We start from the raw sequence: 53,034 nt of genomic DNA on the forward strand, positions 1-53,034 counted from the left end.
GCCGAAGCGACCGTGGGTGTCAGCGACCGGTGGGATGTGATCGCCGGGGCGCGATTTGATGACTACAGCCGCGATGTGGATGATCCGTCGCTGGAGGATGTGGACGAGCGGTTTTTCTCGCCTCGGATCGGGGTCAGCTTCCGGCCAAACGAGACCTGGCAGATCTATGGCAATCTGGCGCGGGCCTACCGCGCGCCGACGTTGACCGAGCTTTACAATGACGGGGAGCATTTTGCGTCGGATATCTTCTTTCCACCTTTTGGGCCGGTGCGCTTCGTCAACAATTTTGTGCCGAACCCCGACCTTGAAGAGGAACGATCGACGCAGGTTGAATTCGGTGCCCGGTTTGAACGGGCGGATATCGCCCGGCCAGGCGATGTGCTGCGCTTTTCGGCCAATGCTTACTATGCGGAGGTCGACAATTTCATCGATACGGTGGTGACCGGTCCTGACCCGACGACCTTTGTGCCCGGGTTCATTTTTGGCACGACGACGCAGCGCAATGTCGATGCGGAACTCTACGGCATTGAGGCGGAGTTGGACTATGACGCAGGGACTTGGTTTGGCGGGCTGGGCCTGAGCATTCCACGTGGCAAACAGTCCAACGGGGATGCGCTTGGGTCGATCCCGCAGGAGCGGCTGGTGGCCACGCTTGGCTATCGCCCGATGTCTGAGGTGGAGGTTGGGCTGCGCGCCACATTTGCCTCGGGGCAGGCGGATGTCCCGGACACCGCATCGCCGGGCGAGGCCTACCGCGTGCTGGATGTGTTTGGATCCTGGGCGCCTGACAATGGCCCATTGGAGGGCGCTGTTTTGCGGGCAGGCATCGATAACCTGCTGGACGAGCAATACACCATTTTTCCGAATGATCTGGCGCAGCCCGGGCGCACGTTGCGGCTGTCGGTGTCCTATCGATTTTGAGCGGAAACGTCGGGGCCGGGCCTTTGCGAGTTTGAGCGGGCGCTGGGGTCTCGTCTTGCCAAGATGTGAAAAGCCGACTATTTCTATCGGAAATAACTTACGCCACAGCCAGGCCCCCGGGGCTCAGCCATCCAGGTGACCGTTCACCAAAGGAGCTGTGCCGCATGGCCGCATCAGATCTGACCGCCAAAGACATCCGCATCCGCCGTGACAAAGCGCCGGAGCAGCGCGACCGCGACTTTGCCGAGGCGCAGGGTATCAGCGAGGCGGCCCTTGTTGCGGCCTATTGCGGGCGGGGGGTTACGCGGATTGATGCGCACCCCGATACCGTCATGGGTGCCGCACAGGAGCTGGGTGAGGTCATGGCGCTGACGCGCAATCTCTCCTGCGTGCATGAAAAAATCGGGGTCTATGACAATTACCACCCCGGCGCGCATGCCGCGATGATCCTGACCGAGGAGATCGACCTGCGGATCTTTCCCGGCCACTGGCACCACGCGTTTCTGGTGGAGCGGGCAGGGGAGGCAGGCGTGCGCCGCAGTTTGCAGGTGTTTGATGCGGCGGGGGATGCGGTGCACAAGGTCATCCTGCGCGAGGGCTCGGACCACGCAGCCTTTGCGGGGCTCGTGGGGCGGATGGCTTCTGAGGATCAGTCGCCGGAGGCCGTGTTCAAACCCCGCCAGCCGGCGGAAGCGCCCCGGATTGCCCCGGACAAGGTCGAGATCCTGCGCAAGGAATGGACGCGGATGACCGATACGCATCAGTTCCTGCGGCTGGTCTCGAAACTCAAGATGAACCGTTTGGGGGCCTACCGCGCCGCCGGGTTGCCCTTTGCCCGCAGGCTGGACACAGGCGCGGTAGAGGCGCTGCTGCGCGCGCTTCAGCGCAGCGAAACCGAGGTGATGCTGTTTGTGGGCAACCGGGGCTGCATCCAGATCCACACTGGCGCGATCCATACGTTGAAACCCATGGGGCCGTGGCAGAATGTCATGGACCCGGGCTTTAACCTGCATTTGCGTGGCGATCATGTTGCGGAGGTCTGGGCGGTGGACAAGCCCACGCAGCGCGGCACAGCCACATCCGTCGAAGCCTTTGACGCGCAGGGGGCGCTGATCTTCCAGATCTTTGGCGTGCCGAAAGAGGGGCGCGACAGCCGCCCGGCCTTTCGCGCCATCGTACAGGATTTGCAGGAGGTGGTGGCATGATCGAGAGACGTGCCTTACTCGCCTTGTCAGCGGCGTTTTGTGCGGCGCAGCCGGGCCGGGCCTTTGCAGCGGATGAGATGGCGGATGTCATCGCCATTGGTGGCGCGGTGACCGAGATTATCTTTGCGCTTGGCCAGGGACACCGGTTGCTGGCCCGCGATGCGACCTCGACCTATCCGGCGGCGGCTGAGGCGCTGCCGGATGTGGGGTATATGCGGCGTCTGTCTGCGGAAGGTGTGCTGTCTTTCGCGCCCGCGCTGATCATATCAGCGGAAGGGGCAGGGCCGCCCGAGGTGATCGAGATTCTGCGCGCGGCCTCCGTCGAGTTTGCCGAGGTGCCTGAGGGCTATGACGCGCGGGCCATCGTGGCCAAGATCCACGCGGTGGGCGCGGCGCTGGATGTGCCGGAGCGGGCGCAGGCTCTGGCCGAGATGACACAGGCCGCGCTGGAGGCTGCTGTCGCGCAGGCTGCGGATGTCGATGCGGCCCCGAAACGGGTGATGTTTGTGCTGTCGACGCAAGGTGGACGCATCCTGGCCTCCGGCACCGGGACAGGCGCGGATGGGATCATCCGCATGGCGGGTGGGACCAACGCCGTCTCTGATTTCGACGGGTACAAGCCGCTCTCGGATGAGGCGGTCAGCGCTGCGGCGCCTGATGTGATCCTGATGATGGACCGGACGGGGGATCACGCCGCAACCGATGATGAGCTGTTTGGTCTGCCCGCTTTCTCGGCCACACCGGCGGCTGAGACCCGAGATGTCGTGCGTATGGACGGCCTGTTCCTACTTGGGTTTGGCCCGCGCACGGCGGAGGCTGTGACAGCGCTGAACCGCGCTCTTTACACAAGCTAGAGACCTTGGCGTTCGCGGATCATCTGCCCAGAAGCCGCGTGGCGCGGGCGCGGCGTCTGCATGGGTGGCTGGCCCTGGCGGTTGTGCTTGTGGGCCTTTTCAGCCTGACCGTTGGGGCAACGGATGTGGCGCTGGGGCCCGCGCTGTGGAAGCTGGCGACGGGTGAGGCGTTGACACGCATGGAAATGATTGTCCTGTGGGATATTCGCGCGCCGCGTCTGGTTCTGGGGCTGCTGGTGGGGGCTGCCTTGGCCATGGGCGGGGCGGTGATGCAGGGGCTGTTCCGCAACCCGCTGGCGGACCCGGGCCTTGTGGGGGTGAGCGCGGGGGCAGGGCTGGGGGCCATCACAGCCATTGTGCTGGCCGGTGCGGCCCCGGCCTGGCTGGCTGTCGCGACAGGCGATCATCTGGTGGCTGTCGCGGCGTTCTTTGGAGGTTGGGCCAGTACGCTGCTGCTTTACCGGGTGTCGACCCGTCGCGGGCGCACCTCCGTGGCGACGATGCTCCTGGCGGGCATCGCGCTGGGGGCGCTGGCCGGAGCACTGTCGGGCATTCTGGTCTACATCTCTGATGACCGGCAGCTGCGCGATTTGACCTTTTGGGGCTTGGGGTCGCTGGGCGGCGCAAGCTGGGCCAAGGTTCTGGCGGCAGGGCCGATCATCCTGCTGTCGCTGGCGGTGGCGTCGGCCTTGGGGCGGGGGTTGAACGGTCTTGCTCTGGGGGAGGCGACGGCGGGTCACATTGGGCTGAACGTGCAGTGGGTCAAGGGGGGTGCGATCCTGACCGTGGCGGGAGCCACGGGGGCGGCTGTGGCGGTCTCAGGCGGAATTGGCTTCATCGGCATTGTCGTGCCGCATCTCTTGCGGTTGAGCAGCGGGCCGGATCATCGGCCTTTGCTGATCAACGCGGCGCTTCTGGGGGCGCTGCTGCTGGTCCTTGCGGATGTGATTGCGCGGGTGATCATCGCGCCAGCGGAACTGCCCATCGGGATTGTCACAGCAGTCTTGGGCGCGCCGGTGTTCCTGTGGATCCTGCTGCGCCAGCGCGGCATGGTGGATCTATGACTGTGTGTGTCGAGGGCCTGTCGGTGCGGTATGGCGCCAGAGTGGTGATCGAAGATCTCGACATCATCGCTTGCTCCGGTGCGTTGACCGCGATTGTGGGGCCGAATGGATCGGGCAAGTCGACATTGATCAAGGCGATCTGCGGAGATCTGTCCTATGACGGCGTGGTGACGCTGAATGGCCTGGATGTGGCCAGCGCGCACCCGTGGGAGCTGGCCAGCCAGCGGGCTGTGCTGCCGCAGGCCTCGACACTGGCCTTCCCGTTTCATGCCATTGAAGTGGTACGCATTGGGCTGACGGCGGGCACAGGTGGCGCGCAGGCCGGGCGGGCTGAGGCGGCGCTGGCGCGCGTGGAGCTCGCAGGCTACGCCAACCGGTACTATCAGGAGCTTTCGGGTGGCGAGCAGCAGCGGGTGCAGCTGGCGCGCGTGCTGGCGCAGATCTGGGAGCCTTGCACGGGGCAGGGGCCGCGCTGGCTGATGCTGGATGAGCCCGTCTCCAGCCTTGATGTCGCGCATCAGTTGCAGGTGATGTCCATCGCGAAGGAGTTTGCACGAGGCGGCGGCGGTGTGTTGGCGGTCATGCATGATCTGAACCTGACGGGGCTGTTTGCCGACCGGGTTGTGGTGATGGCAGAGGGGCAGGTGCTTGCAGCGGGACCGCCTGAGGAGGTCATGAATGATGCGGTCTTGTCGCAGGCCTATGGCTGCGCGTTGCGCGTCAACACCACGCCGCATGGGCCGGCGCCCTTTGTGCTGCCGCATACGGCAGAGGCCCACGCCGCGCCTTGAGGGCGCGGGATGGGGCAGGGGTTACAGCCCTGCTGCTTTTGTGAGGTTGAGTTGGAATCTGTCTCTGCGGCGTTGGTAGCGGCGGGTCATTTCGACGGAGGCGTGGCCAAGCTGTTTCTGGACATGGCGCTCGTCAGCCTCGGCGTAAGAGGCAAGGCCCGAGCGCAGGGAATGTCCGGAGAAGAGGGCCAGGCGCTCTTTCTCCGGCAGCTCCGGTCGGATCCCGGCGGCCAGCAGGGTCCGCTTGATCAGACGGGCCACGTGTTTGTCGGACAGTCGGCCGTCCAGCGCTTTGGTGTTGTCGCGCGAGACGCGCACAAAGACCGGACCCAGGTCAATCTTCGCGAAGTGCAGCCACTGCTCCAGCGCATGCACCGGGCAGGACTGCTCGGACGAGCCACGCCCGATCTCGGCCTCTTTCCAGCCGGTCTTGGTCCGCTGGATCACAAGCACGCCCTCGGGCGCGATCTCGACCCAGCCCTTGCCGTCGAGGGTGTCATCGCGCTGCACATCGAGGGCCACGATCTCGGACCGCCGGAAACCGCCCGCATAGCCCATCAGCAGGATCGCGCGGTCGCGCAGGCCGCGCAGGTCGAAGGGCAGGGTGCCAACCATGGCCAGCAGCTCCTCGGGGGCCAGGGGCGCCTTTTGCACCGGCGGGCGGGCGTGGGCGCGTTTGATCCCGGCCAGCACACTGGCGATGTGGCGGTCCTTGCGGTCCAGCACAAATCCGCGCTGCCGGTAGCTCCAAGCGAGGCCCGACAGGCGGCGTTCAATCGTCGCATGGGAGAGGGCAGGGCCCCCGGTCTGAGGGGCTGCGCAGTCGGTGATGTAGAGGCCGATCAGCTGCGGGTCGGGCGTATCGGGATCGGCGCCGCGCCGTCGGCACCAGCTGGCGAACTGCGCCCAGTCGGCGGCATAGGCTTTGTTGGTGTTCTCGGCGGTGGCCTGCGCCGCATAGCCCCGCGCGGTGTCCAGCAGCCGGTCCAGCGCGCCGGAGCCGGCAACGGCCTCGGGCAGGGCGATCGAGGCATGATCCGCAGGGTCTCTCCCGTCTCCGTCGTTCTGTTGGCTCATTTTAAATGCCTTTCGGGAGATGCGCGTTCGAGCGTAGCGAGAGACAGCGTATGTCGAGGCAATGTGTCAACAAACGACGAAGCGCGTGCTCGTTTGCCGCACCTCGGGTTGCAGAGCGCGATGTCTCTGTCGGACTGCTGGATTTCTTGAAACTGCGGGCCATTTGTTTTCAAGGGTTTGCCGGTTCTTCATTTTTGAGATTGAGTCGGAATTCATGAGACTGTACATAGATTTGAGTCACTATTCGTGAGACTACACAGCGTTCGTGCGTCGATCAAGTCATGTCCGATAATTCTGCAGCCGATAAAGATTGGGAAGAGGCCGAGTTCCGCGCAAGAGTGCTTGCGGAGCTGCCGGAACAGCTCACTGAAGGCGACGTTGCCTGGGCGATGCGGCAGCTGGATGTCAGCCGGGCGACGGTTTATCGTTTGGCGAAGCAGTTCCGGGAAGATGCGCGGACCAGTGCACTTCTGCCAAATTCCTCCGGCCCCAAGCCAGGCATGCAGCCGCTGGATCCGGCGGTGGAAGCGATCGTATCCCGCCTGTTTAGAGACTTTTACGCCACCCGTCGCAAACCGACCAAAACGCGGTTTTGGCGGGAGGTCGCTGCCGATTGCCACGCACGGGGGCTGGCACCACCCTCGATCCGGCGTCTGGGGCGTTGGCTGGACCTGAAAGACCAGGCACGGCTCATGATGAGGCGGGAGGGCAGGGACAAGGCCGAACGCCGGCACCTGGCCACGCCCGGTGGGCTTACCGCGACCCGCCCGCTGGATATCGTCCAGATCGATCACACCAGGGCCGATGTGACGGTGGTCGATCCGGTCACGCGACACCCGCTTGGCCGGCCGACGCTGACTGTCGCGATCGATGTAAACACCCGCATGGTTCTGGGATTTCACCTGTCGCTGGAGCCGCCCTCGCTTCTGTCGGTCGCGCTCTGTCTGACCCATGCGGTGATGGAGAAATCACATTGGCTGGCGGCGCGCGGGATCAATACAGACTGGCCCGCGCAGGGCATCCCCAGGGCGATCTACGTGGACAACGGCGCGGAATTCCATGCCCGGGCCTTCGGACTTGCCTGTTCCGAATACCAGATTGATTTGCAGCACCGCCCGCCCGGCACACCGCGCTATGGCGGGCATATCGAGCGGCTGATCGGCACGATGATGGGGGCGGTGCATCTGCTGCCGGGGTCACATTTCTCGAACATCTTCGAGCGTGGCGATCTCGACGCGGAGGCCGAAGCGGTGATGACGCTGCAGGAGTTGGAAACCTGGCTCGCGCTGGAAATCACCGGTTCCTACCACGTGCGGGTCCACAGCGCGCTGGAAACCACGCCTGCGGCGGCCTGGGCAGCGCATACGGATGAGGCGCGGCTCCGCATGCCCGCCGATCTCCGGCAGTTCCTGGTGGATTTTCTGCCCTCGGAACAGCGGGTCCTGCAGCGGGACGGCTTTCATCTCTTTCATATCCGCTACTGGTCGGACGAGTTGCGCTGGCTGATGGGCCGGGAGAGCCGCAAATACACGCTCAAATACGACCCGCGCGACCTCTCGCGCATCTTTGTGCTGACCGGGGACGGGATCATCGAGGCGCGGCCGGCGGATCTGACACGGCCTGCGATTACGCTCTGGGAGCACCGGGCGGCGCGGCGCGCCTTGCGCGAGGAAGGGCGCCGGTCGGTGGACGAAGAACTGATCTTCCGGACAATCCAGGCGCAACGCGACCTCGTGGACAGCGCCGAGCGGCAAACGAAAGCCATGCAACGCCATAAGGCCCGGCGGGCGCACCTGGAACCGCGCCCGATGATCGATGTGACGCCAGAAGCAGAGGCAAAGAAGGCTTTGCCGGCACCTGAAACCAAGCGCAATGCGCTCAAGGATCATCCAGGGTTCGAGGTCGAGGAATGGTACGACGATGACTGAGTTTCCGCATCTTTATCCGGGCGCCGGCAGGATTGCCGCGCTCAGCGCTGAGGAGCGTATTTTGCGCATCCGGGCCGATCGATGGGTGTCCTATCCCCGGGCCGAGGCGGCCCTGACCAAGCTGGAGACTCTGCTGGCCTTCCCGGAGCGCGCCCGGATGCCGAACCTGCTTCTGGTCGGCGAAAGCGGCATGGGCAAGACGATGATCATCGAGAAGTTCAACCGCGATCAAGCCTCCAGCTTCGACGATATGACCGGGCGGCTGCACATGCCGGTCGTCGCGGTGCAGATGGTCTCGGGGCCGGATGAGACACGGTTCTACCGCCGGATTCTGGCCGCGATCGGCGCTCCGGAGCCGCCAAGGGCGACGCTTTCCGTGCTGGAAAGCCTTGCCCTGCGGCTGCTCACCGAATTGCGCCCAAAGATGCTGGTGATCGACGAGATCCACAGCCTGCAGGCGGGTACGATCCGCGAACAGGCGCGGTTCCTGAACATGCTGCGGTTTCTCGGCAACGAACTGCGTATCCCGCTGGTCTGTGTGGGCACCGCCCAGGCCCGCAACGCGCTGCGCACCGACGATCAGCTGGTGCGCCGCTTCGAGGCTTTTGCGCTACCGCCTTGGCGGGAAGGGGCGGATTTCACCGGGCTGATGAGCACGCTCACGCGCAGCCTGCCGCTCCGGCGCGAAAGCGAGATCGATGAGAAGGCGCTCACGCGGATCCTCAAGGTGACCGATGGCATCACCTCGGGCATTTTTTCGATCATGTCTCAGCTGGCAATCGCCGCCATCGAAAGTGGCGAGGAGAGGATCCTCTCGCGCGACGTTCTGAGCGGCGACGGCTTGCGTGTGGTCCTGGGAGAGCCAGTTTGACAGGCGGGCGCCGCCTGCCGGTTGTGTTCCCGCCCGAGACGGATGAACGGCTGTCCTCCTGGATCGCCCGTCTGGCCCAATTCTATGCTATGACCATTCCCGAATTTCTGGCGGAACTTGGCCTGTCCAGGCGCGACCTGTTCGACCTGGAGTGGCGCCTTTCGGACGGGAATGGGGCTCTGATCGCGGCCCGAACCGGGCTTACGGTCGAGACCATTCAGGCCATGACGTTTCAGGAAGTCACCCCCGACGCCAGGATGATGATTGCGCGCCAGAACCGCCATCGCTGCCCGCATTGCCCTGCCGAGATGCAGCGGAAGTCGTTGGCATTGCCTTGGGTGTTTCGCTGTCCTGTTCACGGCTCAGACCTACAGGATGCCACCGGCGCAACCTTGCCCGAGATGTTGGGGGACGCCCGGATGGCAGCCTTGGCGACGCATGCAAGGGCCGGTGCCGCCGTTCTCGACGCCTGGGTACGTGGGGCCGGGCAGGGGGTTCTGGACGTGCCGGAAATGCTGTCCGTCCTGACAGCACGGCACCGCCGCGCTTCGCCTCCCTCGCTGGCCGAACAACCGCGCATGTCGCTGCAGACCCGGCGGGATTACCACGAATTTCTCACCATGCCGATCATCCGTCAGGCGCTGACGGTGGTCGTTCCCGAGTATGATGAGGTGGCGCCGGTGCTGGCCAAGCCGGTCCGGCCCGGGCTGCACGGCCTCGCGCAGGGCTCGCTGTTGCAGGGTTTCGCACTGACGGTTGGCATTGGCCGGCTCGCTGAGGACCCCGTCGCTCGCGCGATCGCCGTGCTGCTGGCCAGCGACGTGGACGGGCAGGGGCGGGTGCAGGAAGCACTCAGATCATGGCCACTCTCGTTGAGAAGATGTATCTCTGCCCGGCTCTGGCGCACTCAGCGCGACGAGAGAGATCGCCGGATTGCCGAAAAACCCACGAGACGGCGCCAGTCTCATGAATACCGGCGCGTCCAGTCTCATGAATACCACTCCAGAATCTCATGAACCCCGGTCGGTTTTTCAGGGAAGTGCTTGAATCTCATGAATTCCGGCCGTCCGACAACATTTTCGGGTGATTTGCGCATGTTTCGGAGGCTATCTCTCTGTGTCCGATAATGCAAACTTATTGGACATAGCAGAGAGCCGCAGGGTGGGGCGGTTTGCACACTATATGGTAGCGGAAAGCGCCGTGGCGAGATAGTGTTGTAGCATGACCTATCAGCCCGCCGCACTCTCTGACGACCAGACGATCCTACCGAAACTCCCCCGCTGGGTCACCTCTGGGCCTACGGAAACCTCTGAAACTGTGGCCTTTCGGTCAGGGGCGGCGTTGACGGTGCTGGATCAGCTGGTGCGTGATCCCATGCATGGTGTGCCGGTGAAACTGCTGGCCAACCGGTTGGCCCTGAGTGCGGCAACCGCCACCTCGAAATTGGAGGGACGGCTGGCGCGGGAGGTGGATATCCGCGACGCCTATCATCTGACCCCGCCGGGCGAGGCGCGCGGTCCCGATGGTGATCTCCTGGCATTCTGGCGCGACGTGGCGCGCTTGCGCGTATGCGGCACTGGCGAGGTCGCGGCTTTAATTGGTCCAGACTTCACAAGCTTGGTGGGCATCTGGCTTGACGCGGGATTGGAGCGGGCCCGGACCCATGGACCGCTGGCGGGCAGCGTGGCTGTCCTTCGTACCGTTCTCGACGCCGACGACCAGGCAGAGCGAGTCGCCTGCCTGCTGTCTGATATCGTTCTGGCACGGGCAATGAATTGGAAGACCGTGCTGCCGGTTTCGGCGCATCGGCTGACAAAGGCCGCACTGCGGGACCTGACCGCAGACGGGCAGGGGACCGAGCTGGCAGTCCAGGTGCGGTTCCAAGAGTCCATCGAAGAGACCATCCGCTTGGCACGAGACCTCGCCCGCCGCGGCGAAGCGCTTCGCGCTGTCGCCCCAAAACTGCGAGCGAAAGGATCGGGTGCGGCCGTTGATTTGTTTCTAACGGAAGATGCGGTGGCCCCAGGGTCGATGCTCTCGCCGCACATTCGCGGCACCTCGATCCCCATGACGTCACGTGCCGCGCGGCGGTTCTGCGACCGTCTGGTCGAGCTGGGCGTGGCGCGGGAACTGACCGGGCGATCGACCTTCCGGCTCTACGGGATTGCGCCATGACAACCGCGACCAAGAAACGGAAACCGGCGGATGACGGCGATGCTGTCTTTGACCGCGAGCTCGAAGATCTTCCCCAGGAGTTGCGCTGGCGGGAATGGATGGGGCGGATCGAAGCGGTGCTCTTCGCGAGTGCCTCGCCGGTCGGCCGCGACGACCTGGCGCGCGTGGTCGGGCAGGGGGCCTCGGTCGAGATGCTCATCGAGGACATCCAGGCAGAGTTGATTGGCCGTCCCTATGAGCTGGCACAGGTTGCGGGCGGATGGATGTTTCGAACGAAGTCCCAGTTCGCGGATGCGATCAAAGCCGCCGCTGATTTGGGTGAGCAGGCGCTCGCCTTCACAGAAATGGAGATGGGCGTGCTCTGTGCTATTGCCTATCATCAGCCCATTGATCGGGCCGGGCTGAAGGACATTTTTGGCAAAGAGGTGAGCCGTGATCAGCTGGCTCGGCTGCGCTACAAGGATCTAATTGCCAGCGGGCCGCGATCGCCACGGCCCGGGGCACCGCATACCTTCGTGACGACAGAGACGTTCCTCGTGACCTTCGATCTGCAGAGCCTGCGGGACCTGCCGGACCGGGAGCTATCGAAGCCTTGATGTCCGAAATATGCAGTAAACTTCGGACACGTAACGCCGCCCGCTTTCAATCGGTCGGGCTCTGACTTTCAATCAGTCGGCGACTTATGAAGAATTGAGGTCCACGGGTATCAGATTGCAACGTGGCGTTGTCGCTGTGAGGCATAGAATTGACTTCTATAACTCAAAAGTGGTCTATCTGTGAGTTATAGAAAGGAGTTCTATAACTCATGGCATGGAACTGGCAGATGCCCGGTTGGCCGGATTTCCGGTACGACGATGCAGAGCTTGCGCCATTCGAGCAGCGGTTCCTGCTGTCGTCAGGCGAAGTCCTGGGTGCCGTTCAGCATGTCAATTCGGCAGAGCGTGATCAACTCCGCATCGACCTGCTGAGTGATGAGGCCATGAAAACCAGCGCCATTGAAGGTGAGATGCTGGACCGACGCAGTGTGCAATCCTCGCTTCGCCGACACCTCGGATTGGAACCAGACAACTATCCGAACAAACCCCGCGAGCAAGGTGTTGCTGAAATGATGGTTGACGTTTACTCGACCTATGCGGAGCCCCTCACGCACGACACCCTGTTTCGGTGGCACGAGATGCTTTTGTCTTTTGACAAAAGGTTGGAGGCCATCGGGTCCTATCGGCAGCACGAAGATGCCATGCAGATCGTCTCGGGTCGTCTTGACCGCCCGGTCGTGCATTTTGAGGCCCCTGCATCTGCGCAGGTTCCGGATGAGATGGAACGGTATATCGACTGGTTCAACCGGACAGGGCCTGATGCGGAAAAGCCTTTGCTGGCACTGACGCGCGCGGGCCTGAGTCATCTCTACTTCGAAAGTATCCACCCGTTTGAGGACGGCAATGGTCGCCTGGGTCGGGCCCTCGCCGAAAAATCGCTAGCTCAGAACATTGGGCAGCCGAGCCTGATCGCGCTCGCCTTCACCATCGAGCGAAAACGGAAGGACTACTACGATCAGCTTGAGCGACATCAGAAGACGCTTGATGTCACGCCTTGGCTGGTCTGGTTTGCAGAGGCCGTTCTGAAAGCGCAGCAGGTCACCCTCGACCGCGTGGGCTTCTTCATTGCCAAGGCGCATTTCTACGACCGGCATCGCGAAGCACTGAACGAAAGGCAGGCCAAGGTAATCGAGCGCATGTTCCGGGAAGGGCCTGACGGGTTCAAAGGTGGCCTGAGCGCGGAGAACTATATTTCGATCTCCGGGACATCGCGTGCAACTGCGACCAGGGATCTACAGGAACTTGTTGAGATCGGAGCCCTCACGCGTACGGGCGAACGCCGATACACACGATACTGGTTGGCCATGTAACCCAGGCAGATCCGAAAAACGCTCAAATACGCCTGCGCGTCGCGTCTTTGAAATACATCCTGCTACGGCGTTACCGACACCGAAGTTTGGATTAGCCCGAAGAGAGGGCGGGAACCCGCACGTAGATCTCCGTGGTTTTGAGGTTCGCATGCCCAAGGAGTGCCTGAACCATGCGGATGTCGATGCCTTCTTCGATCAGGAGCGTCGCGGCCGAGTGCCGGAATCTGTGCGGGGTCAGGTGGGGCTCGATGCCGAGGCGTTTTGACAGCGCTTGCAGCCGCTTGCGGAATGTCGCCGCGCGGAGCCGGCGTCCTGCCGTGTTGAGAAACAGCGGCGACGTCATCGAGCCGTTTTCCGAACGCAGCTGGCAGTAGCGTTGGAACTCCTCCTGCAGCTTCCGGTTCGGCACGAAGACGATCCGTTCCTTGCTGCCCTTCCCGCGCACGAGGAACTGGCCGCCGGCCGGCGAAACGTCGCGGACCTTTACATTGGTCAACTCACTGATCCGAAGCCCGGTCACGATCAGCAGCTTGATGATCAAGAGAGTGACGCCATCTTGGGGGGCCAGCGACCCGGCGTCCGGGCCTTGCGCGGACCGCAAATTAATCGGGTCTTCACCGGCACGGAGAACCGTTCTGAGGATGCCTCGATCGATGGGACGCGGCAGACGGCGCGGAATCCTCACCGAGATAAGGACGTCGGCGAACGGGGAGGGCAGGGCGCTGTTCCGATCTTCGCGCCACGCGCAATACGACTTGAGGGTCACAAGACGCCGCTCGATGGTCGCGGGCTTGCCGATGATGACCTTGAACATATCAATGCACGCAGGCGGTCGGAGAACCGGGTCGGCTTTGCGTTGCAACTCTGTGCGTTGCGATATCCTGGACGCCTTCTTTCGTCTGATGAGCTCATCCCGGAAAAAGTGCTGCGCTTCATCGCTGCCCAGCTTGGCCTGAAGACCGACAGAAAGAGATTGATGAACAACATCGGCCCCGGCACGAAGTCGATGCTTACGAGAGCCAGTAAAGGGGCAGCGATCATCGCAAATCCGGAGTACATCCGGTCAGATAACGGCCCCGAGTTCGCAGCAGAGGCGATGCAAGGCTGGCTGCGACGCGTCGGCATCAAGCCGATCCGCATCTATCCAGGATCGCCCTGGGAGAACGGATACAATGAGCGGTTCAACGGGACGCTGCGCCGGGAGGTTCTCGACGCGGAGTGGTTCACGACGACCGAGCAGGCGCAGATCGTCGTCAATCACTGGCTCAGACAGTACAACCACACCCGCCCGCATCAGGCACTCAACATGTGGCCACCGGTGCCAGAAACCCTATTAGAGAAACGGCTGATCAGTGGCCCAGCAACAGGGGACTAGACAGTGGCGACGAGGACATGATTGATAGCGCAGTTACACGCATCTCAGTGGTTCGCCGTATGAAAAAAAACGGTACACTAGATTGGCAAAGCCCAGACTTTGAAGTGCCTAAAAATTTTGAATCTTTTTTTAAAAGGTAACAACTGTTAGCGAACTTCTACCGCACAGCAGCCGTCTGAGTTCGGATGTTCAAACCGATCTGTTCACTACTTTCTTTCGGGTGAAGCCCAACTGCTGTGTCCACGACGCGACCTCAGCGTCTCGCGACTCTTTCTGCAAACCGAACATGATCAGATCTTCTTGCTTTCGCTCCGGCCAGTTATCAGCGCGTTTCACGATCTCATTTCGCAAACTCTCTGGGCCCTCTTGAAAAACTTTTTGTAGAGCAATGCTGCTGGGCATAGGCTTGCGAGGATCGAGGAACTCAGTTTGAATCTCGATAACCTCGACAAGCCGCGCAACGATGTCAGGGGATTGCTTTGCTCGTTCAACCAGTTCGGCCAATGCATATGGCATATAGTCGTGATACCCTCTCTGGGATTGGGCCCAGTCGATCAGCCACGACGAAGACTTGGCTCGTATTTCTTCAGTTAGTTCCATCCTTTGAAGATCCTTTGCCATTCAAGAGTCTGCAACTCATCTAACTCCTCTAATACGCTTGTGTGGCCAAGTCTGCGCATCATCGATTTCTCAACAGCGAAAGCTTCTTGCTCCCACGCCCATCGCACATTTTTGTCCGTAAGTATCCGCATGCCTTGCCAGCCGCTGGCTCGGTCTTGAAGGAAGTGTTGATATTCGTGCGACCAGGCGGAGTATGATGCATCAGGATCTATGATAAACTGACCCGGCTTACCGCCAGAACCACTGGGACCATATGCCATTGCACCAGGTCGTTCTATCACCTCGACACCTGCTTTTTCGAGTTCAGCTTTCATGGCTGCAATCTCATTCGGATGGCTCCGTGTTGCGGGTCCCATAACACGACGCGCCGGATCGGCATCTTTCATGAATGCCGAAGAACGAGGTATTCGCCCCATGATCCTCGTTTTAGCGATACCTCGTGCGATGAGGACGCCGGCGCCGGAGAGCACTGCGCCAGCGAGGCCTCCGGTGGCGGCGCCCAGAGCTGCGCCGTCGAGGCGGTCCAGCACGCCGCCTTCGTCGTGGCCCGCACCTGACAAACCACCCGTTGCGGCGCCGGTGCGGGCACCGGCTGTGACAGCGCCGCGCACGCCCTGGCCTGCGCGGGCGGCATTGGCCGCGGCGCCTCCGGCCGGCACAAAGATCGTGGGCACCGCCCCCGCGAGCTCACCGCCGACAAACCAATTCGGGTTGGCCAGCCGCTCGGCGTTCATCAGTTGACGGCGCTCGGCGACCAGCTCTTCGTAAGAACGGTCGCTGAACAGGGTCTCCAGCCGCGCCATGCCTTCTTCGCCAAACCCAAAGGTCAGACCCTGGCCACCGCCACCAAAGAAGCTCTCTGCATCAGAGGCCTGTCGCGCGTTGGTGGCCAATTCGTATTGCTCGAAGTTCCGGCGCCGGTCATCCAGATAGAGCTCGTTGAGCATGTGCTGGGAATCGAAGCCCGAGGACACATAGTCCCACAGCATGTTGGCGCCGTAGCCCGCGCCCTCGAAGAGTCCCGCGCTGGGTTTTTCATACCGCCCAGCCTCCCGCGCGATCTGATCATAGGCCTGGTTGAAGCCTTGCTCGTCCAGACCAGCCGGAATACCGCGCCACTCGGACACCGCATCTTGTTGTAGCGCGTGGTCGCGTTGACGCGCGCCGATCTGCTCCTCGGCCTCATCCATGGCCGCGTCGGTCCCGAAGATCACATAAAGCTGGGTGACCGGCACCGGGATGTAATGGCGGGGCGACAGGCCCTCATCGTTCAGCACACCTGAGGCGACCCGGTCTCCGCTGGCCATATCGTAGATGCGGTAGCCGATACCGGGGAGCGGTTGGCCGGTGCTGTCGTCCACGGCCCCCGCTTCGACCCAGTTGTCCGGGCAGTCCTCGCAGATCTGCCCGACATCGCCGGCGGGTTGACCGTCGGCCGCCGCGAGACCCTGCCGCAGCAACGCGGGATTGTTCGGGTTGCCATTAGGTCCCATCAGGCAAACCCCGCGTAGAACTCGGCCATCTGGTCGCGCATCAAATCTGGCGTCTCGGTCTCGGCGACGATCCGGCGCAGGCCGCCCATCAGCGGGTCATCGAACCAGTAGATCCCGTGGATCAGCGCAGCACCGACATAGGCCAGACGCCGCTCGGGTGTGCGCAGGCCATAGCCATCCGCATGCACGAGACAGGCATCGAGAAACGCCTTGCGGCGCGCGCGAGGCGCAAGGCTGGGGCTTTGAGCAACAAGCCCGCGCAGAGCTGCTTCAAGCGGCAACGAGGAGTCGATCCGCGCAACCAGACGCGCACCAACGACATCCAGACCTTCGCCCGTCCAGGTCGCGCCCAGCCATGTCTCGACGAAATCGCTTAGCAACACGAGACGGCGGTTTTGAGGAATGCCGGTGCGCCCCAGTGAAGACGCCACCCCGTGTTCAAACCGCGGATCATGCGGAAAATGCGCGCCCAGTGAGACACCGATGACCGCCAGCTTGAAAACCTCACGCTTGGAGGTGATGTGGTAGGCCTGCGCATAGTCCCGTACGGTGCGGACAAAGGCGGTGATATCATCCAGAGCCACACCCAGCGCTGCCATGTAGTGCGAATAGAGCGCCTGCAGCTCCTTAGCCGTTTCGCGATCCCAACCCGCAGCAGCCTGAGCCTCAAGTGCGATAAACTGCTGTTGGGAAAACTTCAAAACCAACGTATCTCACCAAATCAATAAACTGGCGCTGCAAACATATTTAGAGCAGTTGTGAGCCGATTCATAAGAAAGCAGCAAGCACGGGTGTTGTATGGCCTGTTCTCTGGCGAGGACTCGCCGATCAGGGCTTCGGGCAGCAAAGCACTGATCGGTGCGGACGGCGGGTGTGATGGCCGTCCATGATCGCATGGGAATGCCTGATCCATCGCGTCTTATGTGATCGGCAAACCGTCGAGTTTCCAGGTCTGCGCCATGTAAGAGGGCTCGAACCAGCTCGCCGTCACGCCGCTCGTAACCCACGGATTCTCAAACATCGTCGCCTCGCTTGTGGGTGAAAAGTGTTTTCAAGTCGTTGTCCCCTGCCCTCTGACCATCATTGAAACACCAGAAAAGGAGCACAGCATTGACCACCAACTGCATCGAGCCGAAAGCGCCGACATCGAGGCTGCCATCGAACACGTCTAAGCCACCATACTTCGCTTTCCATTTGTAAAATGTGGCCAAGCTGACCCGTGCTCACCGCACACGTCTGCCGTTGCCACCCCGCTTTCCTGCTGCTTCAGGATCGCCCCTCTCGGCAGATTTGTTTCACAAATCGCCTGCCGGGCAATGGATGATCTGCTCTTCGTTAAACCGTGATCTCTTCATTCCGTTCGTCTCCTGCGTTGGGGCGAACTCTCCCTGAAACTGGAGGAGGAAAGCGGCGCTTGAAAATAGGTCCGAGCCGTTTGTACGGGGTGACGACAGTCGCAGCACATATACAGGCGGCACCGGGCTGTGGTTCGTCGTTCGCGATGTTATGGCAGACCAAGGCGGAACGGTAACGCTCGTGAACTTGTCGCCGTTCGGGGCCACTTTTGCACTTAGGGTTCCGTATGCGGCGTCCCGAACCCTGATCCGACATGTTCGGCTAAGCGGTTTTGTCGATGTCATACCCGTCGCAGCCTTTTTCGACGTGGCGCCATGGTGCCCTTTGATGACTGTCTGGCAAGGTATGGCGTATCACCATGCTGGCCATACTGAGCCGTAAGAAGTGGAGCGGCGGGACGTTGCGCGAGGGTGCGCCGCTAGCCACTCATGATCTTGTGTATCGAGCCACAATGATCCTGCAGGCTTTTGAAAATATTGTACTTTTTGTCATGAAAGGGGTGCGATTCGGATCGCGGCACCAATGCTTGCCCGCCCTTCGACATCCCCTGCATCGCTTTCAGCGTGGTTGGAAACGCAGCAGATGCCTGTGCGGCCAGCATCGCCGCGCCCAGCAGGACGGGTTCGGGCTGGTTCGGAATGACGACTCCACACCCGGTGACATCCGCGAGGGTTTGGCAATAGATCCGGTTTCGCGCCATCTTGCCGCTGATGACGATTTGGGTCGTCGGAATGGCGTGTTGGTCCAATTGCTCAATGATCTGACGGGTGCCATAGGCCAGGGATTGCACACCCGCGAGATAGTCAACCGCCAGGTCTTCCAAATCGGGCGCGGTGCCCTGCCCCACCGCCATGCCGAACCGAAGCGGGTCTGCCACCGGTGTGTCATTCCCATTGATATCAGACACAATATGGCGATGGCGCGCCCGTTGGTCGTAGGGCCCCGGCCCGGTGTAATCCAGCAAGATGGTTTCGAGGTACTCATGCGGTGTCAAACTGGCCTGCGTCGCATTGAACCGCAGCTCGAACCCGGCTGCATGGCGGTTAATGATGGCATCCAGGGCCGCGCCAGCCATGGGCTGATTTGCTTCATTGACCCACAGACCCGGCAGGAGAGCGCCAAGATAGGGACCACCGACACCGGACACGTAAGCCGGCGTGCCCGAGAGCGTGATGTGGCGCGCGGATGTTCCGGCAATCAGCGCCATGGTTGCCCCATCGCCTGCCGACCCGAATGTGCCCAAGGCACCCGCATGCGCATCGGTCAGACCCATGGCCACGCGGGTCTTTCGACTTAAGCCCAAGTCTCGGGCCGCGTCTTCTGTCAGACTGCCGACGGGCTGCCCTGGGGCGGCAATATCCTGACCGATGCGGCGATAGGTTTCAGTCACCAGATCGCCCAGACCAATCTGCTTGAAGAAGGAGCTGTCCCAGCCCCGCGCCCCTTCCGCCTTTTCCGAAAGGTACCCCCACTTGCAGAGCACCGTGCAGCGAGACCGCTTTAGAGATCCGCTGGCCTTCCAGGCCAACCAGTCGGATAGGTCAAAAAAATGGGCCGCATCGTTCCAGGTGAAGGGCAAGTTCTCCTTCAACCAGACGAGCTTTGGGATGTGCGCTTCGATTGAGACAGCGCCGCCGGTGACGCGCAGGTGCTCGTGCCCTGTGCTATTGATCCGCTTCGCCGCTTCTGCTGCCCGGTGATCAGACCGCAGAATAACATCCTGCTCTGCTGACCCATCCGGAGACACCGAGACCGGTGCCCCCTTTGGACCTGTCGCCACCAGCGAGGACGTTGCGGAAAACCCGATCCCCGAGACCTGCCGCACGTCCGTCCCGGTCCGGCGGATCACGTCATGAACGCAATGGCAGGTGGCGCCCCAGATATCTGCGGTCGACTGCTGTGCAAAGCCCGATTGCGGCCGCCAGATCCGGATCTCATGCGCGCAGGCGCCGAGCATGTTGCCTTCGACGTCAAACACTCCGGCGCGGGCGCTTGCGGGACCCACATCCACCCCGATGAAAAAGGTCATAGGGGCCTAGTCTATCTGCTCTAGGTCGTCTTCGAGTTCGGTCATGTCTTCGCCTCCGGCCATTAGGTTCAGCACATCTTCACGGCTCTTCTCATCACGCTTGAAGCGCGCCGCGACCTCGCCCTGGATCAGGACACAAAAGTCATCCCCCACACTCATGGCGTGGCGCGCGTTGTGGGTGATAAAGACGATGCCCGCCCCGTTGCGGCGCGCGATCCGCATCATCTTGAGCACAATGGAGGCCTCCTTGACCCCGAGCGCCGAGGTCGGCTCGTCCAGGATCAGCATCTTTGCCCCGAAATACATCGCCCGCCCGATGGCCAGCACCTGCCGCTCTCCACCCGACATCGTGCCCACCAGCTGATCGCCATCAGTCACTCGGGTGAGGCCAAATTTCTGCATCTGCTCCACCGCGATGGCGTTGGCTTTCTGTGTGTCGATGCTATGGAACGGCCAGCGGCCCCTGACCGGCTCAGCCCCAAGAAAGAAGTTACGCCCCACACTCATCAACGGGATGGACCCCACATTCTGATGCACTGTTGCGATCCCCCGTTGCCGGGCCTCACGCGGGCCGGAAAACCGGGTCTCTTGCCCTTCAAACCAAATCTTCCCGCGCGTGGGTTGGTGGTAGCCCGACAGCACCTTGATCAAGGTCGATTTCCCGGCGCCGTTGTCGCCCAGCAAACACAGAATCTTGCCGGGCTGCACGGCCATTGAAACGTCGCGCAGGGCCTTGGTGGACCCAAAGAACTTGTCGACGTTGCGCAGCTCCATCAGCGTATTGGACATATCTTGTACGCCCTATCGCGCGGTCAGCGCGAGGCGCCGGACATAGTTGTTGGCGAGCACGGCGACAGCCAGAAGCAGACCCAGGAACAATTGGATCCAGTCCGTATTCCAGCCGGTGTAGAAGATCCCGCTGGAGATGACTCCAAACAGCGCCGTACCAAAGACGATCCCCACAACCGAGCCATAACCGCCGGTCAACAGCACCCCGCCGATCACAACGACGATCGGCGCCTGAAAGACATAGCCCATGCCATAGGTCGCGTTGCCCGAATTCCATTGGATGCCCTGCAGGATACCGACCAAAGCGGCGCAGACGCCGGTGGCCACGAAGAGCATGATCTTGACCCGCTCGACGGGGACGCCTGCCGCCCGGGCGGCGTCTTCATTGCCGCCTGTGGCATAGATCCAGTTGCCGAAGCTGCTTTTGGCCAGGACCCGGTAGCCGATATAGGCCACAAGCGCCCACCACAGGATGGAGATATTGGCCTGCCCGAGGCGAGAGGCAAACGCGAGCTTGGCGCTGTCGGAGGCAAAGATCGACGACGACGTGACATTCGCAATCAGACGCGACAGACCCATGGTGGCGCCGATCACGATGAAGTTGGTCGCCAGCGTCACGATAAAGCTGGGCAGCTTGGTCTTTACAACAGCCAGCCCGTTGGCCAGCCCAATCACCGCCCCGGCCAGCAGCGCCAAGCCAATCATCGGCCAGGTCGGCGCCCCGAACTGGTTTGTCCCAAGTGCCAAGATCATTGAGGCCGCGCCGACGGTTGACCCAATTGAGAGGTCGAACTCCCCTGAAATCATCAACAGCCCGACCGGGATCGCAACGATTCCAAGCTCAGCCGCGAGATTCAACCACCCAGCGGTGCCATTGAGCGAGACGAACCCCGTGCCCGGCGTCGCCAGCGCAAAGAAGAGGTAAGTCAAGAGAAAGGCCGCGAAGGCTCCCGTCTCTGGACGTCGCAAAAGATGTGTCAAATCCGGCCTCTTTGACGGTTCAGCATTGTCTTGGGGCGGCGCTCAGGAGGCGCCGCGCACACCTGCGTGTTTGCGGTTCACGTCAAGCGTCGCATCCACATTGGATTGGTCGATCACCAGCGGCCCTGTTTTCACGTGTCCGATGGGCTGCAGCCCATAGTTCAGATACTGGAACGCCACCTGCATCGACATGAAACCCTGCAAATAGGGTTGCTGGTCCATGGCAAAAGCCAAATCGCCCGATTGGATCGCCAGCAGCGCCTCATTGGACAGATCGGCGGTACCGACCATCACGTCGCCCTTGCGCCCGACCTCGTCAACTGCGCGCAGGGCCGACATGGCAGGCACGGCGTTCAGCGTGTAAATCCCGTCAATGCCCGGATTGGCCTGCAGGGTGCCCTTGATCGCTTGGGTCATCGCCTGCGGGTTGGTCGCGTCACCGGTGCCAATTGTCTGATAGATGGTCTCAACGCCAGCCGCCTCCATTGCCGCGACGTAGCCATTGCACCGCTCCTCCACGGTCGGGTTGCCGGGCACCTGGTTGAAACAGAGCCCCAATGTCACCCCGGCTTCGGCCTGAAGTTCACCGGCCTTGAAGCCCATCTGAAACGGATCTTCCCCGATAAAACCGATGGAGCCGTTCTGCTCCCAGAGGGTCTGGCCGGAGTTGTGGATGAGCACCGGGATGCCCGCTGCCGTAGCTTCCTTGATCAGCGGGTCCATACCATCGGGGAAAAACTCGCCCACCAGCAACATGCGCGGGTTGCGGCTGATCGCCTGTTGCAGCAGGCGGGGGTAGTCACTTGTCATGTTCGAGGTGTCGGTCACGGCGATATATTGGTAGTCGAGCCCGAAGGTCTCGGCCCCGTCATCGAAACCCTGTTTCACGGCTGCAAAGAACGGCCAGGACAGCGGCCCGCTGATCACGAGGATCGGACCATCATCATCAGCCAGCGCGGGCGATACGGCACCAAACCCCAACGCAATCGCTGCGACAGCGGCTTTGATCTTTCCGAAAAGTTTCATCTGTTCCTCCCCTGTTTCCACCCGTTGTCCTTGGCTCAACTCACGCGGGTCAGGACGCAGGTCTCTCGACACAGCCTGAATTCAGAAATGATGTCAATAATAATAATTCAGAATGAATGATTATTGACGGACTGCGCTGCACGACCTAGCCTCATCTGTGACACGCTTCGGCAAAAAACAACAAAAACATTTTCAACTGAGGGCCTTATACAGGTTTGGAATGACGGATGAGGACAGTGCTCTGCTACGGAGACTCAAACACCTACGGGCAAACAACGGCGAATTTACCTGACGACAGATATCCGCATGACGTCCGTTGGCCGGGCGTTTTAAGACAGGAATTGGGCGCGGAGTGGATGGTGATCGAAGAGGGTTTGAGCGGGCGCACCACCGTCAGCGACGACCCCATCGAAGGGGCCGAAAAGAACGGGCGCACCTATCTGCGCCCCTGTATCATGAGCCACAAGCCGCTGGATCTGGTGATCCTGATGCTGGGCACAAACGACCTCAAGATCCGCTTCAACAAGACCCCGGGCGAGATTGCAATGGGAATCGGCGCGCTGATTTCCGACATCAAATCCATGCCGGCGGGCCTCAATGGCCGGGTGCCCGAGATGCTGGTCGTGGCGCCGCCGCCAACGGCGATGGATCTGAAGGACTGGTCCGGTGTCTTTCAGGACGCGCAGGAGAAATCGCGCGCCTTGGCGGCGGAGTATGAGCGCATCGCGGACATGCACGAGGTGCATTTTTTCGATGCCGCCCTTGTGGTGCGCTCCAGCGATGATGATGGGTTTCACCTCGATGTCGCGGCGCATCTCGCGCTGGGGCAGGCCATCGCGCAAGAGGTCGCCGCCATCGGTTGGCTTCCACAGGAGCAGCCCGGTGCATAGCGCGCAGATGAGCAGCGGAGACTGATTTTGCCCGACATGAGATTTGCCCCCCCGCCTGCCGTGCGCGTATCCAGCACGGCCAGCGGGATGAACCAGGTGCTGGCGCGCACTCTGAACGAGCGGTTGATCACCTCGCTTTTGCTGCGCAACGACGGCATGACCCGGCTGCAGCTTGGCCAGGAAAGCGGTCTGTCAGCGCAGACCATATCAGTCATTGTCCGCGCGCTTGAGGCGGACAATCTGATCGTCAAAGGCGAGGCAGTGCGGGGCCGCGTCGGCCCACCGACCATACCCATCATCCTGAACCCCGACGGGGCCTTTTCTCTGGGCATCAACGTCGGGCAGGATCAGTTGAGCGGCGCGGTCGTCAATTTCATTGGGCAGATCGTGCAGACGCAACAGGCCCCCCTGACCGATCATACATCCCTCGGCGCTGCGCTCACCGGCATGGTGGATCAGCTGATGAACACTTGCACGCCCAAGACCCGCAAGCTGATTGCAGGCGTGGGCGTGACTTTATCAGATGAATTCGACGATCAGGAAGACGTGGTGCGGGATATCGAGGCGCTGTTGGAGAGCCACACGCAGCTGGAAACCTTCATCCAGAACGATGTCACAGCGCTCGCCAGTGCAGAAACGCTGTTTGGCGCCACGCGGCGGACGGGAGATTTCCTCTATTGCTATCTCGACACCTGCCTGCACCCGCGCCTGTGCCTGAGTGGGCGGATACATTCAGGTCAGACCCCGCCGCCCTTTTACATAACCTCACCCAGCCCCGATCACCCCGATGCCGACTGGATCACCGCCGCCTCGCAAGCGGTGGTGGGGATGATCAGCGCCGCCTCCTTTCTGGCGCGCATTCCCACGGTTGTGCTGGCCTCCCATGTGCCGGAGCAGCACATCTCCGCTCTGATTGAAGCAACCAGCGAGGCTCTTTCGCCAGACGTTACGCTGCTCCCAAGCTGCTTTGGCCAGGATGCCCTCGCGGCCGGGGCGGCCGCCTTGCCCCTGCACCCTAAATTCATGTCGCAGTCGGACACCGCGATGTAACCCCGCAAAGCCATCTGCAGAAAAAAGCGGCCCCGCATCGGGAGGCCGCTCTTGCCTTTGGGGCGACCGAAGCCGCCCCAAATCTGAACCACAGGCTTAGATATTGTCGAAATTCAGCGTATAGGTCTCATTGCCGATCTTCGCCTGCACACAGAAGCTTTGCGTCTCACATCCCGGAAGGGTTTTCGAGACAACCACGCTCTGCGGTTTCAGCGCATCCTTGGGGTCTGGATGATCCAGCGCGCCTTGGAACAGGAACGCTCGTGTGTCCTCGCTCACCGGTTCCAGCGGCTCGAACCGCAGCAGGCGCCGCACGTCGGTTCCGCGCTTGCGGTTGACCTGCGTGATCGTGTCCTCGTTCACGAAGCGGCGGAAGTAGGGGTCATCAGCCATGAAGGACGGCGGCCCAAACTTCAGCTCGACATTGCCGGCAAGCGACGCCGCACTCATGCGCCCCTTGGCTTCGGCCTGCACGTTGCCACCCCGGAAGAGGATCATGCAGCGCGGAGTGAAATCCACCGTGTTCACGCCCGAGTATGTGACATCCACGTGGTGGCTGGTCCCGCCGTTGCGCGGCAGCGCGCAGGTTTGCACGTTGTCATACGGCGTGTACCAAAACTGCTGGATCTGCGAGGTCTTGCGCGGTCCGGTATCGCCATTCACATGTCGCGTCTGGAAATCATCGACGATGACAAAGTTGCCGTTCGGCAGCGCAATCTTGTAGCGGATCGCCTTTTCCAACCAGCCGCCATCAACGCTTTTGCCGTAGACCTCGGACGCATCGAAAGAGACCCCTTTCAGGCCTGTCGCGCCCTCAAGCGTGTCCACTTCGAATGTTTCACCCGTGGCACGCTTGCCAAAGATCTGACCCATATGGGTCTGACCCGGGCGCGCAAACCAATCCTCGGTGAACTGCGCATCCGGCACGATCAGCGAATTCGCCCCAATCGCAAAACCATCGTAGTAGTTCTGCACGATCCGGTCCTCGGCGACGTCACGGTAGAAGCTGACAACCGGACCGGTGGCCTTGATGTTGGTGCCAATCTCCAGCCAGCCATCGGTGCCATTGGCCCCACTGCCAGATCGCTCCTCAACAAAGAGGCGGTGCCTGCTGTACTGCAACGCATCCCCTTCGACGGAGTCCGTCCGGGCATCGCCGTACCACAACAGGTCGCCGCCACCTTGCGTAAAGCGGATCTCATCAATGCCAAAGCTCGCTTCCCGGAAGAGATGCAGCCCGCTGCCCTGCAGGAAAGTGATCGAACCCACACCTTTGCCGCCGTTCACAACGCGGTTCCAGTGATGCGGCTTGATCTCGCCAAAGGCCGTCAGCGGGATCTTGATGTGATGCCAGCCGTTTGCATCTGGCGCGGTGTTTTTCATCCACGCCCCAATGGACATGCTCTGGGTCTTCCCTGCGACATTCAGGACTATGAAAGCCCTGTCCATGTTTACGTTCTTCACCGGCTTGGCAAAGAACTCCAGCGTGTCCGAGGCGCTGGTCAGCGGCACATGCCCCTTGGACCCTTTCACCTGATAGTAATTGTACCCTTTGGTGAAATCGCCATAGCCCGTATCATCGATGAAGCGGCTGCCATGCACCGACCATTTGACGTCAAAGCAATCCAGCTCCCGGTGGGGGAAGTCATTTGGCACGCAGCTCATCGCCATCATGCTCTGGTTGGATTGCTGCACATGTGGCGTCGGGTTTTCGCCGCTGGCCGCCCATGTCGTGCGGCCCGTGTCTACGCGGAACATGGATTCGTTGAACGGGAACTCTGCCGCGTAGGTATCCGCAAGCTGCTGATCGCCACAGGCTTCGACTTCGGAGTACCAATCCCGCGCCAAATGCGCGCCCATCAGCATCGGGGTGGACATCCCATCGTCAAAGTAATGGTTGGCAAAGAACCGCGCTGCGACGCATTGCTCAGCCGTGCTCAGCTCCGTTGTGCCCGGTGCATCCAGGCCGATCATCTCGCGCCACAGCAACAGATCAAGCGGAATGACATTGCGGATGCCTTGGGTCTTCCAGGCATCCCCAAAGTTCACCGCATGGCCATCCGGTCCCATCACGTTGACGTACCATTCGGCGGTATCCGTCCCGATGCCCCATTTCATGGCATGCATCGGCTCCCCGATGGTGCGCATGTAGAAGTTGTTGATCGCCCCGGTTGAGGAATAATCCGTGGCCATATAGCCAGCGCCTTCCTGATACATGCCTTCGTCCATGTAGATGCGGCGGTGATTCCACGAGAATTTGAGCACATTGGCCAGAAGCTCGCGCGCCATCTCCTCGTAGCCGGGCTCATCATAGACCAGTGTCGCGAACCGCAGGGCCGCTTCCCCGGTGATCGTGTTCCAGTTGTTGTGAAGCGACACCATCCAGTGCAGCTTGTGGCTCGGGTCTGACTGCTCGATATACATCTTGGCGTAATTGGTCATGATATCCATGACCCGCGCATGATCTTCCGGCTGCGCCCAATACCGGTTGTCATCCCAGTAATAATCCATGATGGCCGTCCAGGGGCGGAACATGCGGATGGCCCCAAGGTTGAAAGAGCAGCCATCGTACCCGTGGTGCCAGTATTTCGCCCGTGGGAAGCTGACGCCATCCACCGCCGGGCAGGAGGTATTGGCGCTATTGCCCGTCAGCTGCCGCTGGAAGTCCCGGAATTCATAACGGATGAACTTGCGCTTCAGCGCCCACAGCTCGCCTTCCACATGCATTGGCCTGTCAGTGTTGGCTTGTGAGAAGCGGCAATCAGGGTCGAACTCAAGGCATCCGTCAATCATCCGGATCAGGTGCAGCACCTGCATGGCCCGCGTCGCGTTTCCTTTCGGCAGGTCTTCATCGCTCGCGTTGAGGTTCACATCCAGATAAAAGCGCGCGGCAGGAATGTTGCGCAGCGTGTGCGGATAGGCCCATCCCGCCTTCTTCATCCCATAGGTCCGGTGATTATAGACCGAAAAGACATTCTTGGTTGTCGCATAGCTGTAGTTTTCGCCGCGATAGTCCGACGCATTTGCTGTCTCAAAGGGCCGGAAGTACGACCAATACTGCGCCTCATCCCCGTGCAAACGCGGGTGGGAGCGCGGCAGGTTTTCCTCAAACCGATTCAAGACCTGCGTGTTCAGCTCAGCAATGCGGGCCTGAAAAGCCGCGTCGGCTTCGCCTTTCGGGAAGTCGGCGTCCTGCAGCGGGAAGAAATGCCGCGTGTCCGCCTCGGGCCGCTCTTCAGAGCCATAGACTTCGATCTCGCGGATTTTCGACGCGCCCCAGCGTTCAAGGCTTTCAAACCGGATGAACCGGGCCTTGATCGGCTGCGCGAGGGTGATCTCCTGAGTGATATCGGCATATTCCAGACCCTGACGCGTGGCGCCAAGCACGTTCGAGAACGTCTCGCCATCCTCCGAATACCACACCCGGAACTTGCGGATCGCCTGCGTGCGATAGGCGCTGCCGGTGTGAATGCCCAGACGGGTCACATAGGCCTCGCGGCCCAGATCAATGGTTACCGTGCGATCAGATGTTGCCTGATTGTCAAAGACAAAGGGGGCGTCATTGCTCATGTCGCCATCGGTGATGCTGGCGAGGGTGCCAACAGTGGCCGTGACGCCGCTTGTCACGGGTTTTTGTGCAGACAGCAGCGTCTCTGCGGACAGGCCGCTGAGGGAGCTGCCACAGAACAGCGCGGCCATAGCCGTCAAAACGGTCTTGCGCATGGGGGTCTCCAGATTTTGATTTTTGGTGAAGAGAGGGGGGGGTGTTTCGAAAAGGGCTTCTGACTTGGAACAGCGTCATCGAAATGCAGCCGCCCGCGCATCGGGGCGCAGACAGGGGGTTTGTCACTGACCGGCCCTCAGGCACGGCTCATGCCTCTTGAGAGGCAAGCGCACAGATCAGCATTGGGCAAGAAACTCCCCAGACTATTGGGGAAGGGCAAACTCCGGCCGGAGTATTTCCGCGCCATGGTGCCGAAGTTTGGCAGTCAACCAGTGGCCAGTACCGCATCCCGCGGCACCTGCTTCTGACGTCGAAAGCGTATCGCTGCGCTGTTCAGAATTCAATCTATAGTTGAAAAACGATCTGCCAAATCATAACAATTTTGACAAATCACACAGCGACCACTCGTGAGGAACAGTGCCAGAGCCCAGAGCGTTCTGACAACCCGGAAAAATACCTAAACTCTTAACATTTCATTAAAAATCAAATCTTTGTGCGGATGATCAGGACCCGATGATCTGCGACAGATGTTGTGCCACCGCCACTTGGCGAAAGGCCGGATCCGCTGCGCGCTGCGCCATGCTGACAAAGCCGGCCGCCTCGGCACAGCGGCGCAGCTCAGCCAGCGGCCGCGCGTCAGAAATGGCCGACGCCAGCTCCGGCGACATCTCCAGCAGCTCCGCCAAAACTGTGCGCCCGGCCTGCCCCGTATCCGCGCACGCCTGGCACCCCGCGCCCTCACAATCCACACACGTCATCGCCACCAACCGTTGCGACAGCACCCCGCGCAGCGTGGCGCTCAGCAGGTAGGGTGGCACACCCAGATCGATCAGCCGCGATACCGCTGAGGGCGCGTCATTGGTGTGGATCGTCGACAGCACCATCCGCCCAACGAGTGCTGCGCGCACGGCAATCTCTGCCGTCTCCGCATCCCGGATTTCCCCGACCATCACCACATCGGGATCCTGCCGCAGAATGGCCCGCAGCGCGCGGGCAAATGTCATGTCAATCGCGCTGTCAACGGGCACCTGCACCACACCTTTCAGCGCATATTCAATCGGGTCCTCCACGCTGACGATCTTGCGGCTGCCGTCGTGAATATCCGTGAGCGCTGCATAAAGCGTCGTAGTCTTCCCGCTGCCCGTCGGGCCCGCCACGAGGAAGAGGCCATTGGGCTGCCGCATGATCGCCCGCAGCTGCTCCACCATGCCCGCGTCATAGCCCAGCTGCGCCCAGTCCAGCTGCACCCGCGACCGGTCGAGAATCCGCAAGACAATGCTTTCGCCGAACTGGCTCGGCAGAGTCGAGATCCGCAGATCAATCGCCCGGCCCCGCACCGACACCTGCGCCCGGCCATCCTGCGGGCGGCGCCGTTCGGAAATGTTCAGCCCGCCCATGATCTTGAGCCGCGACACCGCAGCCGCGCGGCTGGCCTGCGGAATGGTGCCGCCGTCGCGCAACACCCCGTCGATGCGAAAGCGAATCGCAAAAGCGCTCTCGCCCTCTTCGAAATGAATGTCCGACGCCCCTGCCCCCACCGCGCGGCTGATGATGTCATTGACCAGACGGATCACCGGCCCGCCGTTGGCCAGCGCATTGAGCTTTTCCACATCCATGTCAGAGGCGCTTGTCGCGGCCTGATCCACCTCTGGCCAGTCAAGTCCGTCAATCGCAGCCGCCAAAACCGCTGGCGGCACCAGCATCATGCGCACCTGCGCCTTGTGCCGAAAGGCCAGCGCCGCCAGCGCGTCCTGCACCCGTGGGTTGGCACTGGCCACCTCCAGCACTCCATCTTTCAGCCGCAGTGGCACCAGATCCGCCGATTTCAGGAACTCCCGCCCAAGATCCAATCGCATGGCCAAATCAACCTCCGGCGCGATGTTGGTCAAAAACGGCACCTTGATCTGTCCGGCGATGTCGCGGAACAGCACCTCTTCTTCGACCAGCCCGAATTCCAGCAGGCTCCGCTCAATCGGCAGCCGGGTTTCGCGGCTCGCGGACAGGCACCGCTCAGCGTCAGCCTCTGTCAGAGCATCCTTTGATATCAGCGACGCCACCAACGCGGCATCATCCATGGCCACAAGTGGGGTCAAGACGGGGTTCCATAAACATGTGCGAAGAATCAGCTTTGAGCTTGTCAGAGCATGGCTTAAGCTGGTGCTAACAACCAAGTATATTCCAATACTTCGAGCCAGTTTTCCATGTCAAATCGTGAACCGTCGCGTCTGCTGCGATGGTACGTCTCGTCTATGGCGAGCCTTTTGCCCCAATGGGCAAAGGCCGCCTTTTGGGGCCATCCCATGGCCCGCCCTTGCCGTTTTATCGCTGGCGAGCGCGATGAGCGTGCGGGCAGTTTGCCTCTGACCTGGCTGACCGGAGACGATCTGCCAGAGCGGTCAAAAACCCGCCAGATCATGGATGCGATTGTCCCGGCAGAGCTCTTTCTGACCCGCCGCCTCAGCCTGCCCCGCAAGGCCGCCGGGCGCTTGCGGCAGATTGGCGCGTTGGACTTGCTGCAGAAAACACCCTTTCAACCACATGAGATCATCTGGGCCGTCGGGCCGGTAGAGCGCGAAAAAGACCAGATCTATATGACGCAAGTGATCGCGCTGCGGTCTGATCTGAACGCGTGGCGCCACCGGATGCAGGCCGCCAACCACCCCCTGCGGTGTCTCTATGCCCATGTCGGTGGGCAAGAAGTGTTGATCGCGGATTTTGGCAAAGAACTGGGCACCAACACGCGATTCTGGCCTGTGCTCAACGCAACGGGCGCCATGGTGGCGCTCTGTTGCGCGCTGTATCTCTGGGCCCTGCCCGGCCTGCGGGCCACGGACGCGCGCGCCGCCCTCGCCCCCGAGATCACACGTTTGCAGGCAGAGGCGCTGCGCTTGCGGGGCGAGGTCGATCAGCTGAGCGCCAATCAGGACCGGCAGCAGGGCATCCTGACCGCGATCTCAAGCGCACCTCGGTTGCTTGACGCGCTGGTTGCCGCGACCGAAGCACTGCCAGACACGGCCTGGGTCTCGCAATATGTTTTCGACAGGGGTGCTGTGCGCATGTTCACACAGGTCGACGGGCCTGTGGTCGATCTGCTCTATACCCTTGCGGATCAGGGGCAGCTGCCCAACACCCTGATGCAAGGCGACATTGACCGCACACAGTCCGGTGTGGAAGAGGTCTGGCTTGTGCATGACCCGGTGCCCCGCCCATGATCTACCGGGCGTCCCGATACCTTGCTCCGGCGCTGACCCTTGCCTTGGTCGCCCTTGCCTGGATTGCCTTGGCCGCGCCTGCAGTGGAGTGGAAACGGCAGGCCCTGCGCGCCGCGGCGCAGGCGGAGGCCACCTATCTGCGTCTGCTCACCACGCACAGCACCTTGCAGCAGGACCGCGACGCCTTTCAGTCCATACCCACCGACCAGGCGATATGGCACCCCACTGACGGGCGCGCGGTGACGCTTGATGTGCAGACCGCGCTTGGCCAACTGGCAGAGCAGGCGGGCACAACCTTGTCCGCCGTCTCTCCTGCGCAGTCTGATATGGCTTTGGGCACGGAGGCCCTGGCCCTGACCGTCGAGCTTCGGGCGCCGCTTGATGCCGTGCTCCGCCTTATCGAAGCGGTGGAAACACACGTCCCTCCGCTGATCATCGACGCCGCAACGCTGCGCCGCGCCCAGAGTGCTGGGTTTGAGACCAACCTGCCCGTTGTGCAGGCAAGCTTTCGAGTTGTGGCCGCCACACGTCCGCAACCGGCGGAGGCTGCAGAATGATGTCCCGCGTCCTTCCCGTATGCGGCAGCCTGAGCATCTGGGCACTAGCCGCAGCCTTGGCCTGGCAGGTGATCGAGGCCCGCCAGAGCGCTCAACCCAACCCACTTCGGTCAGTGACTGCATTAGAAAACCTGGTCAAACTGGCAGAGACACAAACAGCCGTACTCACCGACACCCCAGATCTTTCAGAGGCGCTCGCCCGCCCCCTCTTCGCCCCGGACCGACGCCAATCTGCAACAGAGAACACAGTTGAATCACCTCAAGAAATTCAACCTATTGCAGAAAATACACCGTCTGATACGCTGCCCGCAGTTATAGTCTACGGTGTTGCCCTGACCGGACAACACGCCAAAGCATTGTTATCCATCAATGAATCTGTGCCCGACTGGTACAGAGAAAAAGATATTATTGCAGGTTGGACGCTCACCAAAATCGAAAATAACGGCGTCCTGTTGCAGTCCGACACATCGGAACTGCGGATCGAGCTTTATTGACGAAAGCGACGGACACTCATGGACATCGCATCCCGCACACTCGCTGCGGCAGTCACCCTTGTTGTGCTGAGCGCCTGCGCGCCCAGCGACACAGGCACCCAGTCGACCAAGGCGCCGCTGCTTGCCAATCTCACCGGTGGCACAGGCGCGCGCGCGACCGGTGGCCCCCGCCTGCCCTGGTTCGGGCGACGCAGCGCGGATCGCCGCGTGACCGGATCGGACAGTTTCATCAGCGACACCGCAGGCCGGTCACAACCGCTGGTCGACGTCCAGCCCACGGGCGAGATTGTCCTGAACCTCGTCGATGTTCCCATTGCACAGGCCGCCAAGGCGGTGCTGGCGGACGCCCTGGGCAAGAACTACTCGATTGATCCGGATGTCTCGGGCACCGTGACGCTGCAAACCACCCGGCCCCTGACACAGCGCGCCCTGCTCGACACGTTCCAGACCGTGCTTGAGCTTAATGGCGCCACATTGCAGACCGCAGGCGACCTGATCACCATCGTGCCCGCCGAGGGTGCCACGCGTCGCATCTCCAGCCCCTCAGAGATTGCGGGCGCAGGTTCGCGCATCGTCGCCGTGCCGCTGCGCTACATCGGCACCGAAGAGATGATCCGCCTGCTCACGCCCATTGCCGGGCAGCAGGTGCAATTGCAGTCGATCCCCAAGCGCAACGTCGTTCTCATCTCGGGCACCCGGGGCGACATCAATGCCGCCATCGAGGCGGTGAACCTCTTTGATGTAGACGTGCTCAAGGGCAAGTCTGTCGGTCTCTTCACCGTGAAATCCACCACACCGGAGGCCATGGTCGAAGAGCTGAACCTGATCTTTGAGACCGGCGAAGGTGGCAGCCTGGAAAATGTGGTCTCCTTCCTTCCGTCACAGCAGTTGGGCGCGGTCATCGTCGTCTCCACCCGCTCCAAATATCTCGCGCAGGCCGAGCGCTGGATTCGCGACCTCGACCGCGCCGCCGAAGGCGCGCAGCGGCAACCATCCGTCTTCCCGCTTCAACACCGCAACGCGGAAGAACTGGCCCCCATTCTTATCGAGATGTTGGCCCAGTCCGCAGGTGGCGAGGAAGGCGAGGCAGAGGCCGCCGCCCGCATCGTCGCAGACACCGGCCGCAATGCATTGCTGGTGATGGGCACGCGCTCCGAACAGGAGGCGGTCGCGCGGCTGATCCAGACGCTGGACACAACGCCCGTTCAGGTCCTGCTCGAAGCCACGATTGCCGAGGTCACCCTGAATGACGAGCTGAACTTCGGCCTGCGCTGGTTTTTCCAAAGGGGGGATTTCTCGGCCACCTTCTCCAATCTGGAAAACGGTGCCGTCACGGGCAACTTTCCAGGCCTGTCGGTGCTCTTCGAAGGAGGCACGTCAACGAAAGTGGCCCTTTCCGCCATCAGCGCCGTCACGGATGTGGAGGTTGTCTCCTCGCCCAGCCTGCTGGTGCTCGACAATCAGGAAGCGCGGTTGCAGATCGGTGATCAGGTGCCCATTGCCACCCGCGAGGTCCGCGACACAGATGACCCCGACGGGCCCGTCATCAACTCGATCAGCTTGCGCGACACCGGCGTGATCCTGTCGGTGCGGCCCCGGACGTCGAACAGCGGTCTTGTGACGCTGGAGATCGAGCAGGAAGTGTCGGATGTCTCGACCACCTCCTCCTCAGGCATCGATTCCCCCACAATCTCCACACGTCAGTTGCAAACCTCCGTCGTGGTTGGCTCTGGCGAGACCATCGCCATGGCGGGCCTCATTCAGGAAGACCGGGAGGTGGGGCGCAGCAAGGTGCCGGGCGCCGGGGATCTACCGATCATCGGCGCGCTCTTTCGCAACAAATCAGACAAGGTGCGCAAGACTGAGCTGCTCATCCTGATCACCCCCAAGATCGTGAACAACGGCCATGATGCGCGCAGCGTCACCAGCGAGTTGCGCCGCCGCATCCGGGGCGCTGAAAACCTCGTCCAAACCGGCATCCGCACGCCCGGTGTCGGCCACCGGATCTTCGAGTGATGCCCCGATTTTCCTACGAGGCCTTTGACCCCTCGGGCGCGCTGTCCAAAGGCGATCTGGAGGCGGCATCGGAGGCCGCAGCGCTCTCCGCCCTTCTGGCCAGAGGCGTCACGCCGGTCAGCCTGAAAAGTGGTGCGGCGCAAGAGCCATGGTGGGCGCGCGAGATCTCCCTGACGGGCGCCTCCCAAACCCACAAAAGCGCCGAGGTGGAACGGTTCTTCGCCACCTTCGCCTCGCTGATGGCCGCGAAACTGCCGTTGGTCGACAGCCTGAAATTCTGCGCCAGCCAGGCGCATGACCTGCGCATGCGGCGCAGCCTAACCCGCGTCGCGCAATCGGTTGAAAACGGCGCCAGCTTGCAGACGGCCCTGCACGAGGAGAACGGGCTCTTTGCCGAGCGGCTTGTCACGCTTGTGGGCATTGGCGAGGCCTCCAACACCCTGCCCGACATCGCGCAGCGCATTGCCGAGCTGCTGCTGGCCGAGGCGGTGTTTTACCGCGAAATCCGCAGCGCCATGATCTATCCGGTGATCCTGCTGATCACGGCGGCGGTGGTCATGGGCGTGCTCGTCTTCTACCTCGTCCCGACCCTTGCACCGGTCTTCGCCAGCGCCGGGGCGCCCCTGCCCCTGCCTCTAAAACTGATACTCGCCCTTCGCGCCCTCGCGCTGGACCATTGGGTCATCGCTACCGCCGTCCTGATCGTGGTGGTGGGCGCAGTCACGCTTGGTCGCAAAGCGCTCTTCTCAACCCTGAGGCCGATGATGCGTCACCTGCCTATTGCGGGGCCCATGATGGTGCAGCACGTCACGCTTGAGGTCTGCCGCAACCTGCACCTGATGCTCAGCAGCGGTGCGACCCTCACCACCGCCATCGCCACCACGCGCGACGCCGCGCGCTCCCCGCAGACCGCTGAGATGATGCGTCGCGCGCTGCAAGACGTGCAATCGGGCGCCGCCCTGTCCGATCACCTGAGCACCGCACCCGGCTTCGACCCGATCGCCGCCGCGATGATCCGTGCGGGCGAACAGTCTGATCAGCTCGGTGCTGTCCTTGGCCGCATCTCCGCCGATCTCACCGAGCGCGCCGCGCGTGCCTTAAAGCAGTTGGTGCAGCTCATCACCCCGGTGATGACCCTCCTGATTGGCGGTGGCATCGGGATGGTCGTGCTCTCCACCATCTCAGCCATCATGGACCTCAATGACCTCGCCTTCTAAAGCCCGCCTGGGCCTCTCGTTGCTGGAAGTGCTGGTCGTGCTCGCGATCATGGCCCTGATCATCGGTGTCGCCGTTCCGGCGCTGCGCGCCCCGCCGCACCACCTCGCCCTGCAAGAACAGATCGCGCTGCTGGAAAGGGAGGCGCTTGCGATCCGCCTCGCGGCCATTCGCGGCGGGTTAGCACAGCCCTGGCAGCCGGACGGCCCCAGGTGCGCAGGGCAGCTCCCGGCACGCATCCTCTACCTTCCAGACGGCTCCGCCTTCGGCGACCCCTTCTGCCTGCGCCGCGATGATCAGGATCTTTGGCTGACCGTGGCGCCGCTCACCGGTCGGATAGTGACGGCCAAGGCGCCCGTGCAATGAACCGGGGGCGAAAGGGGTTCAGCCTGCTGGAAGTCCTTGTGGCCTTTGCGATCATGGCGCTGGTTTTTGCCGCCCTGCTGCCCGGGCAAAGCGACCTTCTGGCGCGGGCGCACCGCTCCAACGATCACCTGCTCGCCAATGATATCCTCGCCTCGCTCGCCGCACTTGAACGTGTGCCGGGCGCGACCGTGACCAATGCCGCTCTTTCGTTGCCGCAGGGCTGGGAGATCACACGCACGGCCACCCCCACGATCATTCAAGGCGTGTCGGGGACGACGATAGAGCTCAGCATCCACGGCCCCTATGGCCGCCAGCTTGAAGACCGAACGCTCTGGCGACCCGCACAATGACCCGCGCGCGCTTGGGCCTCACGCTGCTTGAGCTGCTGATCTCCCTGCTGCTTCTCGCGATGATCTCAACCGCCGTGGCCTCCGTCACCGGCTACGCCGTCCGGCTCTTTGACCGCACCACCGAGATTGAACAGCAATCAGAACAGCTGCACAACCGAACTCTGCTCAGAGGCTGGATCATCCGCGCCGCCCCCTCCGCGCCGCAGGACTTTGAGGGCACACACCGAGGCCTGACCTTTCGCACCCGCAGCGAGACAGCCTTGGCCTGGGCCACCGGCGCGCTGATCGTGCAACTCCGCAATGCACAGAGCGGCGCAGAGCTGCACCTGCATGACAACAACGACACGCCGCTGCAGACCCTGCGCCTCGCGGCCACAGAGCTGCGCATCGCCTACTACGGGCCAAAGGAGGGCGAAACAGCGTGGCACGACAGCTGGGCAGGGCAAGACGCCCTGCCCCTGCTGATCCGTATCTCGGGCAAAGACCCCGCGCTCTGGCCGGATTTCGTCGCGATGCCGCGCCTGTCAGCCGACTGATCAGTTCGGCAGATCTGCATCCTCGCCAGTGCCACCAGCGACGCCATCGCGCCCCAGACTGGTGATCTGGAAATCACCTGCGTCAGACGGCGCCTCATAAAGGTAATCGCGCCCCCAAGGGTCAATGAGCGCCTCCGCCGTTTCCAGATACGGCCCATTCCAACGGCTCAGCCCCGCGGGCGCCTCAAAGAGCACGGACAACCCCTCCGCCCCCGACGGGTAGCGCCCTGCGTCGATATAGAACAGCTGCACTGCATTGCGCAGCTGGTCGATCTGCAGCGCCGCAGTTTCAGTCTTGGCCTGCCCAAGATACCCGATCAAGCGCGGCCCAACGACCGCCGCAATCATCGCGATAATGGACAGGACGATAAGCACCTCCAGAATGGTCGCGCCAGCACGGCGCCCCCATCGGTGCCGATACACGGCCCTGGTCACACGTCACCTGTAATGTTGTGGAATAACTATGGCTTGATCTTCCCGCAAAGCGCGGCCCGGATCAAGCAAAACGATGCGTCTGGGTTTAAGATCCCTTTACAGAGGCCAACGCACCCGGCCTCACGGCGCCCAGAGCCAGGCGCCGCTGCTATCATCCGCCAGTCGCACCTCACCGGCCAGCCACCGGGCGCCGCCGCGGTTCACCCAGACCTGCCTCAGCGTGCGCAACGGTTGGCTGGTGAAAGCGGCCGGTACGCCTGCACCGTCTGCCTCTGAAAACAAATCCAGAACCGCCTGCGGAGCCTGCTGTGGCGCAACACCGGGGCGGCCCGACCGCAAAGTCGCGACACGCGACAGCGCCACAAGCTGATCCGGTGTGCCGCCAATGGCGCGTAGAAACGCGGAAAGGTCTGCCTCGTCACGCGACGCCCGCTGCCAGTTGCGGAACCGCCGTTCTTGATCAGCGGTCAAATCCAGCGCGTCGATCACCTGCGCCGCGAGACCTGAGCGCGCGGTCCTGAGATCAACCAACCCACCGAGATCCACGAGCTCCACCCAGACATCGTCATGCCCCGGCAGTGGCAATCGTGCCGGGGTCTGCGCCCCGAGCGCCAGATCAAACACATACGTCACCGCATCCATCGACAGCGCCTGCCTCTGCTGAAGCTCCTGCGTCGCACGGCCGCTCTGATGTTCTGCGAGCAGCGTTTTGCTGCTATGGGACGCGAGAAATGCCAGAATCACCAACGCCCCCAGAACAACAATCAGGGCATAGCCGTGCCGCCGCGCATGCGGCGCGTGCACAGGTGATCCGCGCGCAGCTTCTTGCATCACAACATCGCTCACTCTCGGCCGGTCTGTCTATTCTTGTGCTGCATCTGCTTGTCTATGCAAGCGGTTTGGCCCTGCTCGGCCCCTGGCCCGGCATTTGGTTGATCTGGGGCATTGGCGCAGCGCTTATCTGGGCGAGTGTCGTTGATTTCCAGCGCTTTGAAATCCCCGATCTGGCGACCATCACCCTCACGGGTCTGGCCCTCTACTGGATTGCAACCGACGCAAGCGTGCTATGGCCCGAGCATGTCATCGGAGCGCTCTTTTGGGCGGCGGGTTTTGAGGTCATTCGCCGGATCTTCATCTGGCGAGCAGGCTTCGACGGGCTCGGTTTTGGCGATGTGAAACTCATGATCCCGCTGGCTTTGCTGTGCGGGCCAATTTCCGCCGCGCAGATGGTGTTTCTGGCAGCCGTTGCAGCTCTGGGCGTGATGGCGGTCGTCGTGGTCGTGCGCAAGCTCCCCATCACAGGCGTCGCCCTGCCCTTTGGCCCCTTCTTGTGCTTTGCCACATGGATCACCTGGATTTCTATGCTCTGACCCTGGCGAGATGCGGTCGCCTCTAGGGCATCACCACAATCCTGATACGTTGTCGCGGGCCAAGCGTCGCTTCGACGGCTTCATTCACAATGCCCAGAAGGTGAGTCTGAACATAGTGCGCGACGAACTGATTGTCGGCACTCAGCATCAGCAGTCCATCCTCATCAGACACAAATTTCAGAAAGGCCAGCCAGTTCTGATAGTGGTAAGGATGCAGCTCACGCATGCGTTGGCAAGCCGCGCGCCATGTTGGTTGCGCCGCAGGGAGATCAGGCGGCATCTCTCGCACAGCGCTTTCTTTGCGAAAATCAACTGCGACGACTTTTGCCTCCTGCACCGGATGTGTCTCACCCATGCGCTCTTCGAAATCAGGGCCGATGGCCGACCAAAAGGGCTCTGATTGTCGGAAGATCTCGGGGTAGTTCAAGCGATACGCCCCCACTCTGCCCCGAACACCCTGACGCTTGCAGATCACGAGGCCCTGTTCGATCCAGTATTTTATCTCTCGCTTGACCGTGCGTTCGGTCACATTCCACATGCGCGCCAGATCACGCTGACCAACGCAAAATTCATCCGCGCGCCAATTGTACCGCGCCGTCAACAACAGGGTCAGACGCGCAATCGCAATCTGATGCCGTGGTGTGTGATGCAGCCCCGTGACAGAGAGCGCTGTTAAAAGATCGTACTTCAAGGCGCTGGCTTTCACGCCAGTCAATCGCTTCACATCCATCACGATATCTCACTGTCTTGCCTCAAGCGCCGGCTGTTGTTCACCGATTCTGCTTATGTTCCAGAAAGGCATGAAATCCCGTTTTTTGTCAACCTGTTTGAAAAAACGAGAGATTGTCGATGTCTCAGAAGATTTAGAAAGATAGGGTTTAAATGGTTTAGGGGGACATGATCAGTGTCACCTCATAGGCGGCTCCATGTCACCATATCAAGGGTTCAGCACCGTTTCATGTCACCAAATAACGTTTGAGCAAGATAGAAAGGAGTCTTTTCCGTCCACTCTCGTCGAAAAACGGGATTTTGCAGAATTGCGTTTTGCAGTTTTTCTGATTTCCCGTTATTCAAGAGATACAGTCAAAAAACAAGGGCCCAGCATGAGAACCCATTCTGACCTGCAAACGATGAACGACCGAAGCCTGTCTCAGCAGGCCGCCGTGCGTCGCGCGACCTTCTCCCCCGGTGAAGTCAAGGAGCTGCGGCCCTTCTCGATTTGGGAGATCAGCCAGTTTATGTTTGATGTTCCTGCTGACACCCTGCGCAAGAAGCTGGCCGATGACCCTTCCCTGCCTCAGGGCGTCACCGAAGAAGACGGCCGCCAGCGCTGGTTCAGCCTCGAAGAGATCAACGAGCTGCGGCGGCGCATCAAGTTTCGCGGCAAATCGTTGCTGCCGGAGCGGCCCAAGGGACGCGCCGCGCGCGTGGCTGTCAGCAACTTCAAAGGTGGCGTGGGCAAGACTGTCGTCGCCCAGCACCTGGCCAACGCCGCCGCGCTCGATGGCTACCGGGTGCTCTGCATCGATTTCGACCCGCAGGCCACGCTGACCCACTCCATGGGTATCGTGGAGGTGAAGGAGTGGCATACGGTCTGGGGCATTATGTGCCGCGATCTCTGCCGCGAAGCGGACCGCATCACTGACAGCTATGATGACCCCGACGACTGCCCCTACCCGTCCTCGCAGGAGCTGCCCGAAGACGTGCAGGCCATTGGCGCACAGCGCTTTCAGGATTTCATCCAGCCGACCTGCTGGCCGACCATCGATATCATCCCCTCCTGCGCCAATGCCGCTTTCGTCGAATTCGCCAGCGCGCAGTATCGCAGTCTGCATAAGGCCTGGAGTTTCTTCGGCTGTGTCGCGCGCTATCTCGATGAGCTGCCCGATGATCAATATGATCTGATCATCTTCGACTGTCCGCCCGCCATTGGCTATCAATCGCTGAACGCGGCGTTTGCTTCCGACATTCTCTATATTCCCTCGGGACCCGGCTATTGGGAGTACGACAGCACCACCAGCTATCTGGGGCAGTTGGGTGATGCGCTTGCCGATATCTCCGACGGCTTCGCAGGCCTGGCCGAGGATGCGGGTCTGTCGCTGCCAAAAACCTTTCGCGACGTGCGCCTCTTGATGACACGGTTCGAGACGACCAACGCGCTGCACGTCGCGATGATGGAGGCTTTTCGCAATGTCTTCGGCGCAGACGTCTGCCTGAACCCGATTGAGATGACCCGCGCGGTCGAGCAATCGGGGCGGTTTCAGATGAGCGTTTACGAGCAAGACTACCGCCAGATGACGCGCGAGACCTGGAAGCGTGCCAGGCAGAGCTTCGACCGGGCGTATAACGAATTCAAAACCACTGTCCTGAAGTCTTGGGACGACCGCAGCAGCGATCAGGAGGCGGGTTGATGACACGGAAAAACAAGTTCGGATTTGGGCCACTGGATGCACCGGCAACGCCGCAAACGCGCGAGCGCTCCGTGGGGCCCATGGGGGCTGCGGTGCGCGATGCGGCGGAAAGCTTGCAGGAGGCGACCGAAGCCAAGGTGGAGCAGCGCCGCCAGAACGCGGCGGATGCCAAAGCGTATCGCGCAGCGCAGGATGAGGGCAGGGTGCTCTCGAACGTGCCCTTGGCGGATGTGTCGACGACAGATCTGCCGCGCGACCGCTTGGATCTGGACGCGGTGGCCAGCGCCACGGAAATGGAGGAACTCAAAGCCTCCATCAAGGAGCGCGGGCAGAAGGAGCCGGTGGAGTTGTACCGCGATGCGGCTGGCCAGCTGCAGCTCAAGAAAGGCTGGCGGCGCTACACCGCCTTGAGCCAGCTCTTCGCGGAGACAGGCGATGCAGCCTTCGCCAGCATCGTCGCGCGGATCGAAGACGAAGGCACCGGTCGGTTGGCGCAATACATTGACATGGTCGAAGAAAACGTTGTGCGCGAAGATCTGACCTTTGCGGAGATGGCGCAGGTGGCGATTCTAGCAGCGCAGGATGATGCCATTGATGAGATCGACCCGGATGCGATGGTGGCGCGGCTCTACGCCTCGCTGCACAAGATGAAACGCTCCTACATCCGCAACTTTGTCTTTCTTCTGACGGCGCTTGGGGATGACCTGAAATGGCCCAAGGCGGTGGCGCGGAACCTCGGGGCAGATGTGGCGCGCGCGCTGAAGTCCGGGGAGGAGGCCGCGGTCCTGCGGGGAAAATTGCGGGCGACCGGATCAGCGGAGGAGCAAAACGCGGTGCTGGCGGGTTTTCTGGCCAAGGGCAGCGCGCGATCTGCGTCGACGCCAAAGGATCGCAAGGAGAAGCGCGAGTTCCACGTGGGTGATATGAAGGTGACCGCCCGCAAAGGGGAGTGCAGGATTGTGGCTGAGGACGACTTTGCAGGCATTCCCAAGGCGCAACTGGAGAAGGCGGTCGAGGCGTTTCAGAAGGCGCTGCGGGAGGGTAACCCACGGGTTACATCGCTGTAGCAGCGCCGGTAACCCGTGGGTTACCGGCGCCTCAAGGCATCTGGCCAGTTGCTGTTCAAAGCCCTGCTGCTTTTGTGAGGTTGAGTTGGAATCTGTCTCTGCGGCGTTGGTAGCGGCGGGTCATTTCGACGGAGGCGTGGCCAAGCTGTTTCTGGACATGGCGCTCGTCAGCCTCGGCGTAAGAGGCAAGGCCCGAGCGCAGGGAATGTCCGGAGAAGAGGGCCAGGCGCTCTTTCTCCGGCAGCTCCGGTCGGATCCCGGCGGCCAGCAGGGTCCGCTTGATCAGACGGGCCACGTGTTTGTCGGACAGTCGGCCGTCCAGCGCTTTGGTGTTGTCGCGCGAGACGCGCACAAAGACCGGACCCAGGTCAATCTTCGCGAAGTGCAGCCACTGCTCCAGCGCATGCACCGGGCAGGACTGCTCGGACGAGCCACGCCCGATCTCGGCCTCTTTCCAGCCGGTCTTGGTCCGCTGGATCACAAGCACGCCCTCGGGCGCGATCTCGACCCAGCCCTTGCCGTCGAGGGTGTCATCGCGCTGCACATCGAGGGCCACGATCTCGGACCGCCGGAAACCGCCCGCATAGCCCATCAGCAGGATCGCGCGGTCGCGCAGGCCGCGCAGGTCGAAGGGCAGGGTGCCAACCATGGCCAGCAGCTCCTCGGGGGCCAGGGGCGCCTTTTGCACCGGCGGGCGGGCGTGGGCGCGTTTGATCCCGGCCAGCACACTGGCGATGTGGCGGTCCTTGCGGTCCAGCACAAATCCGCGCTGCCGGTAGCTCCAAGCGAGGCCCGACAGGCGGCGTTCAATCGTCGCATGGGAGAGGGCAGGGCCCCCGGTCTGAGGGGCTGCGCAGTCGGTGATGTAGAGGCCGATCAGCTGCGGGTCGGGCGTATCGGGATCGGCGCCGCGCCGTCGGCACCAGCTGGCGAACTGCGCCCAGTCGGCGGCATAGGCTTTGTTGGTGTTCTCGGCGGTGGCCTGCGCCGCATAGCCCCGCGCGGTGTCCAGCAGCCGGTCCAGCGCGCCGGAGCCGGCAACGGCCTCGGGCAGGGCGATCGAGGCATGATCCGCAGGGTCTCTCCCGTCTCCGTCGTTCTGTTGGCTCATTTTAAATGCCTTTCGGGAGATGCGCGTTCGAGCGTAGCGAGAGACAGCGTATGTCGAGGCAATGTGTCAACAAACGACGAAGCGCGTGCTCGTTTGCCGCACCTCGGGTTGCAGAGCGCGATGTCTCTGTCGGACTGCTGGATTTCTTGAAACTGCGGGCCATTTGTTTTCAAGGGTTTGCCGGTTCTTCATTTTTGAGATTGAGTCGGAATTCATGAGACTGTACATAGATTTGAGTCACTATTCGTGAGACTACACAGCGTTCGTGCGTCGATCAAGTCATGTCCGATAATTCTGCAGCCGATAAAGATTGGGAAGAGGCCGAGTTCCGCGCAAGAGTGCTTGCGGAGCTGCCGGAACAGCTCACTGAAGGCGACGTTGCCTGGGCGATGCGGCAGCTGGATGTCAGCCGGGCGACGGTTTATCGTTTGGCGAAGCAGTTCCGGGAAGATGCGCGGACCAGTGCACTTCTGCCAAATTCCTCCGGCCCCAAGCCAGGCATGCAGCCGCTGGATCCGGCGGTGGAAGCGATCGTATCCCGCCTGTTTAGAGACTTTTACGCCACCCGTCGCAAACCGACCAAAACGCGGTTTTGGCGGGAGGTCGCTGCCGATTGCCACGCACGGGGGCTGGCACCACCCTCGATCCGGCGTCTGGGGCGTTGGCTGGACCTGAAAGACCAGGCACGGCTCATGATGAGGCGGGAGGGCAGGGACAAGGCCGAACGCCGGCACCTGGCCACGCCCGGTGGGCTTACCGCGACCCGCCCGCTGGATATCGTCCAGATCGATCACACCAGGGCCGATGTGACGGTGGTCGATCCGGTCACGCGACACCCGCTTGGCCGGCCGACGCTGACTGTCGCGATCGATGTAAACACCCGCATGGTTCTGGGATTTCACCTGTCGCTGGAGCCGCCCTCGCTTCTGTCGGTCGCGCTCTGTCTGACCCATGCGGTGATGGAGAAATCACATTGGCTGGCGGCGCGCGGGATCAATACAGACTGGCCCGCGCAGGGCATCCCCAGGGCGATCTACGTGGACAACGGCGCGGAATTCCATGCCCGGGCCTTCGGACTTGCCTGTTCCGAATACCAGATTGATTTGCAGCACCGCCCGCCCGGCACACCGCGCTATGGCGGGCATATCGAGCGGCTGATCGGCACGATGATGGGGGCGGTGCATCTGCTGCCGGGGTCACATTTCTCGAACATCTTCGAGCGTGGCGATCTCGACGCGGAGGCCGAAGCGGTGATGACGCTGCAGGAGTTGGAAACCTGGCTCGCGCTGGAAATCACCGGTTCCTACCACGTGCGGGTCCACAGCGCGCTGGAAACCACGCCTGCGGCGGCCTGGGCAGCGCATACGGATGAGGCGCGGCTCCGCATGCCCGCCGATCTCCGGCAGTTCCTGGTGGATTTTCTGCCCTCGGAACAGCGGGTCCTGCAGCGGGACGGCTTTCATCTCTTTCATATCCGCTACTGGTCGGACGAGTTGCGCTGGCTGATGGGCCGGGAGAGCCGCAAATACACGCTCAAATACGACCCGCGCGACCTCTCGCGCATCTTTGTGCTGACCGGGGACGGGATCATCGAGGCGCGGCCGGCGGATCTGACACGGCCTGCGATTACGCTCTGGGAGCACCGGGCGGCGCGGCGCGCCTTGCGCGAGGAAGGGCGCCGGTCGGTGGACGAAGAACTGATCTTCCGGACAATCCAGGCGCAACGCGACCTCGTGGACAGCGCCGAGCGGCAAACGAAAGCCATGCAACGCCATAAGGCCCGGCGGGCGCACCTGGAACCGCGCCCGATGATCGATGTGACGCCAGAAGCAGAGGCAAAGAAGGCTTTGCCGGCACCTGAAACCAAGCGCAATGCGCTCAAGGATCATCCAGGGTTCGAGGTCGAGGAATGGTACGACGATGACTGAGTTTCCGCATCTTTATCCGGGCGCCGGCAGGATTGCCGCGCTCAGCGCTGAGGAGCGTATTTTGCGCATCCGGGCCGATCGATGGGTGTCCTATCCCCGGGCCGAGGCGGCCCTGACCAAGCTGGAGACTCTGCTGGCCTTCCCGGAGCGCGCCCGGATGCCGAACCTGCTTCTGGTCGGCGAAAGCGGCATGGGCAAGACGATGATCATCGAGAAGTTCAACCGCGATCAAGCCTCCAGCTTCGACGATATGACCGGGCGGCTGCACATGCCGGTCGTCGCGGTGCAGATGGTCTCGGGGCCGGATGAGACACGGTTCTACCGCCGGATTCTGGCCGCGATCGGCGCTCCGGAGCCGCCAAGGGCGACGCTTTCCGTGCTGGAAAGCCTTGCCCTGCGGCTGCTCACCGAATTGCGCCCAAAGATGCTGGTGATCGACGAGATCCACAGCCTGCAGGCGGGTACGATCCGCGAACAGGCGCGGTTCCTGAACATGCTGCGGTTTCTCGGCAACGAACTGCGTATCCCGCTGGTCTGTGTGGGCACCGCCCAGGCCCGCAACGCGCTGCGCACCGACGATCAGCTGGTGCGCCGCTTCGAGGCTTTTGCGCTACCGCCTTGGCGGGAAGGGGCGGATTTCACCGGGCTGATGAGCACGCTCACGCGCAGCCTGCCGCTCCGGCGCGAAAGCGAGATCGATGAGAAGGCGCTCACGCGGATCCTCAAGGTGACCGATGGCATCACCTCGGGCATTTTTTCGATCATGTCTCAGCTGGCAATCGCCGCCATCGAAAGTGGCGAGGAGAGGATCCTCTCGCGCGACGTTCTGAGCGGCGACGGCTTGCGTGTGGTCCTGGGAGAGCCAGTTTGACAGGCGGGCGCCGCCTGCCGGTTGTGTTCCCGCCCGAGACGGATGAACGGCTGTCCTCCTGGATCGCCCGTCTGGCCCAATTCTATGCTATGACCATTCCCGAATTTCTGGCGGAACTTGGCCTGTCCAGGCGCGACCTGTTCGACCTGGAGTGGCGCCTTTCGGACGGGAATGGGGCTCTGATCGCGGCCCGAACCGGGCTTACGGTCGAGACCATTCAGGCCATGACGTTTCAGGAAGTCACCCCCGACGCCAGGATGATGATTGCGCGCCAGAACCGCCATCGCTGCCCGCATTGCCCTGCCGAGATGCAGCGGAAGTCGTTGGCATTGCCTTGGGTGTTTCGCTGTCCTGTTCACGGCTCAGACCTACAGGATGCCACCGGCGCAACCTTGCCCGAGATGTTGGGGGACGCCCGGATGGCAGCCTTGGCGACGCATGCAAGGGCCGGTGCCGCCGTTCTCGACGCCTGGGTACGTGGGGCCGGGCAGGGGGTTCTGGACGTGCCGGAAATGCTGTCCGTCCTGACAGCACGGCACCGCCGCGCTTCGCCTCCCTCGCTGGCCGAACAACCGCGCATGTCGCTGCAGACCCGGCGGGATTACCACGAATTTCTCACCATGCCGATCATCCGTCAGGCGCTGACGGTGGTCGTTCCCGAGTATGATGAGGTGGCGCCGGTGCTGGCCAAGCCGGTCCGGCCCGGGCTGCACGGCCTCGCGCAGGGCTCGCTGTTGCAGGGTTTCGCACTGACGGTTGGCATTGGCCGGCTCGCTGAGGACCCCGTCGCTCGCGCGATCGCCGTGCTGCTGGCCAGCGACGTGGACGGGCAGGGGCGGGTGCAGGAAGCACTCAGATCATGGCCACTCTCGTTGAGAAGATGTATCTCTGCCCGGCTCTGGCGCACTCAGCGCGACGAGAGAGATCGCCGGATTGCCGAAAAACCCACGAGACGGCGCCAGTCTCATGAATACCGGCGCGTCCAGTCTCATGAATACCACTCCAGAATCTCATGAACCCCGGTCGGTTTTTCAGGGAAGTGCTTGAATCTCATGAATTCCGGCCGTCCGACAACATTTTCGGGTGATTTGCGCATGTTTCGGAGGCTATCTCTCTGTGTCCGATAATGCAAACTTATTGGACATAGCAGAGAGCCGCAGGGTGGGGCGGTTTGCACACTATATGGTAGCGGAAAGCGCCGTGGCGAGATAGTGTTGTAGCATGACCTATCAGCCCGCCGCACTCTCTGACGACCAGACGATCCTACCGAAACTCCCCCGCTGGGTCACCTCTGGGCCTACGGAAACCTCTGAAACTGTGGCCTTTCGGTCAGGGGCGGCGTTGACGGTGCTGGATCAGCTGGTGCGTGATCCCATGCATGGTGTGCCGGTGAAACTGCTGGCCAACCGGTTGGCCCTGAGTGCGGCAACCGCCACCTCGAAATTGGAGGGACGGCTGGCGCGGGAGGTGGATATCCGCGACGCCTATCATCTGACCCCGCCGGGCGAGGCGCGCGGTCCCGATGGTGATCTCCTGGCATTCTGGCGCGACGTGGCGCGCTTGCGCGTATGCGGCACTGGCGAGGTCGCGGCTTTAATTGGTCCAGACTTCACAAGCTTGGTGGGCATCTGGCTTGACGCGGGATTGGAGCGGGCCCGGACCCATGGACCGCTGGCGGGCAGCGTGGCTGTCCTTCGTACCGTTCTCGACGCCGACGACCAGGCAGAGCGAGTCGCCTGCCTGCTGTCTGATATCGTTCTGGCACGGGCAATGAATTGGAAGACCGTGCTGCCGGTTTCGGCGCATCGGCTGACAAAGGCCGCACTGCGGGACCTGACCGCAGACGGGCAGGGGACCGAGCTGGCAGTCCAGGTGCGGTTCCAAGAGTCCATCGAAGAGACCATCCGCTTGGCACGAGACCTCGCCCGCCGCGGCGAAGCGCTTCGCGCTGTCGCCCCAAAACTGCGAGCGAAAGGATCGGGTGCGGCCGTTGATTTGTTTCTAACGGAAGATGCGGTGGCCCCAGGGTCGATGCTCTCGCCGCACATTCGCGGCACCTCGATCCCCATGACGTCACGTGCCGCGCGGCGGTTCTGCGACCGTCTGGTCGAGCTGGGCGTGGCGCGGGAACTGACCGGGCGATCGACCGTCCGGCTCTACGGGATTGCGCCATGACAACCGCGACCAAGAAACGGAAACCGGCGGATGACGGCGATGCTGTCTTTGACCGCGAGCTCGAAGATCTTCCCCAGGAGTTGCGCTGGCGGGAATGGATGGGGCGGATCGAAGCGGTGCTCTTCGCGAGTGCCTCGCCGGTCGGCCGCGACGACCTGGCGCGCGTGGTCGGGCAGGGGGCCTCGGTCGAGATGCTCATCGAGGACATCCAGGCAGAGTTGATTGGCCGTCCCTATGAGCTGGCACAGGTTGCGGGCGGATGGATGTTTCGAACGAAGTCCCAGTTCGCGGATGCGATCAAAGCCGCCGCTGATTTGGGTGAGCAGGCGCTCGCCTTCACAGAAATGGAGATGGGCGTGCTCTGTGCTATTGCCTATCATCAGCCCATTGATCGGGCCGGGCTGAAGGACATTTTTGGCAAAGAGGTGAGCCGTGATCAGCTGGCTCGGCTGCGCTACAAGGATCTAATTGCCAGCGGGCCGCGATCGCCACGGCCCGGGGCACCGCATACCTTCGTGACGACAGAGACGTTTCTAACGTCGTTTGATTTGCAGAGCTTGCGGGACCTGCCGGAGCTGGAGCAGCTGGAGGATGCGGGGTTGGGGGCGTTCTAGTTGTGTAACGGTAGTGGTGTTTTGGTGATAGGCTTATTGGGCAAAGGGTGTGGCTTGTAGTGGACATTTCGTGAAGCTTCTACTAGGCATCTCGTGAAATGGCTGAAACAGACGAATATCTGCCCCGTCACTTAACGTCGGAGTTGCGGGATGCCCTTGCGTCCGCTCGTGTGGTCAACCTCGTTGGGCCAAGACAGGTCGGAAAAACGACACTCGTTCGTGACCTGTTTGAAGAGGGCCGTTTCGTGACACTGGATGATGCGGCGGTTTTGGCGGCCATGGACGCAGACCCCGAAGGTCAGCTGACAAGCCTTGCGGACGAGCAGGGGCCCGCGCCGGTCATCATTGATGAGGCACAAAGGTCATCACGGCTTGCGCTCGCCATTAAGAAGATCGTGGATCGCAATCGCCGGAAGGGCCAATTTGTTCTGACCGGGTCATCCAACGTCTTTACAACAGCGGAGGTTGCGGACTCACTGGCCGGCAGAATGCGAACCCTCAAGCTCTGGCCTTTGTCAGTGGCCGAGACCAATCGGTCGCCCGTGAGCCGGTTGATCGACTGGGCGATGCAGGATGCACCTTCGCTGGCGCAGATCACGGACCCGGCACCGCTTGGCCGCAAGGACTATATCGACCTCATACTTGCGGGTGGCTTTCCCGAAACGCGCGCGCTTCCCTTGCGACCGAGGCAGCGCCAGTATCGCGACTATGTCGATGCCGTGGTTGATCGAGACGTGGCCGACATCATGCCCATTCGCAAGCCTGACGCACTGCGCTTTTTGATCGATCAGATGGCTGCGCGAACAGCACAGGAGATCAACACGTCCGAACTGGCGAAGCTGGCGAAACTCAAACGCGAGACCGTCGATCAATATCTCGATATACTCATGCGGCTTTCGATGGTGAGCAAGTTGAGCGCCTGGATGCCGGGGGAGGGAAAGCGTGATATCAAGCAGCCGAAATTCCACTTTGTCGACACCGGCATTGCCACGGCCCTGCGTCGACTAAACGAGAGATCGTTCGAGATAGGCAACACCCCGGAAGCATTGGGCGGCCTATTGGAAAGCTTCGTGGTTGGCGAGTTGCAACGTGCCTTGCCCATGCAAGACGAGGATTATCGGCTCTATCACTGGCGCAGCGCGGATCGGCGGGAGATCGACATTTTGATCGACGGAGGGCACCGGCTTGTCGGTGTTGAGGTCAAGACAGCGGCCACCGTTTCGGCCGATGATTTCAAACACCTGAGGTGGTTTGCAAACGCCGGGCCAGGAAAGGGGCGCAACGTCACCGGCCTTCTGTTCTATCTGGGGCAGGAGAAGCTCACCTTTGGAGACGAGAACTTTGCTCTCCCGCTCAGCTCGCTGTGGACACCAGTGGACTCTAGCTAAGCATTTCCGCGGGGGGATAGCGCGAGATGGAGAGCCCTATTCTCTCCGACCCAACCCAACCGCTGACCCAGGCATCCCGAGTAGACCAATCCGAATTGCAGGACATGGGAACCTCCTGTCGTCAGATTGAGAAAACTCAATCGTCAGACAGGGTTGCCAAATCCAAAAATGGCTGGGTCAGAGCTTAACGCCGGCCACAAGCACCATTGCCGCGATAGCGGCTTGCGCAGCTGCCGCACTCGTGAGGCCAAGTGCCAGAGCCGCGCTTACCGCGACGGTCTTAAGTTTCGAGATCATAGGATCCTCCCAGATGTTTTTGGCCCTTTTTCAATTTTTCGATGCAGGCCAGTGGTCAAAGTGAGCCAATAGTTCTCCCCGAATTGCAATCCACTATCCCGACGGCGGTAGGGCCGTGCAGGTCGGAATTCCTTCCCAATCTGGGCATTACTACCTTGCCTCTGAGATCGGGATCGCACGCACTCTCAGCGCATTCAGCTTAGGCGTCGGGCGCAAGTTTACAGTTATCATTTCGGTATTGAGATGGCATCACCCCTGTCCATCGCCGAAACGCCCGGGAAAAATGTGCGGCATCACTGTATCCCAATTGAAAAGCGATATCCGTCACCCCTCGATTGGTGGTCTTGAGAAGAAGCCGAGCCCGATCTAGCAATAGGCCGTCCAGGACACTTGAAAAGCTGACACCCTCGGCCTCAAGTGAGCGCTGCAAGGAACGGCGGCTCGTTTGGAGTTTGGATGCAACCCAATCAATTTTGGGGCGGCCTTCAAGCAACGCGATTGCCGATAGCGCTGCAACATCTTCGCGATGTCCCGTGACCGGAGGAATTGGAGGTGCGACCGTTGGATCTGCGTAAACCTTCTGCTGCCCTGTTGCTGATAGAAGAGCTGCGTCAAATTCGACCGCTGACGCAGATGCACCATACATAACTGGCGCTTCGAACACTTTTTCCAAAGCCGCAGCTTGCGTTGCACCGGCACAGGTTGACCGGACAATAGTGGGTGTCCACGAGCGCCCCGCAAAACTGCGTACGCCATCGATCAGGTAGCTCACACCAAGCAACTCATTCTGAAACCGTCCGTCGTTTCCGGGATCGAGAAATTCGATAGACCAGCGGGCTCTTCCCCCAAACACACGGAGTTGAAGAACGGTCGCTGTCTGAAGGAAGCGATTTAGGCCGCGGTGGGACCGATCAATTGCACTGGCCAGCGTTGGCGCGCCGCAAACCCATGCGCCAAAGGCGCTCAACTTGTCCATCCTCACAAACCGCCCGATAGCGGCTCCAAAGAAAGGATCACCAATTTCTCGCCCCGCTTCACTGAGGATTTTGAATTGCTCGGTGAGCGGTAGAGGAAGGTCGGGGTTATCCAGCAGGGCCAACGGCAAATCCACACGGTTAAAAACCCGTTCAATCGATCCACCGCGCGTCTCAACAAAATCCGTGATGGGTCCGAGAGCGCTTGCGCGTGTATAGCCGTTCATCCCGCCTCCTTCGCAATCAGAGAATGGCACCGAATGGCAAGAACCAAAAGGTGCGATGTGATAGCAGAGAATGTCATTGCGGTTTGACTTTGAAGACGGAGGTACGAAATCGATGAAAACCAATACAATCACACGTCGGGAGGGACTTGTTGGAGCGGGAGCTGCCACGGCAACAGTGGGGATCGGAACAGATGCAGACGCGGCTACAGCTGATGCGGTAACGTTTGACCAGACCAACATAAAATGGAACACTCTCGAAGGCATAGAACATGTTTGGTATCACGTTTTGAACGTCGATCCGGAGGCAAAAGTTGTCGATCTTTTGTTGAAGTTCTCGGCCAACCAGAAAATCATTTTGCACCGTCACCATGCGGACTACAGTACGTTCATCATTCAGGGTGAACTGCGGCTCTATGACGAGCGTGGCGAGCTCACTGAAATCCGCCCAACGGCAAGCTTTGTTGAGAAATCGGGAGGCGGCGCGCCGCACACCGAAGGCGGTGGTGACATAGATTGCATCGCATGGTTCAGCAATCGCGGCACTGACGGGATGATCTATGAGATCCTGGGACCGAATAAGGAAACTGTCGCAACCCTCGGCCTACAGGAGTTCAAGGCTCTGTGGGAGGCTCAGGAGACGCCTGTCCAACCCTACATTCCAGGTTAATTCATCCTCGTTCTTCGTGCTAAAGGCAGGCAGGTGCGGGCAGATGGTCTACAAGTCTAGCGACAAGCCCATCACTGACGCGCTGAATGGTGGCTCTAGGAAGCGTCAGCAAAGTACCCGGCATCAATTGGTTCGCCACTGCGAACAAGCAAGGGCTGGAGCATGATAGCGAAAACCAGCGCAAATGGAATGAGCTGGTGATACAGATGCAGGAGATCACCTGACCGATTTGCACCAACCATGGATTGGTCGCCCGTTATCTCGGGGCGGCCAGTCTTCGGCTCCATAACTCCGATTGGATGGTCAGTTTGAAGCTGCACAAAAAGGTTTGACCGGGCTGTCGTGCTCCGATCACATCGCACGACGCCTGACATTGGTGCTTCAGTCGCTAAATTGCTCTTTGTTCGCGAACGGTCAACTTACTGTTGCGGAGCTTTACGGTTGCGGCGAATGTCCGGAACGCAGGCTACCATTGCAGCATCGACCCTGATAATAAGTGCCCGCTAATGGGATGTACCGGCTGCTTCACCCAGCACGGTAGGCTCTGCCTATTTCTGCAAACTGGAGAAGTAGCATGGCGAAGACAGATTTTGATGAACTGATGTCGATTGGTATCGATATTGGCAA

The 53,034-nt window shown here is 61.4% G+C and carries 49 protein-coding genes and 2 pseudogenes (1 of these 51 cut by a window edge); 33 read left to right on the forward strand and 18 right to left on the reverse strand.

The window, feature by feature from the left end; genetic code table 11:
• From So717_RS18600 to So717_RS18620, 5 genes are all read left to right on the forward strand, one after another.
• On the forward strand, positions 1-921 hold the 3' end of the coding sequence (locus tag So717_RS18600; RefSeq protein WP_159980134.1) for a TonB-dependent hemoglobin/transferrin/lactoferrin family receptor. Its footprint begins 1,119 nt before the window's first position; the window shows 921 of its 2,040 coding nt (coding positions 1,120-2,040); its start codon lies off the left edge, out of view; it ends in the stop codon at positions 919-921.
• A gap of 164 nt (positions 922-1,085) precedes the next feature.
• Positions 1,086-2,126 carry a hemin-degrading factor gene (locus tag So717_RS18605; protein WP_159980136.1) on the forward strand — a complete coding sequence of 347 codons (1,041 nt, stop codon included), beginning with the start codon at positions 1,086-1,088 and terminating at the stop codon, positions 2,124-2,126.
• On the forward strand, positions 2,123-2,980 hold the full coding sequence (locus So717_RS18610; RefSeq protein ID WP_159980138.1) for a heme/hemin ABC transporter substrate-binding protein: 858 nt from the start codon (positions 2,123-2,125) through the stop codon (positions 2,978-2,980). The genes So717_RS18605 and So717_RS18610 overlap by 4 nt, the downstream gene beginning before the upstream one ends.
• A 5-nt stretch (positions 2,981-2,985) precedes the next feature.
• The gene (locus tag So717_RS18615; protein ID WP_159980140.1) at positions 2,986-4,044 is read left to right on the forward strand and encodes a FecCD family ABC transporter permease; all 1,059 of its coding nucleotides are present in this window, start codon (positions 2,986-2,988) and stop codon (positions 4,042-4,044) included.
• Entirely contained in the window at positions 4,041-4,835 is a 795-nt protein-coding gene (locus So717_RS18620; protein WP_159980142.1) for a heme ABC transporter ATP-binding protein, read from the forward strand. The genes So717_RS18615 and So717_RS18620 overlap by 4 nt, the downstream gene beginning before the upstream one ends.
• Positions 4,836-4,856: 21 nt before the next feature.
• Here the strand turns inward: So717_RS18620 and So717_RS18625 are convergent, their stop codons facing one another.
• Positions 4,857-5,912: a tyrosine-type recombinase/integrase gene (locus tag So717_RS18625; protein WP_159980144.1), complete on the reverse strand. Its 1,056-nt coding sequence runs from the start codon at positions 5,910-5,912 to the stop codon at positions 4,857-4,859.
• A gap of 281 nt (positions 5,913-6,193) precedes the next feature.
• Here So717_RS18625 and So717_RS18630 point away from each other — a divergent pair, with 281 nt between their 5' ends.
• From So717_RS18630 to So717_RS18655, 6 genes are all read left to right on the forward strand, one after another.
• Complete coding sequence (locus tag So717_RS18630) at positions 6,194-7,840, forward strand: TnsB C-terminal domain-containing protein (protein WP_159980146.1); 1,647 nt, start codon at positions 6,194-6,196, stop codon at positions 7,838-7,840.
• Positions 7,833-8,711, forward strand: coding sequence for a TniB family NTP-binding protein (locus So717_RS18635; RefSeq protein ID WP_159980148.1), 879 nt, complete (start codon positions 7,833-7,835; stop codon positions 8,709-8,711). The genes So717_RS18630 and So717_RS18635 overlap by 8 nt, the downstream gene beginning before the upstream one ends.
• The gene (locus So717_RS18640) at positions 8,708-9,727 is read left to right on the forward strand and encodes a TniQ family protein (RefSeq protein ID WP_159980150.1); all 1,020 of its coding nucleotides are present in this window, start codon (positions 8,708-8,710) and stop codon (positions 9,725-9,727) included. The genes So717_RS18635 and So717_RS18640 overlap by 4 nt, the downstream gene beginning before the upstream one ends.
• Positions 9,728-9,932: 205 nt before the next feature.
• Positions 9,933-10,886, forward strand: coding sequence for a DUF1403 family protein (locus So717_RS18645; protein WP_159980152.1), 954 nt, complete (start codon positions 9,933-9,935; stop codon positions 10,884-10,886).
• The gene (scpB, locus tag So717_RS18650; RefSeq protein WP_159980154.1) at positions 10,883-11,482 is read left to right on the forward strand and encodes an SMC-Scp complex subunit ScpB; all 600 of its coding nucleotides are present in this window, start codon (positions 10,883-10,885) and stop codon (positions 11,480-11,482) included. Before So717_RS18645 ends, scpB (So717_RS18650) begins: the two co-directional genes overlap by 4 nt.
• Before the next feature lie 209 nt (positions 11,483-11,691).
• Complete coding sequence (locus So717_RS18655) at positions 11,692-12,792, forward strand: Fic family protein (RefSeq protein WP_159980156.1); 1,101 nt, start codon at positions 11,692-11,694, stop codon at positions 12,790-12,792.
• A gap of 91 nt (positions 12,793-12,883) precedes the next feature.
• On the opposite strand, the gene So717_RS18660 is transcribed toward So717_RS18655, so the two are convergent.
• On the reverse strand, positions 12,884-13,606 hold the full coding sequence (locus So717_RS18660) for a tyrosine-type recombinase/integrase (RefSeq protein ID WP_159980158.1): 723 nt from the start codon (positions 13,604-13,606) through the stop codon (positions 12,884-12,886).
• Between So717_RS18660 and So717_RS22085 the strand changes: the two are divergent.
• Positions 13,583-13,756, forward strand: a pseudogene (locus tag So717_RS22085) (DUF4158 domain-containing protein); the annotation flags it as partial. The gene So717_RS18660 and the pseudogene So717_RS22085 sit on opposite strands and share 24 nt — an antisense overlap.
• A gap of 12 nt (positions 13,757-13,768) precedes the next feature.
• Positions 13,769-14,167: an integrase core domain-containing protein gene (locus So717_RS22090; protein ID WP_174239068.1), complete on the forward strand. Its 399-nt coding sequence runs from the start codon at positions 13,769-13,771 to the stop codon at positions 14,165-14,167.
• A gap of 189 nt (positions 14,168-14,356) precedes the next feature.
• Here the strand turns inward: So717_RS22090 and So717_RS18670 are convergent, their stop codons facing one another.
• The 9 genes and pseudogenes from So717_RS18670 to So717_RS18705 form a co-directional block, all read right to left on the reverse strand.
• The gene (locus So717_RS18670; protein WP_159980162.1) at positions 14,357-14,767 is read right to left on the reverse strand and encodes a hypothetical protein; all 411 of its coding nucleotides are present in this window, start codon (positions 14,765-14,767) and stop codon (positions 14,357-14,359) included.
• On the reverse strand, positions 14,758-16,281 hold the full coding sequence (locus So717_RS18675; RefSeq protein WP_159980164.1) for a hypothetical protein: 1,524 nt from the start codon (positions 16,279-16,281) through the stop codon (positions 14,758-14,760). Before So717_RS18675 ends, So717_RS18670 begins: the two co-directional genes overlap by 10 nt.
• On the reverse strand, positions 16,281-16,982 hold the full coding sequence (locus So717_RS18680; RefSeq protein ID WP_159980166.1) for a hypothetical protein: 702 nt from the start codon (positions 16,980-16,982) through the stop codon (positions 16,281-16,283). Before So717_RS18680 ends, So717_RS18675 begins: the two co-directional genes overlap by 1 nt.
• 312 nt (positions 16,983-17,294) lie before the next feature.
• Positions 17,295-17,447, reverse strand: a complete 153-nt coding sequence (locus So717_RS18685; RefSeq protein WP_159980168.1) for a hypothetical protein — start codon at positions 17,445-17,447, stop codon at positions 17,295-17,297.
• Positions 17,445-17,636: pseudogene (locus tag So717_RS22785) on the reverse strand (transposase); the annotation flags it as partial. The pseudogene So717_RS22785 and the gene So717_RS18685, both read right to left, overlap by 3 nt.
• Before the next feature lie 419 nt (positions 17,637-18,055).
• A complete protein-coding gene (locus tag So717_RS18690) occupies positions 18,056-19,666 on the reverse strand; it encodes an FGGY-family carbohydrate kinase (RefSeq protein ID WP_159980170.1) in 1,611 nt (536 codons plus the stop codon).
• Between the two features lie 6 nt (positions 19,667-19,672).
• Positions 19,673-20,455, reverse strand: coding sequence for an ATP-binding cassette domain-containing protein (locus tag So717_RS18695; RefSeq protein WP_159980171.1), 783 nt, complete (start codon positions 20,453-20,455; stop codon positions 19,673-19,675).
• A gap of 12 nt (positions 20,456-20,467) precedes the next feature.
• Positions 20,468-21,436: an ABC transporter permease gene (locus So717_RS18700; RefSeq protein WP_159980172.1), complete on the reverse strand. Its 969-nt coding sequence runs from the start codon at positions 21,434-21,436 to the stop codon at positions 20,468-20,470.
• Between the two features lie 42 nt (positions 21,437-21,478).
• Positions 21,479-22,462 carry a sugar ABC transporter substrate-binding protein gene (locus So717_RS18705; RefSeq protein WP_159980173.1) on the reverse strand — a complete coding sequence of 328 codons (984 nt, stop codon included), beginning with the start codon at positions 22,460-22,462 and terminating at the stop codon, positions 21,479-21,481.
• 227 nt (positions 22,463-22,689) lie between these two features.
• On the opposite strand from So717_RS18705, the gene So717_RS18710 reads away from it, so the two are divergent.
• Both So717_RS18710 and So717_RS18715 read left to right on the forward strand, forming a co-directional pair.
• Positions 22,690-23,352: an SGNH/GDSL hydrolase family protein gene (locus So717_RS18710; RefSeq protein WP_159980174.1), complete on the forward strand. Its 663-nt coding sequence runs from the start codon at positions 22,690-22,692 to the stop codon at positions 23,350-23,352.
• 36 nt (positions 23,353-23,388) lie between these two features.
• Positions 23,389-24,402: an ROK family transcriptional regulator gene (locus So717_RS18715; RefSeq protein WP_159980175.1), complete on the forward strand. Its 1,014-nt coding sequence runs from the start codon at positions 23,389-23,391 to the stop codon at positions 24,400-24,402.
• Between the two features lie 96 nt (positions 24,403-24,498).
• Here the strand turns inward: So717_RS18715 and So717_RS18720 are convergent, their stop codons facing one another.
• Positions 24,499-28,125 carry a discoidin domain-containing protein gene (locus So717_RS18720; RefSeq protein WP_159980176.1) on the reverse strand — a complete coding sequence of 1,209 codons (3,627 nt, stop codon included), beginning with the start codon at positions 28,123-28,125 and terminating at the stop codon, positions 24,499-24,501.
• 504 nt (positions 28,126-28,629) lie between these two features.
• Complete coding sequence (locus So717_RS18725; RefSeq protein ID WP_159980178.1) at positions 28,630-30,219, reverse strand: GspE/PulE family protein; 1,590 nt, start codon at positions 30,217-30,219, stop codon at positions 28,630-28,632.
• A gap of 207 nt (positions 30,220-30,426) precedes the next feature.
• Between So717_RS18725 and So717_RS18730 the strand changes: the two genes are divergently transcribed.
• The 8 genes from So717_RS18730 to So717_RS18765 are packed head-to-tail and all read left to right on the forward strand — an operon-like array spanning position 30,427 to position 36,872.
• Entirely contained in the window at positions 30,427-31,338 is a 912-nt protein-coding gene (locus So717_RS18730) for a PilN family protein (protein ID WP_159980180.1), read from the forward strand.
• The gene (locus So717_RS18735) at positions 31,335-31,895 is read left to right on the forward strand and encodes a GspMb/PilO family protein (RefSeq protein WP_159980182.1); all 561 of its coding nucleotides are present in this window, start codon (positions 31,335-31,337) and stop codon (positions 31,893-31,895) included. The genes So717_RS18730 and So717_RS18735 overlap by 4 nt, the downstream gene beginning before the upstream one ends.
• Entirely contained in the window at positions 31,892-32,389 is a 498-nt protein-coding gene (locus So717_RS18740; RefSeq protein WP_238841067.1) for a hypothetical protein, read from the forward strand. The genes So717_RS18735 and So717_RS18740 overlap by 4 nt, the downstream gene beginning before the upstream one ends.
• A gap of 18 nt (positions 32,390-32,407) precedes the next feature.
• Positions 32,408-34,405: a type II secretion system secretin GspD gene (gspD, locus tag So717_RS18745; protein ID WP_159980186.1), complete on the forward strand. Its 1,998-nt coding sequence runs from the start codon at positions 32,408-32,410 to the stop codon at positions 34,403-34,405.
• The gene (locus So717_RS18750; protein ID WP_159980188.1) at positions 34,405-35,622 is read left to right on the forward strand and encodes a type II secretion system F family protein; all 1,218 of its coding nucleotides are present in this window, start codon (positions 34,405-34,407) and stop codon (positions 35,620-35,622) included. Before gspD ends, So717_RS18750 begins: the two co-directional genes overlap by 1 nt.
• Positions 35,606-35,986 carry a prepilin-type N-terminal cleavage/methylation domain-containing protein gene (locus So717_RS18755; protein ID WP_159980190.1) on the forward strand — a complete coding sequence of 127 codons (381 nt, stop codon included), beginning with the start codon at positions 35,606-35,608 and terminating at the stop codon, positions 35,984-35,986. The genes So717_RS18750 and So717_RS18755 overlap by 17 nt, the downstream gene beginning before the upstream one ends.
• Entirely contained in the window at positions 35,983-36,336 is a 354-nt protein-coding gene (locus So717_RS18760) for a type II secretion system protein (RefSeq protein WP_159980192.1), read from the forward strand. Before So717_RS18755 ends, So717_RS18760 begins: the two co-directional genes overlap by 4 nt.
• Entirely contained in the window at positions 36,333-36,872 is a 540-nt protein-coding gene (locus So717_RS18765) for a hypothetical protein (RefSeq protein WP_159980194.1), read from the forward strand. Before So717_RS18760 ends, So717_RS18765 begins: the two co-directional genes overlap by 4 nt.
• On the opposite strand, the gene gspG is transcribed toward So717_RS18765, so the two are convergent.
• Together gspG and So717_RS18775 are read right to left on the reverse strand one after the other, a co-directional pair.
• Positions 36,873-37,295 carry a type II secretion system major pseudopilin GspG gene (gene gspG, locus So717_RS18770; RefSeq protein ID WP_202981923.1) on the reverse strand — a complete coding sequence of 141 codons (423 nt, stop codon included), beginning with the start codon at positions 37,293-37,295 and terminating at the stop codon, positions 36,873-36,875.
• Between the two features lie 132 nt (positions 37,296-37,427).
• Positions 37,428-38,153, reverse strand: a complete 726-nt coding sequence (locus So717_RS18775; protein ID WP_159980196.1) for a hypothetical protein — start codon at positions 38,151-38,153, stop codon at positions 37,428-37,430.
• A gap of 23 nt (positions 38,154-38,176) precedes the next feature.
• Here So717_RS18775 and So717_RS18780 point away from each other — a divergent pair, with 23 nt between their 5' ends.
• Entirely contained in the window at positions 38,177-38,677 is a 501-nt protein-coding gene (locus So717_RS18780; RefSeq protein WP_159980198.1) for a prepilin peptidase, read from the forward strand.
• 22 nt (positions 38,678-38,699) lie between these two features.
• Here the strand turns inward: So717_RS18780 and So717_RS18785 are convergent, their stop codons facing one another.
• Positions 38,700-39,407 (reverse strand): DnaA N-terminal domain-containing protein, encoded by a 708-nt coding sequence (locus tag So717_RS18785; protein WP_159980200.1) that lies wholly within the window; start codon positions 39,405-39,407, stop codon positions 38,700-38,702.
• Positions 39,408-39,780: 373 nt separating this feature from the next.
• On the opposite strand from So717_RS18785, the gene So717_RS18790 reads away from it, so the two are divergent.
• A complete protein-coding gene (locus tag So717_RS18790; protein WP_159980202.1) occupies positions 39,781-41,088 on the forward strand; it encodes an AAA family ATPase in 1,308 nt (435 codons plus the stop codon).
• A complete protein-coding gene (locus So717_RS18795) occupies positions 41,088-42,155 on the forward strand; it encodes a ParB/RepB/Spo0J family partition protein (RefSeq protein WP_159980204.1) in 1,068 nt (355 codons plus the stop codon). Before So717_RS18790 ends, So717_RS18795 begins: the two co-directional genes overlap by 1 nt.
• Before the next feature lie 55 nt (positions 42,156-42,210).
• Here the strand turns inward: So717_RS18795 and So717_RS18800 are convergent, their stop codons facing one another.
• Complete coding sequence (locus So717_RS18800) at positions 42,211-43,266, reverse strand: tyrosine-type recombinase/integrase (protein ID WP_159980144.1); 1,056 nt, start codon at positions 43,264-43,266, stop codon at positions 42,211-42,213.
• Between the two features lie 281 nt (positions 43,267-43,547).
• On the opposite strand from So717_RS18800, the gene So717_RS18805 reads away from it, so the two are divergent.
• The 6 genes from So717_RS18805 to So717_RS18830 all read left to right on the forward strand — a co-directional run bounded on the left by So717_RS18805 (position 43,548) and on the right by So717_RS18830 (position 50,242).
• Entirely contained in the window at positions 43,548-45,194 is a 1,647-nt protein-coding gene (locus So717_RS18805; RefSeq protein ID WP_159980146.1) for a TnsB C-terminal domain-containing protein, read from the forward strand.
• Entirely contained in the window at positions 45,187-46,065 is an 879-nt protein-coding gene (locus So717_RS18810; protein WP_159980148.1) for a TniB family NTP-binding protein, read from the forward strand. Before So717_RS18805 ends, So717_RS18810 begins: the two co-directional genes overlap by 8 nt.
• A complete protein-coding gene (locus tag So717_RS18815) occupies positions 46,062-47,081 on the forward strand; it encodes a TniQ family protein (protein ID WP_159980150.1) in 1,020 nt (339 codons plus the stop codon). The genes So717_RS18810 and So717_RS18815 overlap by 4 nt, the downstream gene beginning before the upstream one ends.
• Before the next feature lie 205 nt (positions 47,082-47,286).
• The gene (locus tag So717_RS18820) at positions 47,287-48,240 is read left to right on the forward strand and encodes a DUF1403 family protein (protein WP_159980206.1); all 954 of its coding nucleotides are present in this window, start codon (positions 47,287-47,289) and stop codon (positions 48,238-48,240) included.
• On the forward strand, positions 48,237-48,854 hold the full coding sequence (gene scpB, locus So717_RS18825) for an SMC-Scp complex subunit ScpB (RefSeq protein ID WP_159980208.1): 618 nt from the start codon (positions 48,237-48,239) through the stop codon (positions 48,852-48,854). The genes So717_RS18820 and scpB (So717_RS18825) overlap by 4 nt, the downstream gene beginning before the upstream one ends.
• A 98-nt stretch (positions 48,855-48,952) precedes the next feature.
• Positions 48,953-50,242, forward strand: coding sequence for an ATP-binding protein (locus So717_RS18830; RefSeq protein WP_159980210.1), 1,290 nt, complete (start codon positions 48,953-48,955; stop codon positions 50,240-50,242).
• Between the two features lie 496 nt (positions 50,243-50,738).
• Here So717_RS18830 and So717_RS18835 read toward each other — a convergent pair whose 3' ends face one another.
• Complete coding sequence (locus tag So717_RS18835; RefSeq protein ID WP_159980212.1) at positions 50,739-51,740, reverse strand: AraC family transcriptional regulator; 1,002 nt, start codon at positions 51,738-51,740, stop codon at positions 50,739-50,741.
• 70 nt (positions 51,741-51,810) lie between these two features.
• Here So717_RS18835 and So717_RS18840 point away from each other — a divergent pair, with 70 nt between their 5' ends.
• Positions 51,811-52,407 (forward strand): hypothetical protein, encoded by a 597-nt coding sequence (locus So717_RS18840; RefSeq protein WP_238841069.1) that lies wholly within the window; start codon positions 51,811-51,813, stop codon positions 52,405-52,407.
• Positions 52,408-53,034: the final 627 nt, after the last annotated feature.

Source organism: Roseobacter cerasinus (assembly GCF_009811755.1).
Classification (GTDB): Bacteria; Pseudomonadota; Alphaproteobacteria; order Rhodobacterales; family Rhodobacteraceae; genus Roseobacter; species Roseobacter cerasinus.

Bases quoted from the DNA above. Each gene is read 5' to 3' on its own strand.
- So717_RS18810 (WP_159980148.1), top strand. From the start codon at position 45,187: ATGACTGAGTTTCCGCATCTTTATCCGGGCGCCGGCAGGATTGCCGCG.
- So717_RS18720 (WP_159980176.1), bottom strand. From the start codon at position 28,125: ATGCGCAAGACCGTTTTGACGGCTATGGCCGCGCTGTTCTGTGGCAGC.
- scpB (WP_159980208.1), top strand. From the start codon at position 48,237: ATGACAACCGCGACCAAGAAACGGAAACCGGCGGATGACGGCGATGCT.
- gspD (WP_159980186.1), top strand. From the start codon at position 32,408: ATGGACATCGCATCCCGCACACTCGCTGCGGCAGTCACCCTTGTTGTG.
- So717_RS18705 (WP_159980173.1), bottom strand. From the start codon at position 22,462: ATGAAACTTTTCGGAAAGATCAAAGCCGCTGTCGCAGCGATTGCGTTG.
- So717_RS18760 (WP_159980192.1), top strand. From the start codon at position 35,983: ATGAACCGGGGGCGAAAGGGGTTCAGCCTGCTGGAAGTCCTTGTGGCC.
- So717_RS18655 (WP_159980156.1), top strand. From the start codon at position 11,692: ATGGCATGGAACTGGCAGATGCCCGGTTGGCCGGATTTCCGGTACGAC.
- So717_RS18635 (WP_159980148.1), top strand. From the start codon at position 7,833: ATGACTGAGTTTCCGCATCTTTATCCGGGCGCCGGCAGGATTGCCGCG.
- So717_RS18625 (WP_159980144.1), bottom strand. From the start codon at position 5,912: ATGAGCCAACAGAACGACGGAGACGGGAGAGACCCTGCGGATCATGCC.
- So717_RS18820 (WP_159980206.1), top strand. From the start codon at position 47,287: ATGACCTATCAGCCCGCCGCACTCTCTGACGACCAGACGATCCTACCG.
- So717_RS22090 (WP_174239068.1), top strand. From the start codon at position 13,769: ATGAACAACATCGGCCCCGGCACGAAGTCGATGCTTACGAGAGCCAGT.
- So717_RS18790 (WP_159980202.1), top strand. From the start codon at position 39,781: ATGAGAACCCATTCTGACCTGCAAACGATGAACGACCGAAGCCTGTCT.
- So717_RS18840 (WP_238841069.1), top strand. From the start codon at position 51,811: ATGTCATTGCGGTTTGACTTTGAAGACGGAGGTACGAAATCGATGAAA.
- So717_RS18610 (WP_159980138.1), top strand. From the start codon at position 2,123: ATGATCGAGAGACGTGCCTTACTCGCCTTGTCAGCGGCGTTTTGTGCG.
- So717_RS18785 (WP_159980200.1), bottom strand. From the start codon at position 39,407: ATGGATGTGAAGCGATTGACTGGCGTGAAAGCCAGCGCCTTGAAGTAC.
- So717_RS18805 (WP_159980146.1), top strand. From the start codon at position 43,548: ATGTCCGATAATTCTGCAGCCGATAAAGATTGGGAAGAGGCCGAGTTC.
- So717_RS18620 (WP_159980142.1), top strand. From the start codon at position 4,041: ATGACTGTGTGTGTCGAGGGCCTGTCGGTGCGGTATGGCGCCAGAGTG.
- So717_RS18660 (WP_159980158.1), bottom strand. From the start codon at position 13,606: ATGTTCAAGGTCATCATCGGCAAGCCCGCGACCATCGAGCGGCGTCTT.
- So717_RS18695 (WP_159980171.1), bottom strand. From the start codon at position 20,455: ATGTCCAATACGCTGATGGAGCTGCGCAACGTCGACAAGTTCTTTGGG.
- So717_RS18730 (WP_159980180.1), top strand. From the start codon at position 30,427: ATGGCCCGCCCTTGCCGTTTTATCGCTGGCGAGCGCGATGAGCGTGCG.
- So717_RS18670 (WP_159980162.1), bottom strand. From the start codon at position 14,767: ATGGAACTAACTGAAGAAATACGAGCCAAGTCTTCGTCGTGGCTGATC.
- scpB (WP_159980154.1), top strand. From the start codon at position 10,883: ATGACAACCGCGACCAAGAAACGGAAACCGGCGGATGACGGCGATGCT.
- So717_RS18645 (WP_159980152.1), top strand. From the start codon at position 9,933: ATGACCTATCAGCCCGCCGCACTCTCTGACGACCAGACGATCCTACCG.
- So717_RS18750 (WP_159980188.1), top strand. From the start codon at position 34,405: ATGCCCCGATTTTCCTACGAGGCCTTTGACCCCTCGGGCGCGCTGTCC.
- So717_RS18795 (WP_159980204.1), top strand. From the start codon at position 41,088: ATGACACGGAAAAACAAGTTCGGATTTGGGCCACTGGATGCACCGGCA.
- So717_RS18735 (WP_159980182.1), top strand. From the start codon at position 31,335: ATGATCTACCGGGCGTCCCGATACCTTGCTCCGGCGCTGACCCTTGCC.
- So717_RS18630 (WP_159980146.1), top strand. From the start codon at position 6,194: ATGTCCGATAATTCTGCAGCCGATAAAGATTGGGAAGAGGCCGAGTTC.
- So717_RS18755 (WP_159980190.1), top strand. From the start codon at position 35,606: ATGACCTCGCCTTCTAAAGCCCGCCTGGGCCTCTCGTTGCTGGAAGTG.
- So717_RS18765 (WP_159980194.1), top strand. From the start codon at position 36,333: ATGACCCGCGCGCGCTTGGGCCTCACGCTGCTTGAGCTGCTGATCTCC.
- So717_RS18715 (WP_159980175.1), top strand. From the start codon at position 23,389: ATGAGATTTGCCCCCCCGCCTGCCGTGCGCGTATCCAGCACGGCCAGC.
- So717_RS18835 (WP_159980212.1), bottom strand. From the start codon at position 51,740: ATGAACGGCTATACACGCGCAAGCGCTCTCGGACCCATCACGGATTTT.
- So717_RS18710 (WP_159980174.1), top strand. From the start codon at position 22,690: ATGAGGACAGTGCTCTGCTACGGAGACTCAAACACCTACGGGCAAACA.
- So717_RS18830 (WP_159980210.1), top strand. From the start codon at position 48,953: ATGGCTGAAACAGACGAATATCTGCCCCGTCACTTAACGTCGGAGTTG.
- So717_RS18605 (WP_159980136.1), top strand. From the start codon at position 1,086: ATGGCCGCATCAGATCTGACCGCCAAAGACATCCGCATCCGCCGTGAC.
- So717_RS18675 (WP_159980164.1), bottom strand. From the start codon at position 16,281: ATGGGACCTAATGGCAACCCGAACAATCCCGCGTTGCTGCGGCAGGGT.
- So717_RS18740 (WP_238841067.1), top strand. From the start codon at position 31,892: ATGATGTCCCGCGTCCTTCCCGTATGCGGCAGCCTGAGCATCTGGGCA.
- So717_RS18690 (WP_159980170.1), bottom strand. From the start codon at position 19,666: ATGACCTTTTTCATCGGGGTGGATGTGGGTCCCGCAAGCGCCCGCGCC.
- So717_RS18800 (WP_159980144.1), bottom strand. From the start codon at position 43,266: ATGAGCCAACAGAACGACGGAGACGGGAGAGACCCTGCGGATCATGCC.